Raw genomic sequence first — 52858 nt, 5'->3', positions numbered from 1 at the left:
AGCACACCGGGCGCATCCTGGTCGGCCGCCGGTACAACGAGGGCATCCACCAGGCCATCGAGGCCAAAGAGGCCGTACCCGTCAAGGCAGAGAATCAGACCTTGGCCACCGTCACCCTGCAGAACTACTTCCGTCTGTACGACAAGCTCTCGGGCATGACCGGCACCGCCGAGACCGAGGCCGCCGAGTTCATGTCCACGTACCGGCTCGGCGTGGTCCCGATCCCGACGAACAAGCCGATGATCCGCACGGACCAGTCCGACCTCGTGTACAAGAACGAGCAGGCGAAGTTCGACCAGGTCGTCGAAGACATCGCGAAACGCCACGCGAGCGGTCAGCCGGTGCTGGTCGGCACGGTGAGCGTCGAGAAGAGCGAGTACCTGTCGCGGCTGCTGGCGAAGAAGGGCATCAAGCACGAGGTCCTGAACGCGAAGAACCATGCTCGCGAGGCCGAGATCGTCGCCCGGGCAGGGCGCCTCGGCGCGGTCACCGTCGCGACGAACATGGCCGGACGCGGCACCGACATCATGCTCGGCGGAAACGCCGAGTTCCTCGCGGTGCAGGAGATGAAGGCCAAGGGACTGGACGCTGTCGAGAATCCGGACGAATACGAAGCCGAGTGGGATGCCGTCTACCAAGGCACCCGCGACGCGGTCGCCGTGGAGGCCGCCAAGGTCGTCGAAGCCGGCGGGCTCTACGTGCTGGGAACAGAGCGCCACGAGTCCCGTCGCATCGACAACCAGCTTCGCGGACGCTCCGGTCGTCAGGGCGACCCCGGCGAGAGCCGCTTCTACCTGTCGCTGACCGACGACCTCATGCGGCTGTTCCAGTCAGGCGCGGCCGAAGCGATCCTGGCGCGCACGAATTTCCCCGACGACGTCGCGATCGAATCGACCATGGTGAGCCGCGCGATCAAGAGCGCGCAGTCGCAGGTCGAGGGGCGCAACGCCGAGATCCGCAAGAACGTCCTGAAGTACGACGACGTCCTCAACCGGCAGCGCGAGGCGATCTACTCCGACCGTCGCTATATCCTGCAGGGCGATGACATCGCCGATCGCGTGCAGCATTTCATCGAGGACGCGATCAACGCCGTCATCGACGACCACACCGGCAGCGGCCACACCGAGAGCTGGGACTTCGACGCCCTGTGGACCGAACTGAAGACCCTGTACCCTGTCGGCGTCACGATCGACGAGGTGGTGGCCGATGCCGGCACGAAGGGCCGCATCACGCCCGAAGGGCTCAAGCGAGAGATCCTCTCGGACGCGGTGATCGCCTACCGAAAGCGCGAGGAGTCGCTGGGCGCCGCCGCGGCGCGCGAGCTCGAGCGCCGGGTCGTCCTGCAGGTGCTCGACCGCCGCTGGCGCGACCACCTCTACGAGATGGACTACCTCAAGGACGGCATCGGCCTGCGCGCGATGGCCCAGCGCGACCCGCTGATCGAGTACCAGCGCGAGGGCTACCAGATGTTCCAGGCGATGATGGGGCAGATCAAGGAGGAGTCGGTCGGCTACCTCTACAACCTCGAGGTGCAGGTCCGCCGTCCCGGCGAGGGGGATGTGACCGCCGAGGTCGAGGCCAAGGGTCTGGGCGCCACCCCCGTCGAAGGTCAGCGGCTCCAGTACTCGGCGGCCAACGACGCGGGCGAGGTCGAGGTGCGCAACGATCGCGGTCAGGTGCAGCAGGCGGCCAAGAGTCGTGTTCGCCAGGCCGCGACGGCGGCTGCCTCTGCGCCCGCCCCGGTGGCCGAGGCTCCGCGGGGTGCCTTCGGCCAGAAGACCGATGTCGCCGCGTCGGCGGCTGCACCGCAGAACCGAGCGCAGCGCCGGGCCGCCGACAAGAAGAAGTAGCCCGATGGGCGGGGGCCCGCGTGTGAAGGTTTTGTTTCGGTGTGCGGATTCCGTGGTCAATCCCGCAGTCGATCTGGCAGGATCGGGTCACCCGTTGTCGCGTGAGCGATGTTTCCGTCTCTCCTGAGGAGTGCTCCATGCCCCGTGGACCCCTGCCCGAAGACCCCGCCGTCCGTGCTCTCATCACGCAGGCACGTGCCGCCCAGATCAGTCGCCGTGGCCTGATCGGCGGTGCCGGCGCGCTGTCGCTGGCCGCCTTCCTGGCTGCGTGCTCGGGTCGTGTCGGCGGCTCCGGCCCCGCCGCCTCCGCGAGCGCCGGCGAGGATCTCTCGGCGTCGCAGAAGACGCTCACCTGGGCGAACTGGTCTTTCTACCTCGACGAGGACGACGACGGCAACCACCCGACACTCGAGGCGTTCATGGAGCAGACCGGTCTGACCGTCAACTACGACGTCGCGATCGACGACAACAACACGTACTTCGCCAAGGTGCGCGATCAGCTCGCACTCGGGCAGGACATCGGCGCCGACACCGTGTGCCTCACCGACTGGATGGCCTCGATCTGGATCGCGTCCGGCTATACGCAGGCCTTCGACAAGGCGAACATGTCCAATGCCGTCGCGAATCTCAACCCGAGCCTGCAGAACCCGGACTTCGACCCGGGCCGCGCGAACTCGCTGCCCTGGCAGTCGGGCTTCGCAGGCATCGCGTGGAACAAGGACAAGCTCCCGAACGGCCTGCAGAGCATCGAGGACCTCTGGGCACCCGAACTCAACGGTCGTGTCGGCGTGCTCAGTGAGATGCGCGACACGATGGGCTTGATCATGCTCAGCCAGGGCGTCGACATCTCGGGCTCGAGCTGGGGCGACACCGAGTTCCAGAACGCACTCGACGTGTTCGCGGAGCAGGTCTCGAGCGGCCAGATCCGCAACATCAAGGGCAACTCCTACGCCGACGATCTGAAGAACGAAGACACCCTGGCGGCGATCGTCTGGTCGGGTGATATCACGGCGATCAACGCCGAGGTCGGCGACAAGTTCGGATTCGCGCTGCCCGACTCGGGCGGAACGCTGTGGAGCGACAACTTCATGATCCCGATCGGCTCGCAGCAGAAGAGCAATGTCGAGAAGCTCATCGACTACTACTACGACCCCGCGGTCGCGGCCGAGGTCGCGGCGTGGGTCAACTACATCACGCCCGTCGCGGGCGCCCAGGAGGCGATGGCCGAGCTCGATCCCAGCCTCGTCGAGAACCAGCTGATCTTCCCGAATGAGGAGACACTGGCGCAGGCGCACATCTTCCGCACCCTCACGAACGAGGAACAGCTGAAGTACAACTCCCAGTTCGAGGCCGTCGGCCTCGGCGCCTGAGTATGACAGCGGGAGCATTCGCCGAATCCGGCGCTGATCTGCAGCTCGAGGGCATCCGCAAGACCTTCCCCGGGTTCACCGCGATCGAGGAGCTGGACCTGCTCATCCCGGCAGGGTCGTTCTTCGCGCTGCTCGGGCCCTCGGGCTGCGGCAAGACGACCACGCTGCGCCTGGTCGCCGGGCTGGAAGACCCGACCGCCGGCCGCATCCTCATCGGCGGCCAGGACGTGACCGCGGTGAAGCCGCACAAGCGACCGGTCAACACGGTGTTCCAGAGCTACGCGCTGTTCCCGCACATGACGGTGATCCAGAATGTGGAGTTCGGCCTCAAGCAGCGCAGAGTGCCGGATGCCGCAGCCAAGGCGCACGAGGCGCTCCGCCTCGTCGAACTCGACCACGTCGCAAGCCGCCGCCCCAGTCAGCTCTCGGGCGGCCAGCAGCAGCGCGTCGCGCTGGCTCGCGCGATCGTGAACCGGCCCGCTCTGCTGCTGCTGGACGAGCCGCTCGGCGCGCTCGATCTGAAACTGCGCCGCCAGATGCAGCTCGAGCTCAAGTCCATCCAGGCCGAGGTCGGGCTGACCTTCCTGCATGTCACGCACGACCAGGAGGAGGCCATGACGATGGCCGACACGGTGGCGGTGATGAACCACGGGCGCATCGAGCAGCTCGGCTCGCCCCAGGAGCTGTACGAGCTGCCGCGGACGGGGTTCGTGGCCAGCTTCCTCGGCCAGTCCAATCTCTTTCCGGCCGAGGTCGAGTCGACGTCGGGGGGCCTCATCACCGCGCGGACGGCCGGCGGCGTCGTCGCGATGCCGCAGGAGCGCGCGGTAGTCGCTTCCGGCGCGATCACGGCCGGTGTTCGGCCGGAGAAGCTTCGGCTGCTGAGCGAAGAGCCCGCCCGCGATGGGCTGGAGAACGTCCTCGGTCCGGGGCGCATCGTGGACGTATCGTTCGCGGGCGCCAGCACGCAGTACATCCTCGAGATCCCGGGCTTGGGCGAAGTGACGGTGTTCGAGCAGAACATGGTGTTCGGCTCGGTGTTCACGACGGGCTCCGAGGTGTGGGTGGCGTGGCGGCGGGAGCACACGTTCGGACTGGACGCCGCGGCTCGGGTAGAGGCCGCAGAGGCGTCGCGCGGCGAGGAGCCCGACGAGGTGCTCGGGGACAGCCTGCCGATTTCAGGCGGAGCCGCCTGAGATGGCGATCTCGGCGCTCGTTCCGGCGGGCACCCAGGCTCCGCGCGAACCCGAGCAGCGGCGCGGCGGCCTGATCGCGCTCGCACTGCTGGTGCCGGGGCTGGCGTACCTCGCGCTGTTCTTCCTGGTGCCGTTCGTGTCGCTGCTGATCACGTCGTTCGGCGTCAACGACACGACGACATACGGCGGCTACTACTACGCGTTCTACTGGCAGAACTACGTCGACGTGATCGCGGCGTACTGGCCGCAGTTCCTCCGCTCGTTCTGGTATGCCCTGCTCGCGACGGTGTTCGCGCTGCTGATCAGCTACCCGATCGCGTACTTCATCGGCGTGACGATCCGCGAGCGCAAGCTCCTGCGCAATCTTCTGCTCGTGCTGGTGATCGCCCCGTTCTTCATCTCCTTCCTGCTGCGGACACTGGCGTGGAAGCAGATCCTCTCCGACGAGGGCCCCGTCGTGGGCATGCTGCAGTTCGTCGGTCTGATGGGACCGCAGGACCACATCACCGGCACGCCGTTCGCGGTCGTGTTCGGACTGACCTACAACTTCATCCCGTTCATGACGCTGCCGCTGTTCGCCTCGCTCGACCGTCTCGACAAGCGCCTGATCGAGGCGGGCAACGATCTGTACGCCAGCAACGCGAGCACGTTCTGGAAGGTCACCTTCCCCCTGTCGCTGCCCGGGGTGATCTCCGGCACGCTGCTGACCTTCATCCCGGCGGCCGGCGACTACGTCAACGCCAGCCAGTCGTTTCTCGGCGGGCCGGGGACCGCCATGATCGGAAACGTCATCCAGTCGAAGTTCCTCATCACGGTGAACTATCCGCAGGCGGCCGCCCTGTCGATCCTGCTGATGGCGGTGATCGTCGTGATCGTCGGTTTCTACGTGCGGCGCACGGGAACGGACGACCTGCTGTGACCGCCGCGCAGACCCCCGGCGCGACCCGGACCGCGGTCGCATCCCGCCGCCGCACTCCGCTGGGCACCTGGCTGCTGCCGACCTACGTGACGGTCGCGTTCCTGATCCTGCTGATCCCGATCGTGTACACGTTCGCCTTCTCGTTCAACGACGCCAACCGCTCGAACATCTCCTGGAACGGGTTCACGCTGGAGAACTGGCTGACGGTCTGCTCGCAGCCCGACGTGTGCGTGGCATTCGGCAACAGCCTGCTGGTGGGCGCGATCGCCACGCTCATCGCCACGACGCTGGGCACGATGATCGCACTCGCCCTGGTGCGCTACCGGTTCCGCGCGCGCAGCTCGATCAGCCTGCTGCTGTTCCTCCCGATGGCCACCCCCGAGGTCGTGATCGGCGCGGGACTCGCATCGCAGTTCCTCACGATCGGCGTAGCGAAGGGCCTGGGGACGATCATCATCGCCCACACGATGTTCTGCCTGAGCTTCGTCGTGGTGACCGTGCGCGCGCGGGTGCTCTCGCTGGATCCGGCATTGGAGGAGGCGGGACGCGACCTTTACGGGTCGCCGCGCGCCGTGTTCTGGCGCATCACGTTCCCGCTGCTGCTGCCGGGGATCGTCGCCGCGGCGCTGCTGTCGTTCAGCCTCAGCTTCGACGACTTCATCATCACCTACTTCACCTCCGGCACGGTGCAGACCTTCCCGGTATACATCTACGTGGCCGCGCAGCGCGGCATCCCGCCGCAGGCGAACGTGATCGCCTCCGCGGTGTTCCTCATCGCGATCGCGGCGACCCTGGTCTTCCAGATCGTCTCGGCCCGGCGCGCCGGCCGTCTGCGCCGCTGACCCGGGTCGGTCATCGGCGTGCAGTCCAGCGCCTGGCGATTGGCCGCATCGGGTGCGGACTATCCTGAACCGATGAGCCACCTCCGCATCCTCGATCAGTCGAGCAAGCTCAAGGACGTCCTCTACGAGATCCGCGGCCAGGCGCTCGTCGAGGCCGATCGGCTCGAGAACGAGGGCCACACGATCCTCAAGCTCAACACCGGCAACCCGGCGGCGTTCGGCTTCGAGGCCCCGTTCCAGATCGTGCGCGACATGATCGAGGCCGTTCCGCACGCGCACGGCTACAGCGACAGCCGCGGCATCATCTCCGCACGGCGGGCGGTCGTGTACCGCTACGAGCAGGACCCGACCTTCCCGCTGTTCGGGCCCGACGACGTCTATCTCGGCAACGGCGTGTCCGAACTCATCACGATGGTGATGCAGGCACTGCTCGACGAGGGCGACGAGGTGCTCATCCCGGCGCCGGACTACCCGCTGTGGACGGCCATGACGAGCCTGGGCGGCGGCACTCCGGTGCACTACCTCGCCGATGAGGCGAACGGATGGCAGCCCGACCTCGAAGACATCCGGTCGAAGGTGACGCCGCGCACCAAGGCGATCGTGGTGATCAACCCGAACAACCCGACGGGCGCGGTGTACTCGCGCGAGATCCTGCAGGGCATCGCCGACATCGCCCGGGAGAACTCGCTGCTCGTGCTCTCGGACGAGATCTACGACCGCATCCTGTTCGACGGTGCCGAGCACATTCCGATGGCCGCGGTCGCGCCCGATCTGCTCGTGCTGACCTTCAACGGGCTGTCGAAGACCTACCGCGTGGCGGGCTACCGGTCGGGCTGGCTGGTCATCACCGGACCGAAGGGGCACGCACGTGGCTTCCTCGAGGGAATCACCCTTCTGGCCTCGACGCGGCTCTGCCCGAACGTGCCGGCGCAGCACGCGGTGCAGGCCGCGCTGTCGGGCGTGCAGTCGATCGACGCGCTGATCGGGCCGTCGGGGCGGTTGCACGAGCAGCGGGATGCCGCGTGGGAGAGCCTCGAGGCCATCCCGGGCGTCAGCTGCGTCAAGCCCGAGGGCGCTCTCTACGCGTTCCCGCGGTTCGACCCGGAGGTACACGAGATCCGCGACGACGCCAAGTTCGTCTACGACTTCCTCGTCGCCGAGCACGTCCTGCTCGTGCAGGGCACCGGCTTCAACTGGCCGACCCCCGACCACGTGCGCATCGTCACGCTGCCCGAGGCGCGCGTGCTCTCCGAAGCGATCGAACGGCTCGGGAACTTCCTCTCGTCGTATCGCCAATAGCCTCGCCGTCACGCCCTTCTCGGCGGCTCGCGAGAGCTTCTGTCGTGGCGCCGCTGCTATCGGGCTGAACCGACCGGCCCTCCGCCACGATGCTGGGGCGGCCTGCCGCGGGTCACAGGATCGCGAGCGAAGTCGCCCGCCAGCGCCCGTCCAAGCCCTCCAGCCGTAGGGCGACCGAGCGCGTCCGCGCGGCGCCCTGCACCACTACGACGGCTTCGACCACGCTGTCGGCGGGGGAGGAGTGGTGCACCGAGCGCAGGGCGTAGACCGGCCGGATCGCGGGTACGCCGCGTGCGCTGCGGGCGCGGGCTGCGAGGTTGGCGCGCGTCAGCAGCTTGCGATAGGCGTCCTCGGTCAGCCAGCGCGCGAGCTGGTCCACCTCGCGCACTCCTGCGAAGACCTCGAGCACTCCGAGCGTGATGTTGCGCAGGAACGGCTCGGGGTCGGGCAGATCCGCTGATGGGGTGCGCTGCGGTGCGAAGAACTCCGAGAGTTCGAACGCGCCGACGGGCGGGGCGTATGCGCGGGGGATGCGCGAAGGCGTCGTTGCCATGAAAGCCAATCTCGACGAGGATGTCCTGCGGAAGATTAGAGCACACGGCAAGTTCACAGGAACAGCCTGAACGGGCACCTGTGGAGAACTTCTCATCGAGTCGTGATGATCTGCCCTACTCTCGCTGAGTGCGCTGGGAGAACTTCTTCGACGACCTCGAAGGTCAGCTCGCCTCGGAGTGGGAGGCAGAGCGTGCCGCGCTCGACACCGAAGCCGAGCGGCTGCGGCTGTCCCGCGTCGCCCTCCGCGAGCGGCTGAGCATGCTCGTCGATCGCGAGCGCGACGCAGTGCCACCGTCGTTCGACCTGGCCGACGGCACCGTTCTGGCGGCAGAGGTGACCGGAGTCGGCGCCGACTGGGTCGCTCTGGACGGCGGTCGTTCGGGCGCGCTGGTGGTTCCGTTCGCCTCGATCGCCTCGATCGGGATGCCGCACGCCGATGTGCTGCGCAGTGCGCGCCCCGCGCCCGCGCGTTCTGCGCTCGCCGACCGGCTGAGCCTGGGCTTCCTCGCTCGCGACCTGGTGCGCCGCCGCATCGGCGTGACCGTGCATCTGACCCACGGACGCATCCTGGCGGGCACGATCGACCGTGCCGGGGCCGATCACCTCGACATCGCCCTGCACGAGCCGGGAACCCCGAGACGCGCGAGCGAGGTCACCGGCCATCGCATCGTGCCTTTCGCGGCGGTCGCCTGGATCCGCCTCGATGCCGGGGCCACGCTGGCCTGAGCCCCCGGAGCCGGCGTCAGTCCGCGTTGCGGACGACTCCTGTGCCCCACAGTTCGGGGAAGCTCGCCTCGTTCGACTGCCGCCACAGCGCCATGCGCCGGGCTTCCTCGGCCTGCTCGTCGAGGTACTCCGACACGCTCGCCGCCTCGACCCGCCAGCGCGCGGGCGACCCGACGCGCATCCCGCGCAGGCGCGCCTGCTCGACGAGGGCCATCACCTCGTCGATCGACACGCCGAGCACCTCGGCCACTTGGGCCGGAGCCAGCAGGCGCATGTCGGATATCGGGATATCGGGCATGCCCCCATTATGACGCTCGCGGATCGGGGAGTCCGGGCATCGCATGCGCTGTGGATAACCGCGGCGCCCGTTTCGCGGTCTGCGTCACGATGGACCCATGACCTCACTCGACACCGCCCGCCCTCGGACTCGCGCGTTCTGGGGGGATGCCCGGTTCTTCCTCGGCATCCTGCTCGTGGCCGCCTCGGTGGCCGGCGTCTGGCTCGTCGTCTCGGCGTCGCGGCAGACCGCGCCGGCGTTCGCCGCGAACCGCACGATCGTTCCCGGCGAGGCGATCTCGAGCGACGACGTGCGCCTGGTCGACGTGTCGCTGGGGCAGGTGGGCGCAGCCTACCTGCAGCCTGATGGGCTCGCCGACGGCCTGGTCGCCACCCGCACGATCGAATCCGGCGAACTGGTGCCGCAGAGCGCGGTGGGCGATGCGGACGCGGTGCGCACCACCAGCGTCGTGCTGCGCAGTGCCGTGGATGTTCCCGGCTCGGTGCGCGCCGGGTCGGTCGTCGAAGTCTGGGCCGCCCCGCTCATCGAACGCGGCAGCTACGACGTGCCGCGCATCCTGGTGGCCGACGCGACGGTCGTGTCGGTGACCCGCGACGATTCGATGATCGGCGGCGGCTCGGCCGCTCTCGAGATCGTCATCCCGCGCGCAGACGTCGCCGCGACGCTCGCCGCGATGGCCGACGAATCCGCCCTCTCGGTGGTGCCGCGCACCGGAGCGGCCCAGTGAGGGTCATCGTGGCGGTCGACGAGCCGTACGGCAGCGACCTCGCCGAAGGGCTCGAGGCTGAAGGGATCGCCGTCGTCGCCGTGGTCGCGGCATCCGCCCCCGCTTCTGCGATCGACGACGGCGGAATCGACGCCGACCCGCTCGAGCGGGACCGCGAGCGGGGGGTGCGCGGATCCGCTGCAATCGCCGAGGCGCTCGCCGAAGCCGATGCTCTGGTGCTGGAGACGACGCGCGCAACCGTGAACGCCGTCGTTGTGGCTGCGTGCGATCGGCGAGCGGTGCGCATCGTCCCGCTCGCCGCTGCTGCCGCCGAGGAACAGATCGCCGCGACGTTCGGCCTCGAGCCGCCCATGCCGCTCGGGGTGGAGGCGTGGCAGCTCGCGGAGCGGCTCGCAGCACCGCCGATGCTTTCCGCTCGTGAGCTCGAAGACGCCGCTTCGGCCGCGTCACGCGGGCCGCGCGTGATCGCGGTGTGGGGGCCGGCCGGCTCGCCGGGCCGCTCGACCGTCGCGATCGAGCTCGCCGTCGAGCTCGCCCGCGGGGGACGACACGTCGGCCTCGTGGATGCCGACTCCCATGCTCCGTCGATCGCGCTGGCGCTCGGCCTCGCCGACGAGGCGCCGGGTTTCGCCGCCGCCTGCCGTCAGGGCGAGCTGGGTGGACTGGACGCGCGCGAGCTGACCCGCATCAGCGCCCCGATCGGCAGCAGCGGCGTCGACGTGCTCACCGGACTGAATCGTCCGTCGCGCTGGCCCGAGCTCAGCCAGTCCCGCGTCGCAGCGGCGCTGGGCGCGTGTCGCGAGTGGGCCGACTACACGGTCGTGGACGTGGCTGCGCCGCTGGAACGGGACGAAGAGATCGTGAGCGACCTGGATGGTCCGCGGCGAAACGCCGCCACCATAGCGGCACTGCGCGCCGCAGATCTGGTCGTGGCGGTCGCCGCGGCCGACCCGCTGGGCATCTCCCGGTTCCTGCGCGCATACCCGGAGCTGCGGGCGACGATCGGCGCCACGCCGGTCGCGGTCCTCGCGAACCGCTTGCGCCCCGGAGCCCTCGGCGTCGATGCTCGCGGGCAGGTGCGCCGAACCCTGGACCGCTTCGGGGGGATCACCGACGTCTGGTTCGTTCCGACCGATCCTCGGGCGGCGGATGCCGCGCTCCTGGCGGCCCGCCCGATCGCCGATGTCGCGCCGCGGTCGCCCATCCCGCTCGCGCTGCGCAGGTTCGTCGGCGAAGCTGTCGCACCTGTCGCGGACGCGGGTCGCGGCATCCGGCGCTCCGGGCGCCGCCGCGAGAGGCGGGCCGTGCTCTCCTAGCGGGCGGGCCTTTCGGCGGTAGCCTTGAGGAGTGTCGACGCTCAGCGATCTCGTCTACGCTCAGGGCCGGTCCAGCGAAGCCGACGTCGAGTGGCTGCACCGCCTGGCCGGCGATGGCCAGCTTCTGGCAGACCTCGCGTTCGCCGACATCGTCATCTGGGTGCCCACCGACGAGGACTCGTTCGTCGCGGTCGCGCACACCCGCCCCGGCGGGGCGGCGACGCTGTTCTACCGCGACATCGTCGGGGGCCACGTGCGCCCGCAGTGGCGAACCCAGGTCCACGGGGCATTCCAGAGTGCGCGGATCGTCGATTCCGCCTCGCCCGACTGGTTCGAGGAGACACCGACGCGCGTGCGCGCGGTCCCTATCGTGCGGACGCACAACGGCGCTCCGGCGGCCACGATCGGGGTGCTGACGCGCCACACGAACCTCGGCGAGACCCGCACGCCGTCGCGGCAGCAGATCACGTTCAACGACTGCGCCGACGACCTGTTCGGCATGATCTCATCGGGGGAGTTCCCCGACCTCTCGGCTCCGACCGCCCCGCGTCGCGGCGCACCGCGCGCCTCGGACGGTCTCGTGCGACTCGACGTCGACGGGATCACGACTTTCGCCAGCCCGAATGCGCTGTCGGCGTTCAACCGCATGGGTTTCGATGACGAGCTGGAAGGCGAGTCGCTCATCGAGGTGACCACCCGCATCCTCCCCGCCAAGCGCCAGTTCGACGAGTCGCTGCCTCTCGTGGTGACCGGGCGTGCGCCCTGGCGCATCGACATCGAGGCCCGCGGCGTCACCGTGTCGCTGCGGACGATTCCGCTGCGCGACCACGGCGACCGCATCGGCGCGATCGTGTTGTGCCGCGATGTGACCGAGCTGCGTCACCAGGAGCAGGAGCTCATCACGAAGGACGCGACGATCCGCGAGATCCATCACCGCGTCAAGAACAACCTGCAGACCGTCGCGTCGCTCCTGCGCATCCAGGCGCGCCGCTCGCATTCGGAAGAGGCGCGCGAGGCCCTCACGCAGGCCATGCGCCGGGTTGCCGCGATCGCCGTCGTGCACGACACCCTCTCTGAGGGGCTGTCGCAGACCGTGGACTTCGACAACGTCTTCGACCGCGTCCTGAAGCTCGTGGCCGAGGTCGCCGCGGCGCCGAACACCCGCGCGCGGACGCGGTCGACCGGCAAGTTCGGCACCCTGCCGAGCGAGTACGCGACGCCGCTCGCGCTCGCCCTCACCGAACTCGTCACGAACGCCGTCGAGCACGGGCTCGCCGGGCGGGAGGGCGACGTCGAGATCATCGCCGAGCGCGGCGAGGACAACCTCGCCGTCCGCGTGCGCGACAGCGGCTCGGGTCTGCCGGAAGGCCACGTCGGCAGGGGCCTCGGCACCCAGATCGTGCGCACCCTGATCCAGGGTGAGCTGGGGGGCACGATCGATTGGCACACGGTGATGGGCAGCGGCACCGAGGTCACGATCGACATCCCGATGCGCTACATCGAGCGCGAGCTGATCTAGGAACGGCGCCGTCAGGAAGCCCGGCGCGCGCGCGCAGCGCGGCGCTTCAGCGCCCGCCGCTCGTCTTCGGACAGCCCACCCCATACGCCGGAGTCCTGCGCCGTCTCGAGGGCGTACTGCAGACAGATCTCCGTCACGGTGCAACGTGCGCAGACCGACTTGGCCTTCTCGATCTGATCGACGGCCGGGCCGGTGTTCCCCACGGGGAAGAACAGCTCGGGGTCGACGGTCAGGCAGGCGGCCTTATCGCGCCAGTCCATGGTGGTGCTCCTTGATGATGATGGGTGTTCAGAGCCCGGATTCGGGTCCGATACCCTGTGGGAGATGCGAGTTCGCTCGCCCCACCTCGCTGTGGGAGCACACGGCTTTGTTAATCGTCCCACAAGGGGTGGGTGCGAATCAAGGGTTCGGGCGGGTATGGGTGCAGTTGCTGAGCATTCGCTCAGCGGAGGAGCCGGTTCTACCGCTCCTCCACCAATGAAACGGAGATCTGGCGGATGCCCACACACGCGGCTGGCCGAATCGCTGCGGTCCTTCTGGCGCTCGAAGGCATGGCGATCGTCGCTCTGGTGATCTGGCAGGTCTGGGCGCTCAGCGCGGGCGACACCGACTCCGTCGAGAGTGCGATCGCCCTGATCGTGCTCACCGCCGTCGGCGCGGTCGCCGTCATCGCGTTCGCGCTGGCCACCTGGCGTGGCCAGTCGTGGGGGCGCTCGGGCGGCATCGTCACCCAGCTGCTGATTCTGGCGGTCGCGCTCGGTGCGGTCACCGGTGCCTATGCGGACCTGGTGACGGGCTTGGCTCTCGCGCTGCCGGCGGTCGTGACGCTCGTGCTGCTCCTGCTCGCGGTGCGCGCAGCCGGCCGTGAGGCACGCGGCACGGCATCCGAGTAGTTCTACTGCTCGAGGCCGATGAGCTTGCGCACCCGGGCGACGTGGCCGGTGGCCTTTACGTTGTAAAGCGCGTGCTGCACGGTGCCGTCGACGTCGATCACGAACGTCGAGCGGATGACGCCCTGATAGGTCCTGCCGTAATTGCTCTTCTCGCCCCAGGTGCCGTACGCATCGAGGGCGACATGCCCGGGGTCGCTCAGCAGGCCGTAGGTGAGTGCGTCGCGCTCGCGGAACCGGCGGAGTTTGTCGGGCTGGTCGGGCGAGATGCCGAGCACCGTGTAGCCGGCGGCCTGCAGCGCAGCGAGACTGTCGCGGAAGTCGCAGGCCTCGGTCGTGCAGCCCGGGGTCATCGCCTCGGGGTAGAAGAACAGCACGACGCCCTGACCGCGCAGGTCGCTGAGGGTGACCGGCTTCTCATCGTGGTCGGGCAGAGTGAAGTCGGGGGCGGCGGTTCCTGGTTCGAGGACGACTGAGCTCATCGTTCCAGGATACGGACCCCGGATGCTGATCAGTGCGAGCCGGCGAACGTCAGCAGCAGCCGCTGCAGGGAGTCGAGGCGCGCCGCCCCGTTAGGTCCGAGCCGGCCTTCTGCCGCGGCTTCGACGATCGCGCAGTCGGGGGCGTCGGGGAGGTGCGTGCAGCCGCGCGGACAGTCCTTCGCGATCTCGGCGAGCTCCGTGAAGGCGCCGAGGATGTTGGCCGGATCGACGTGACCGAGCCCGAACGAGCGCACCCCAGGGGTGTCGATGACCCACCCATTGCCGCCGTCGCCGCGGTAGCGCAGCGAGACGGTGGAAGAGGAGGTGTGCCGGCCGCGGCCGGTGACCTCGTTGACGTGTCCGGTGGCGCGCATCGCGCTCGGGACGAGGGCGTTCACGAGCGTCGACTTGCCCACGCCGGAGTGACCGACGAAGACGGTGGAGTGGCCGATCAGCTGAGCTCCGATGCGCTCGAGGGGCATGTCCTCCTGAGCGCTCGTGAACACTTCGAGATCCAGGCCCTCGAAGTGCGCGAGGAACTCCGACGGATCGGCCAGGTCGGTCTTGGTCACCACGAGGAGCGGGCGCACCCCGGCATCCAGCGCCGCGACCAGGTAGCGGTCGACGAGTCGCTCGCGCGGCTCGGGGTCGGCCGCGGCGACGACGACGAGCATCTGGTCGGCGTTGGCGACGATGACACGCTCCACCTGGTCGGTGTCATCGGCCGAGCGACGCAGCAGCGACGTGCGATCCTCGATGCCGATGATCCGGGCGAGCGTCCCCTCCGAGCCGGACTGGTCGCCGACGATGCGCGCGCGATCGCCGGTGACGATCTGCATCCGGCGCAGTTCGCGCGCCCGCGTGGCGAGCACACGGCGCTCGTCGGGTCCGTCTTCGTCGGCGAGCACCGTGTAACGGCCGCGGTCCACCCCCAGCACCCGGGCGATGACAGCGTCGGCGTGCGCCGGGCGGCGCTTCGTGCGCGGGCGATTCGCCTTCGGGTTGGGCCGTGCTCTCAGCGTCGTCTCGTCGAACTCGTTCTCGTCGTCGTCGTCGTCCTCGAGCCAGCTCACGGTGTGAGGACCACCCTAGGATGCCAGATCGTGCAGCGGCTCCGCGTGGGCGTCGTCGGGTGAGCCGGCGAGCATGTCCTGCCAGAGCTGAGGGAACTCGGGCATCGTCTTGGCGGTCGTGCCGATGTCGTCGATCTCGACGCCCTCGACTGCGAGCCCGATCAGCGCCCCGGTCGTGGCGAGCCGGTGGTCGTGGTGCGCCCGCCAGGTGCCGCCGTGCAGTGGCCGCGGCACGATCCGGATGCCGTCCGCCAGTTCGTGCGCCTCTCCGCCGAGCGCGCGCAGCTCGCCGACCAGGGCTGCGATGCGGTCGGTCTCATGGCCGCGGATGTGGCCGATCCCGTAGAAGGTGCTCTCCGAGTCGGCGAAGGCCGCGAGGGCGACGAGCGTCGGGGTGAGCTCGCCGACGGCCGACAGGTCGAGGTCGACCCCGGCGATGCGGGTGCCTCCCGTGACGGTGAGCGAGCCGCCGCGCCGCACAGCGCGGGCCCCCATGAGCGTCAGGATCTCGGTGAGCATGGCGCCGGGCTGTGACGAGTGGGCCGGCCATCCGGTCACCGCCACGCTACCGCCGGCGATCATCGCCGCTGCCAGGAACGGTGCGGCATTGGACAAGTCGGGCTCGATGGCGATGTCCTTCGCGCGGACCGACCCGGCGGGGACGACCCACTCGCCGGGGGCGGGGCGCTCGACGTGCACGCCGCGGTGGGCGAGCGATTCGATCGTCATGTCGATGTGCGGCATGCTCGGCAGGCGCTCGCCGCGGTGGATCAGGTGCAGGCCCACGTCGAAGCGGGGGGCTGCCAGCAGCAGACCCGAGACGAACTGGCTGGAGGCGCTCGCGTCGACGACGACCTCGCCGCCGCGCACGTGTCCGTGACCGCGCACGATGAAGGGGAGCGACCAGTGCCCGCCGTCGTCGATGTCGACACCGACGTCGCGCAGAGCCTTGATCATCGTGCCCATGGGCCGGTGCAGGGCGCTCTCGTGGGCGGTCAGTGTGACGTCGCCGCGGGCGAAGCCCGCGAGACCGGCGACGAATCGCATCACGGTGCCGGCCTGGCCGCAGTCGACCACGGTCGAGCCCTGCAGCGGCCAGACGGGTGTCACGATGAGGTCGTCGCCGTACCGGGCGGTGCCCGGGGTCGCTTCGACGTCGACTCCGAGGGTGCGCAGCGCATCGATCATGCGCGCAGAGTCGTCGGAGTGCAGGGGCGCCGCCAGGCGGCTCGGTCCGTCGGCCAGAGCGGCGAGGATCAGCTCGCGATTCGTGAGCGATTTCGATCCGGGAACGGTGACCGTCGCGCGCAGCGGACCGCCCGCGGTGGGCGCGTGCCAGCGCCCGCGCGCAGCCGGTGCGGATATCTGGGAATACCGGTCACCTGTCATCGGGTTCTACCCTACTGAACCGCTGCAGACGATCGTCCGCGGGCACCCGGCAGAACAGGAGCACGATGATCACCACGCTCGATCGCTCCGAGCTGGACGACCTCGATCAGGTAGACGTGGGCTGGGATCCCGCCGCCGTAGACTTGCGGGTGATGAATGACGAGCCAGAAGCTGTCACCGACGCCCGCACGCAGTTCGAGGTTCAGGCGTTGCCCTTCATGGACCAGCTCTACGCGGCGGCGATGCGCATGACGCGCAATCCCTCGGATGCCGCTGACCTGGTGCAGGAGACCTTCGTCAAGGCGTTCGCGTCGTGGGCCACCTTCACACAGGGGACCAACCTCAAAGCGTGGCTGTACCGCATCCTCACCAACACCTATATCAACATCTATCGCAAGAAGCAGCGCGAGCCCTATCAGGGCACGATCGATGAACTCGAGGACTGGCAGCTGGGCGGCGCGGAGTCGACCACGGCGACCAGCAGCAGGTCGGCGGAAGCCGAGGCGATCGATCGGATGCCGGCATCCGTCGTCAAGGACGCGCTGCAGGCGATCCCCGAGGACTTCCGGCTGGCGGTGTACCTCGCAGACGTCGAGGGCTTCGCCTATCAGGAGATCGCCGACATCATGAAGACACCCATCGGCACGGTCATGAGCCGCCTGCATCGTGGCAGGCGAATGCTTCGTGAGCTGCTGGCGGACTATGCGGCCGAGCGGGGAATCAGCGCGGCTGCCACAGGGGGCAAGAAATGACCGACTGCGGTTGTGAGAAGGCGCGACGCGACCTCGAGGAGTACCTTCGGCACGAGGTGTGCAAGACCTCGCAGACCGACATCGCCGAGCATCTCGAGAATTGCGCGAGCTGCCAGGACGAGGCGCTGGTCGCCCGCACGCTGACCGACGTGGTCGCGCGGGCATGCAAGGAGACGGCGCCCGAAGAGCTGCGTGATCAGGTGCTCGAGCGCCTGCGCGCGGTGCCGGTCGCCAACTGACCGATCCACGCTAGAGCGTGACCGCCTGCTTGAGGATCGCCGCCTGCTCGAGCGCGTGCACCTTCGGTGAGCCGGTCGCCGTCGAGGCTGCGGCAGCGCGCGAGATTCGACGGATCGTTCGGCCATGCAGATGCTTGACGACCTCGAGCGCGATGAAGGGCCACGCGCCCTGGTTCTCGGGCTCGTCCTGCACCCAGAACAGCTCCGCGTTCGGGTAGCTGTCCAGCGCGGCGTTCAGCTCGTCGGTCGGGGCCGGGAAGTACTGCTCGAGCCGCACGAGGGCGATCTCGGGGTTGGGGTTCTTCTCCAGTTCGGCCCTCAGATCCCAGTGGATCTTGCCGGCGTGCAGCAGCACTCGCTTGACGGAGGCGCGGTCCAGGCTCCGGTCATCGTCCAGCACCGGCTCGAACCTGCCCGTCAGGAACGCGTCGACCGGGCTGGTCGCGCCGCGCAGGCGCAGCATGGCCTTCGGCGTGAACACGATCAGCGGGCGGCGCGGGCGGGCGTACGCCTGCCGGCGCAGCAGGTGGAAGTACGACGCCGGAGTCGACGGGCGCGCGACGGTCATGTTGTCCTGCGCACACATCTGCAGATATCTCTCGATGCGCGCCGAGGAATGGTCGGGACCCTGGCCTTCGTAGCCGTGGGGGAGCAGCAGCACGACGCTGGAGAGCTGGCCCCACTTCTGCTCTGCTGAGGAGATGAACTCGTCGAGCACGGACTGGGCTGCGTTGGTGAAGTCACCGAACTGCGCCTCCCAGAGCACGAGCGCGTCCGCGCGCTCGACCGAGTAGCCGTACTCGAACCCGAGCGCCGCGTACTCGCTGAGCAGCGAGTCGTACACCCAGAACTTGCCCTGCGTGTCGCTGAGGTTGGTGAGCGGGATCCACTCCTGGCCGTTCGCGCGGTCGTGCAGCACGGAATGGCGCTGAACGAACGTGCCACGTCGCGAGTCCTGGCCGGCGAGACGGACCGCCGTGCCTTCGACCAGCAGCGAACCGAAGGCCAGCAGCTCCGAGAAGGCCCAGTCGATCCCTCCGTTGCGGCTCATGTCGAGGCGCCTCTCCAGCAGCTGCTGCAGCTTGGTGTGCACCGTGAAGCCATCGGGCTTGTTCAAGAACGCGTCGCCGATCATGTGCACGATCTCGCGAGAGACGCCGGTCGTCTCGGGCGAACCGACGGCCGGTTCGACCTGGACGTCCGCCACGACGGGCAAGGTGCCGGTCTCGGCGGCGTGCGTTTCGGCGAAGGCGATCTCGAGGCCGTTCTGGAAGTCGCGCTTGGCCTGCTCGTACTCCTCCTCGGTGATGTCACCGCGACCGACGAGCGCCTCGACATACAGGCGGCGCACCGAGCGCTTCGCCTCGATCAGGTTCGTCATGAGCGGCTGGGTCATCGAGGGGTCGTCGCCCTCGTTGTGCCCGCGTCGGCGGTAGCACACGAGGTCGATCACGACGTCGCGGTGCCAGCGCTGCCGGTACGCGAACGCGAGCTGCGAGACGCGCACGACCGCCTCGGGGTCGTCGCCGTTCACGTGGAAGATGGGAGCCTGGATCGTCTTGGCCACATCCGTCGCGTAGACCGAGGTGCGCGCGTCCTGCGGGACGGTCGTGAAGCCGACCTGGTTGTTGACGACCACGTGGATCGTGCCGCCGGTGCGGTAGCCGCGCAGCTGCGACATCTGCAGGGTCTCGACCACCACGCCCTGACCTGCGAAGGCGGCGTCGCCGTGCACCAGGATCGGCAGCCACGAGAACGTCCCGATGGGCTTGCGGTCCTGCTTGGCCCGGACGATGCCCTCGAGCACGCCGTCGACGGTCTCGAGGTGCGAGGGGTTGGCCGCGATGTAGACCGGCAGCTCCTCGCCCCGGTCGTCGACGAACGTGCCCTCGGTGCCCAGGTGGTACTTCACATCGCCCGAACCGCTCTTGCTTCCGACGGCCACGGAGCCCTCGAACTCGCGGAAGACCTGACCGTAGGTCTTGCCGGCGATGTTGGTGAGCACGTTCAGGCGGCCGCGGTGGGCCATGCCGATGGCCGTGCCGTCGAGCCCCGCCTCGGCCGCGCCCTGGAGGATCTCATCCAGGAGCGGGATCAGCGACTCGCCGCCTTCGAGGCTGAAGCGCTTCTGACCGACGTACTTGGTCTGCAGGAACGTCTCGAACGCCTCTGCCTGGTTGAGCTTGCTCAGGATGCGGAGCTGCTCGTCGTGGCCTGGCTTCTGGTACTTGAGCTCGACGCGCTCCTGGAACCACCTGCGCTGCTCGGGGTCCTGGATGTGCATGTACTCGATGCCGATCGTGCGGCAGTACGAGTCGCGCAGGACTCCGAGGATGTCGCGGAGCTTCATCTGGCGCTTGCCGCCGAAGCCTCCCGTGACGAACTCGCGGTCCAGGTCCCAGAAGGTCAGGCCGTGCTGTTCGATCGTCAGGTCGGGGTGCGTGCGCTGCACGTACTCCAGGGGATCGATGTCTGCCATCAGATGCCCGCGCACGCGGAATGCGTTGATGAGCTCCTGCACGCGGGAGGTCTTGTCGACGCGCTCGGCCGTGTCGACGTTGATGTCGGCGGCCCAGAGGATCGGCGCGTAGGGGATGCGCAGCGCCGCGAAGATGTCGTCATAGAAGTTGCGCTGGCCGATCAGCAGCTCGTGCACCTTCTTCAGGAACTCGCCCGAGCCCGCACCCTGAATGACCCGGTGGTCGTATGTGCTGGTGAGGGTGATCGTCTTGCCGATCGCGAGCTCGTGGAGCGTCTTCTCGCTCGCACCCTGGAACTCGGCGGGATATTCGAGCGCACCGGCGCCGACGATGCAGCCCTGGCCCTTCATGAGGCGCGGCACCGAGTGGACGGTGCCGATGCCGCCCGGGTTGGTGAGCGAGATCGTCGTGCCCTGGAAGTCGGCGGCCGTCAGCTTGTTGCCGCGCGCTCGTGAGATGAGGTCTTCGTACGAGACCAGGTACTCGCTGAAGGTGAGCGTGTCAGCGCGCTTGATGCTCGGCACCAGAAGGGCGCGTGTGCCGTCGGGCTTGGGAAGGTCGATGGCGATGCCGAGGTTGATGTGCGCGGGAGCCACGACCGACGGCTTGCCGTCGATCTCGGCATAGAAGACGTTCTGGCTCGGGAACTCCTTGAGCGTGCGGATCAGCGCCCAGCCGATCAGGTGCGTGAAGCTGATCTTGCCGCCGCGCGTGCGCGACATGTGGTTGTTGATGACGATGCGGTTGTCGATCATGAGCTTCGCCGGAATCGTGCGCACGCTCGTCGCGGTCGGAACCGTCAGCGACTCGTCCATGTTCACCGCGAGCGTCTTGGTCATGCCCTTGAGGACGGTGACCTTGTCGTCTTCGGGGTTCTCGGCTCCGGCCGAGGGCGCGACGGCAGGGGCCTGCGCGGGAATCGGCTGCTGGGCCGCGGGCCGCGCCGTCGTGCGGGCGATCGGCGTCGCGCCGATGACGGCGATCGGCGCGGTCACCGGGTGCGCGTCGGACGACTGTGCCGGGGGCCTCGCGCCCTCCGACCTCGGTTCGCTCGGTGCCGCGGGTGCGGCGGCGGTGGGTGCCGGGGCGGCGGGTGCCGGGACCGGGGTGGGCGGCGCCTCAGCCGGCGGCGTGGCCGTCGTGTCCACTGGCTGATACGCCTCGAGGATCGGCCACCACGCCTTGTCTACTGAGTTCTTGTCGACCTTGTACTGCTCGTAGAGTTCGTCGACGAGCCATTCGTTGGCTCCGAACTCTCCTTCGCTCGACACCCCGACGCCCGTGACCTGGCTCGACACGCTCGATCGCCCGCTTTCATGAAGACTGATTGGAGCGTGCAGAGCCTCTAAATGGCCCTCACGCACGGCTGTTAAGCCTAACCCAGTCTGGCGTCCGTTTCCCCGGCGCCGAAGGGCGGAACGCAATTGCGCATCGTCATCCGTACCGAAAGAGTCAGTAATCTTTCGGGTATGGAGTTCTACGGTGAGCAGCCCGAGGTCGACCTGACGTACTCCGATGTCTTCCTCGTCCCGCGGCGCTCTTCGGTGACGAGCCGGCTGGATGTCGACCTGGCGCCCGGCGACGGCACGAACACGACCATTCCGCTGGTCTCGGCGAACATGAACTCGGTCACCGGGGCCCGCCTGGCCGCGACTCTCGCGCGTCGTGGCGGACTCGGCGTGCTGCCGCAGGACATGCCGCTGCAGGAGCTGGATGCCGCGATCCGCTGGGTCAAGGACCAGCCGGTCCGCTGGGACACACCCCTCGTGCTCCCGCCCGAGGCGACCGTGGCGGATGCCGCGCGGCTGCTGCCGGCGACCGAGGGCCACGGCATCGTCGTGGCCCATGCGGCGGCTGGGCCCCTCAACATCGATGGCGTCCTCGGTGTCGTGCCCGCCACGAGGCTCGGCACCGCCCTGCCCGACGCGCGCCTGGGCGACCTGGCACGCGGGCGCACGGCATCGATCGATGCGGACGACGTCGAGAGCGCGCGTCACGCCTTCGACCTGATCGTCGGCGCCGGCGCCGAGACGGTGTGCGTGCTGCACCACGGCTTCGTCGTCGGCACGCTCTCTCGGCGAAGTGCTCTTCGCTCTACGCTGTACCGGCCGGCGGTCGACGCATCGGGGCGACTCAGCGTGGCCGCCGCAGTCGGCATCAACGGAGACGTCGCCTCGAAGGCGCGTGCGCTGGCTGCCGCCGGCGTGGACGTGCTCGTGCTGGACACTGCTCATGGGCACCAGGACGGGATGCTGGCGGCACTGCGCACCGTCTCGGGCCTGGGTCTCGGCATCCCGATCGCGGCGGGCAACATCGTCACCGCCGAGGGCGTGAGCGACCTGGTGCGCTCCGGAGCGGACATCCTGAAGGTCGGCGTCGGTCCCGGCGCGATGTGCACGACCCGCATGATGACGGCGGTCGGCCGCCCGCAGTTCTCCGCCGTGCTCGAGACGGCCGAGGCGGCACGGATGCTGGGCGCCCACGTCTGGGCCGACGGGGGAGTGCGCCACCCCCGAGACGTCGCACTCGCGCTCGCCGCGGGTGCGGCATCCGTCATGATCGGCTCGTGGTTCGCGGGGACGATCGAAGCCCCCGGCGAACTGCAGGTCGACGGAGCCGGCCTGTCGTACAAGGAGTCGTGGGGCATGGCCTCGACCAAAGCCGTGCATGACCGGTTCGGACGCCTGGACCCGTACGAGCTGGCGCGCAAGGAGCTGTTCGCGGAGGGGATCTCGTCCTCGAGGATCTACCTCGACCCGCTGCGCCCGGGCCTGGAGGACCTGATCGACATGATCACCTCGGGCGTGCGGTCCTCGTTCACGTACGCCGGCGCCTCCTCGGTCGCCGAGTTCCACGACCGAGCCCGAGTGGGCCTGCAGTCCGCGGCCGGGTACGAAGAGGGTAAGGCGCTCCCTGTCAGCTGGTAGTCCCGGTCGTTCGCCGAGTGCTGCAGATCCCTGCGACCGCTGCGGATCGCGACGGCGCGCTCGCAGGAAGACGGCGCGCTCGCAGGAAACTGCCGCGTCGAGGTCCGGTCCGGCGGCGCCGGGATCACGAAGGCTTCGGGCGCCGAGGCCCGTAGACTTGTCGGCACAATGGACGACCCCCCCAGTTGCAGACCCTCGCCCCATCGACCCGCACCCGCCATGGCGGGGGGTGATGCGTGATGGAGTTCATCATGCTGGGCGTGGGGCTTGTGCTCACGGTCGGAACCGGCCTGTTCGTGGCGAGCGAGTTCGCGCTCGTCAACCTGGATCGCGCGGATCTCGAAGCGCGTCGCGACGCCGGTGAATCCCGGCTTTCGCTGACCATCAACGCGCTGCGGATCACCTCGACGCACCTCTCGAGCGCGCAGCTCGGTATCACGCTGACGACACTGCTCACCGGTTACGCGATGGAGCCGGCGATCTCCGACCTCCTTCGCCCCGTCTTCACGGCGTGGGGGTGGCCCGACAGCGTCGCCTCGCCGGTGGCGGTCATCGTCGCGGTGACGTTCGCCACGATCCTGTCGATGATCCTCGGCGAGCTGATCCCGAAGAACTTCGCGCTGGCCGTTCCGCGGCAGACCGCGAAGCTCGTCATGCCGTTCCAGGTCGGCTTCACCATGGTCTTCCGCCCGGCGGTCTCCGTGCTCAACGGCAGCGCGAACGGCGTGCTTCGGCTGATCGGCATCGAGCCGAAGGAAGAGCTCTCCGGCGCGCGCACCGCCGAGGAGCTCTCCAGCCTGGTCCGCCGCTCGGCGCTGGCCGGGGTGCTCGAGGAGGGCACCGCATCGCTGCTGGACCGCAGCCTGACCTTCGCGCGGCTCAGCGCGGCCGATGTCATGACGCCTCGGCCCAGCCTCCATGCGCTCGCCGTCGGCGACTCGGCCGACGACGTGATCCAGCTCGCGCGGCGCACCGGCCACAGTCGCTTCCCCGTCTACGAGGACTCGATGGACGACATCGTCGGCATCGTCCACCTCAAGGCGGCCGTCGGCGTCCCGCGCGAACGCCGGTCCGACGTGCCCGCCGCCGCGCTGGCGACCGAGCCGCTGCGCGTGCCCGAGGCCGTGCACCTCGACACGCTCGTCTCCGAGCTGCGCGCACGGGGCTACCAGATGGCCATCGTCGTCGACGAGTACGGTGGCACCGCCGGCGTCGTCACACTCGAGGATCTCGTGGAGGAGATCGTGGGCGAGGTGCTCGACGAGCACGACCGCCGCAGTGCGGGCATCGTCCGCACCGAAGGCTCGCTCACGTTCCCGGGCGACCTCCGACCCGATGAGGTGCTCGATCGCACCGGCATCCGCATCCCCGAGGGCGACGTGTACGACACGGTCGGCGGCTACATCATGAGCGTGCTGGAACGCATCCCGGCGGTCGGCGACGCGCTCCACATCGAAGACGGCACGCTCGATGTGCAGCGCATGGACGGGCGCCGGGTGGACCGCGTGCGGTTCACGCCTACGCCGATGCCGGAAGGCGCACAGACCGACGGGGGTGACCGGTCGTGAGCGATTGGGCCGGAATCGCCTGGCTGGTCGTGCTGCTGGCCTTCAACGCCTTCTTCGTCGGCGCCGAGTTCGCCGTCATCTCCGCGCGCCGGTCGCAGATCGAGCCGCTCGCCGAGAAGGGGTCGCGCGCGGCCAAGACCGCGCTGTACGCCATGGAGCATGCGACCCTCATGCTGGCAACGAGCCAGCTGGGCATCACGATCTGCTCGCTGCTGATCCTGAACGTCTCCGAGCCGGCGATCCATCACCTGCTCGCAGGGCCCCTCGGTCTGACCGATCTCACCGAGGGCGCGGTCGATGTGATCGCGTTCCTCGTGGCGCTGCTGCTGGTCTCGTACCTGCACGTCGTGTTCGGCGAGATGGTGCCGAAGAACCTCGCGTTCTCGGTGCCCGACCGCGCGGTGCTCATGCTCGCGACGCCGCTGGTCTGGGTATCGCGCCTGTTCCACCCGGTGATCGTGACCTTGAACTGGATCGCCAACCACGCGGTGCGCCTGTCCGGCGTCGAGCCGAAGGACGAGGCCGCTTCGACGTTCACGCTCGAAGAGGTCACGACGATCGTCAACCAGTCGCGCATCGAGGGCATCCTCGACGACGCCGCCGGAACGGTCTCGGCCGCGCTCGAGTTCACCGACAAGAAGGCGAGCGACATCGCGGTGCCGCTGACGCAGCTCGTCACCCTTCCCGAGTCGGTCACGCCGGCCGAGATCGAACGCGCGGTCGCCCGATACGGCTTCTCGCGGTATGTGATCGTGGATGCCGAGGGCACGCCGCTCGGCTACGTCCATCTCAAGGACATCCTGCGCGCGGCCGAGGGTCCGGATGCCGCAACCGATGTCGTGCGGCCGATCCCGGGTAAGCGGATCCATCAGATGGTGCCGGTTCTGGAGAGCACCGACCTCGAGGAAGCGCTCGCGCTCATGCGCCGCGCCGGCCGTCACCTCGCGCGGGTGCGCGACGAGAACGGCGAGACGACCGGGGTGCTCTTCCTCGAGGACATCATCGAGGAGCTCATCGGCGAGGTGCAGGACGCTACCCGCCGCCTCGCCTGAGTCGCCGCCTCGCCTGAGTCGCCGCCTCGCCTGAGCCGCCGGCTCAGGCGAGGCGGGCGCGCAGGTACTGCTTCGGCCAGTAATCGATGTCCGCGCCGAGCTCCGACGCGGCGCGAAGCGCGAAGTGCGGGTCGCGCAGCCACTCCCGGGCGGCCATCACCGCGTCCGCGTCGCCGGCGGCGAGCAGCTGCTCGGCCTGTGACGCCTCGGTGATCTGGCCGACGGCGCTCACCAGCACGTCGGCGCGCCGGCGCACCTCGGCGGCGAAGCCGACCTGATAGCCGGGACCGGTGACGATGCGCTGGTGGGCGACGAGCCCGCCGCTGGAGATGTCGAAGAAGTCAGCTCCGCGCTCGGCCGCCCACCGCGCGACCGTTGCGGTCTCTTCGACGTCCCAGCCGCCGTCAGCCCAGTCGGATGCCGAGAACCGGACGAACAGCGCCGCGTCGGGTGCAGCATCCCGAACGGCGTCCACGATGCGCAGCAGCAAACGCGCGCGGTTCTCGAGCGAGCCGCCGTAGTCGTCGCTGCGGAGGTTCGACAGCGGCGAGAGGAACTGGTGCAGCAGATAGCCGTGGGCGGCGTGGATTTCGATCACCTGGAACCCGGCCTGGACCGCCCGCACTGCTGCCGCGGCGAAGTCGCGCACGATCGCGTCGATCGCCGCGGCACCCAGTTCGACCGGCTCGGCGAAGCCGTCGTAGGCGACCGCTGACGGGGCGACCGTGCCCCAGCCGCCTTGATCCGGCGGAACCGACCCGCGGTGTCCGGAGAACGGAGACCACGTCGAGGCCTTGCGTCCCGCGTGGGCCAGCTGCACCCCGGCGAGCGCACCGCGCTCCCGGATCGCCGCGACGATCGGCGCCCATGCGTCGCGCTGCGCGTCGTTCCACAGTCCGGTGTCTTCGGGCGAGATCCGTGCCTCCGCCGAGACCGCGGTCGCCTCCGCCATCACGATGCCGGCGCCGCCCGAGGCGAACTGCGCGAGATGCATGTGGTGCCACTCCTGCGGGATCCCGTCCGCCGCGCTGTACTGGCACATCGGCGCCACCCAGAGGCGGTTGCGGGCGGTCAGCCCGCGCAGGGTCAGGGGGGAGAACAGAATGCTCATCGATCGGCTCCAGCGCGGGTAGTGTGACGCCATGATCGGCTCATGGACGGGGCAGGACGCCGCGCGCGTCCTCCGGGGGCCAACCGCCGCAGACGACAAGTATTCCCGCGGAGTGCTGGGCGTGCGCACCGGGTCGGACCAGTACCCGGGCGCGGCGGTGCTCGGCGTCGAGGCCGCGTGGCGCACCGGGCTCGGCATGGTGCGCTACCTCGGACCCTCGCTGCCCACCTCTCTCGTGCTGCAGCGGCGGCCCGAGACCGTCACCGTAGACGGGCGCGTGCAGGGGTGGCTGATCGGGTCGGGAACGGACGCGGCAGACCGATCGGATGCCGACACCGAGGTGCTGCGCCGCATCCTCACGGGTGAGCTGCCGGTCGTGGTCGATGCCGGAGCGCTCGATCTCGCCCTGCGCGCCGCCGCCCCACGGATCGTGACTCCGCACCGACGCGAGCACGCTCGACTGCGTGCGCTGCTCGGGCTCGCAGCGAGCTCGCCGATGACGGATGCCGAGCGCGCGGCATCCGCTCTCGAGACGGCCGCAGCGCTGGGCGCGACCGTGGTGCTCAAGGGGTCGGTCACCATCGTCGCGTCGCCGACCGGGTGGGTGACTTCGGTGTCGGCAGGAACGCCGTGGCTGGCCACGGCCGGAACCGGTGATGTGCTGGCCGGGGCCATCGGGGCCGTCGTTGTGGGGGGTGCATCCGCCGACGATCTCGGGCCGCTCGCAGCGACAGGAGTATGGCTGCACGGCCGCGCGGCGAGCCTGGCGGCCGGCGATCTGGGTGCGGGCGGCGGCCCGATCACCGCGCTGGATGTGGCCGCGGCGCTTCCGCGTGCGGTCGCTGAGGCGGTCTGGACCCACTGAGCTCCCGAAGACGCGAGACCGGTCTCGAAGCCGCAGGCCCCCTCCGCCCCGGGCGCGCTGCGCGCGGCCCCTAGACTCGACGGGTGTCGAGACGGGGAGTGCTGTGGATCGCGTTCGCGATCGTGCACGTCCTGGTCGCGGTGCTCGGGTTCGTGCTGCCCAACCAGCCGATGGGCGACGTCTACAACGTTTACGACCCGTGGTCGTCATGGGCGCTCGAAGGCCGCACCGTCGTCGGGATCACCGAGACGTGGGTCTATCCTCAGCTGGCGCTCGTGCCGATGATCCTGGCCCGGGTCCTCGCCTGGATCGCCGGCTACGAGGTCTCCTGGGCGATCCTGATCGCGCTGTGCGATGCCCTCGCCTTCGCGATGCTGGTGGGGCGCGGGCGATCGAACGGCCGAACCGCGGCGGCGTGGTTCTGGCTCGCGTTCATGCTGCTCCTGGGGCCGGTCGGGATGTACCGGCTCGATGGGATCACCGTCCCGCTCGCGGTCGCCGGATGCCTGTGGCTGGTGGGCCGACCGTGGCTGGGCTCGATCCTGCTCGCCGCCGCCACCTGGATGAAAGTGTGGCCGGCGGCGCTGCTCGGCGCCGCCGTGATCGCGGTCAAACGGCGCTTCACGGTGCTGGCCGGCGCTGCACTGGTCTCGGGGCTGACGCTCGCGGCGATCTTCGCCGCCGGCGGCATCTCCCACGCGTTCGGCTTCATCGGCGACCAGACCGACCGCGGACTCCAGCTCGAGGCTCCGATCAGCGCGTGGTATCTCTGGCGCGCGGTGCTCGGCATCCCCGGGTCGTACATCTACTACGACCGCGACATCCTCACTTTCGAGGTGATGGGGCCCGGCAAGGAGGTCGTCGCCGCGGTGATGACGCCTCTGCTCATCCTGGCTGTCGGCGCCGTCGCGAGTGTCGGGGCGTGGAAGGCGTGGCGCGGTGCGAGCTTCGTCCGGCTGTTCCCGGCGCTCGCTCTGGCCCTGGTCGCGGCCCTGATCCTGTTCAACAAGGTCGGCTCGCCGCAGTACGTCACCTGGATCATCGCCCCTCTGGTGGTCGGACTGGTCATCGACCGGCATCGCTGGTGGCGGCCGGCCGCACTGGGTCTGGCGATCGCGGTGATCACCCAGGTGATCTACCCCCTCACGTACGGGGACCTGCTCGATGCGAGAGCCCTCCCGGCCGCCCTGCTGACGCTGCGCAACGCGCTGGTGGCCGTCCTGCTCGTGTGGGCGCTGGTGCGGGTCGCGCAGGTCCCTGGCCGCACCATCGCCGGGCGCGGTACCATCGCCGGGCGCCGCACCGCGGTGTTCGGCCGCTCGGCCGGCACGATCGGCTCCTGACCCGGAGGTCACCATGCTCATCGCCTTCTCCGTAGCCCCGAGCGGTACGCCCCGCGACGCGGGGTCCGGCGCCGCAGACGCTTCCGTGCACGACGCGGTCGCCGCGGCGGTGCGCGTCGTCCGCGAATCCGGGCTGCCGCACCGCACCACCTCGATGTTCACGGAGCTCGAGGGGGAATGGGACGAGGTCTTCGACGTCGTCAAGCGCGCAACCGAGGCGGTGCTGCCGTTCGGATCCCGCGTCTCACTCGTGCTGAAGGCCGACATCCGGCCCGGGTGGACCGGCGAGCTCGACGGCAAGGTCGAACGGCTCGAGCGAGCGCTCGACTCGTCGCAGCGCGACGGCCCGAGCGTCATGTGACCCGCGCGCCGTGACCGCCTCGAGTCGTGGTCGAGTCGGGCCCATAGCTTCGAGTCGGGCCTATAGTGGTGGCGTGTCAGACTCGTCCCCCTCCGATCGCGCGCTGCGCGCCCTTGCGGACTCGATCGGCCAGGCGCTTCCGCGTCAGTCCGCCGACGGCGCCGATGACGACGTCCCGGTCGCGGCCACCGTCGTGATCGTCCGCGACGGCGCGGGCGGCCCCGAGGTGCTCATGATCGAGCGTCCTGACCGCGGCTCGTTCGCCGGGGCGTGGGTCTTCCCCGGCGGAAAGCTCGATCCCGCCGACGGCGACGCAGCCGATGAGACCGCCGCCGCGCGTCGCGCAGGCGCACGCGAGACCCGGGAGGAGACCGGACTGCACCTGGATGCCGACGCACTCGTGCTGCTCTCGCGCTGGAATCCGCCTCCGGGCATTGAGCGCCGCATCCGCACGTGGTTCTTCGTTGCGGGAGACCCAGGTGGCGAACAGGCACTCGCGCCCGATGAAGTCATCACCGCCGAGTGGGTGCGACCGGCCGCGATGCTCACTCGCCACGCCCGGGCCGAGGTAACGCTCTATCCGCCGACGTGGGTGACCCTGCACCATCTTGCCGACCATCCGGATGCCGAGGCGATGATCGCGGCAGCTCGGATGGGCGGCATCCCTCGCTTCGAAACCGTCGCCCGCCGCGGTGCTGACGGCCCGATGCTGCTCTGGCACGGCGATGCGGAGTATGACGGCGACGCCGCGGCCGAGGATGCGGCATCCCGCCACCGGCTCGAGATTGCGAGCCTGCCCTGGATCTACACCCGAACCGGCTGAACGTTCAGCCTGCGGGGGAGTCGAGCAGGCGGCGCAGATGCGCGCCGACCGCGTTGATCTCGATCAGGAAGCCGTCGTGGCCGAAGTCGCTCGAGAGCACCACGGCGCCGTCGTCGAGTGTCGTGGGGATGCTGCGTGCGATCCGGTGCTGCCCCTCGACCGGGAACAGGCGGTCGGTGTCGATGCCGAGCACCAGTGTCGTCGCAGTGACGCGAGCGAGCGCGTCTTCGACGCCGCCTCGGTCGCGGCCGACGTCATGGGAGTTCATCGCCTCGACGAGCGTGATGTAGGTGTTGGCGTCGAACCGCCGGGTGAAGCGGTTGCCATGGAAGTCGAGATAGGAAGCGACCGCGAACCGGCCACCGTGGCCGAGGGGGCTCACACCGGACTGCCAGGACCGCTGGAAGCGCTGGTTGAGCTCGGTCGGCGAGCGATAGTTCAGCAGGGCCATCCGACGTGCGAGGGCGAGTCCGCGGTGCGGGCCGTCGCCGTCGCCGGAGTCGTAGTACTCGCCGCCCTGAAAGCGCGGGTCGATCTGGATCGCCTCCAGCTGCACGGAGTTCAGGGCGATCTGATCGGCCGTGTTGACCGGCGGGGAGGAGAGGATGCCGACGCGCTGCACCCGCTCGGGAAAGCCGACGGCCCATTCCAGCGCGTGCATGCCGCCCATTGAGCCGCCGACGACTGCGGCCCACACGTCGATCCCGAGCGCATCCGCGAGGTGCACCTGCGCGGCGACCTGGTCGCGGATCGTCAGATACGGGAAGCGCGAGGCCCACTCGTAGCCGTCCGGCGCAATGCTCGAGGGCCCGGTCGACCCCTGGCAGCCGCCGAGCATGTTGGGCGCGATCACGAACCAGCGGTCGGTGTCGATCGCCGCTCCCGGTCCGACGATCTGCTCCCACCATCCCTCGGTCGGATGCCCCGGTCCGGCGGGCCCGCGCACGTGGCTGTCGCCGGTGAGGGCGTGCAGCACCAGCACTGCGTTGTCGCGGGTGGGGGAGAGCTCGCCCCAGGTCTCATAGGCGATGCGGTAGGCCGGCAGCTCGCGCCCGCCCTCGGTGCGGAACGCCCCGAAGCCTGCGAAGTGCCGATCCCCGAGCGGATCGCCGTCGCGCCAGGCGCCGGTCGCCGGCGGGCGACCCAGCAGCAGGCGCGCGTCGGCCTCCGTGATCGGCGCGCTGGGCACCGTGTCTTCGGAGGTCTGCCAGTCCATGGGTCTCATTCTCGCGGTCGCTGCGGCCGCAGGTCGCCGTGTTACGGCTGTCCGGCCCCAGCGAGTGCGGTGCACGCATCGACCTCGGCGCAGACGGAAGACGCCCCGGCCGGGACTGCCGAAAGCAGCCGCGCCGGGGCATCCCCGATGAAGCCGATCCTCAGGCGCGCGCGGCCTCTGAGACCCGGCGAGCGGCGGCCAGCGCCTGCTCGAGGTCGGCCCTGAGGTCCTCGATGTTCTCGAGTCCGACCGAGAGGCGCACCAGGCCCGGCGTCACGCCGGTGGTGAGCTGCTGCTCGGGCGTGAGCTGCGAGTGGGTCGTCGAGGCGGGGTGGATGACCAGCGAGCGCACGTCGCCGATGTTGGCGAGGTGGCTGAACAGGGTGAGGCTGTTGACGAACTCTCGCCCGGCCTCGACTCCGCCCTTGAGCTCGAACGACAGCACCGCGCCGACGCCCTTGGGCGCGTACTCGTTCGCCTTGGCATACCAGGGCGACGAAGGCAGACCCGAGTAGTTGACCGATGCGACGTCGCTCTGCTCCTCGAGCCACTCCGCGATCTCCTGCGCGTTCTGCACGTGGCGCTCGATGCGCAGCGACAGGGTCTCGATGCCCTGGATGAGCAGCCACGCGCTCTGCGGCGAGATGGCGGCGCCCAGGTCGCGCAGCAGCTGCACGCGGGCCTTGATGATGTATGCCAGGCCGTCGCCGACCGCGGCCGTGTACGAGGCGCCGTGGTAGCTCGGGTCGGGAACGGTCAGGCCCGGGAACTTGTCGACGTTCTTGGACCACTCGAACCTGCCGCCGTCGACGATCACACCGCCGATCACGGTGCCGTGGCCGCCGAGGAACTTCGTGGCCGAGTGCACGACGATGTCGGCGCCGAACTCGAAGGGCTTGATGAGGTAGGGCGTCGCGATCGTGTTGTCGACGATGAGCGGGATGCCGTTCTCGTGCGCGATGTCGGCGACGAGGCGGATGTCGAGGATGTTGATCTTCGGGTTTCCGATCGTCTCGGCGAAGAACAGCTTCGTGTTGGGACGCACCGCTGCGGCCCACTCCTGGGCGTCGTCCTGGTTCTCGACGAACGTGACGTCGATGCCGAGCTTCTTGAGCGTGTACTTGAAGAGGTTGTACGTGCCGCCGTAGATCGAGCTCGACGAGACGATGTGATCGCCCGCTTCGGCGATGTTGAGGACCGCGAACGTCTCGGCGGCCTGGCCGCTCGCCACGAGCAGGGCGCCGGTGCCGCCCTCGAGCGCTGCGACGCGCTGCTCGACGACATCCTGGGTCGGGTTCTGGATGCGGGTGTAGATGTTGCCGAACTCCGCCAGCGCGAAAAGGTTCGCGGCGTGGGTCGTGTCGTCGAAGACGTACGAAGTCGTCTGGTAGATCGGCGTGGCGCGAGCCTTCGTGACCGGGTCCGGCTGGGCGCCGGAGTGGATCTGCTTGGTCTCGAAGCGCCAGTTCTCGGGTGCGGACATGTGCGTGCTCCATTGCTTGAGTCGATACGGGTATGTCGATCGGCGGCGGCGGACGCTGCGGCCTTCATCGAGAGTAGGGATGCCGCGTCCTGTCAACAACGGAAGGGAAATGTTACGTAACACCGATGGGTTCGCGCGCGCGCGAACCTGGGTAGCGTTGACGCATGGCAACGCGACGTGCAGTGGTGACAGGAGCGAGTTCGGGCATCGGCGAGGCCGTGGTGCGGGCGCTGCGCTCGACCGGCTGGGACGTCGTCGGGGTCGCCCGGCGCGCTGACCGCCTGCGGGCACTCGAGCGCGAGACCGGCGCGGTCGCGTTCGCCGCCGACCTGACCCGTCAGGAGGACGTCGATGCGCTCGCCGCCTGGATCGCCGAGACCGGACCCGTTCATGCGCTCGTCAACGTCGCGGGCGGGGCGCGCGGCACGGACCGCGTCGAGGACGCGAAGCCTGCGGACTGGCAGTGGATGTTCGAGGTCAACGTCTTGTCGGCGCAGCGGCTCGTCGCCGCCCTGCTCCCGCAGCTGCGCGAGGCGGCGGCATCCGCCGGCCACGCGGACACGCTCTTCGTCACCTCCACCGCCGCAGTGACCGCCTACCCCGGCGGGTCGGGTTACAACGCAGCCAAGGCGGCCGAGGCCATGATCGCCCATGTGCTCCGGCTGGAGCTGAACGGCGAGCCGATCCGGGTCACCGAGGTCGCTCCCGGAATGGTCTTCACCGAGGAGTTCACGCTCAACCGTCTCGGAGGCGATCGGGATGCCGCCAAGCGCGTCTACGAGGGCGTCGAGAAGCCGCTGAGGGCGACCGATGTCGCGGATGTCATCGCCTATGCGCTCAACGCTCCGGGCCACGTGAACCTCGACCTGATCACGATGCGCCCCGTCGCGCAGTCCGCCCAGCACCTGCTGGCCCGCGGACCGCTGCGGGTGCGCGGCGGCTCCGACTGACGCCGGCACCCACCCGCACACCGATCACGACGCAGGAGGCAGCCCGAATGACGGACAGGGAACCGTCACCCTCGACCGCTCGGCCGGCGCCGAGGGAGCCTGACCCCGTGGCCCCGACGCTGGCCGAACTCGCCGATGCGGGGCTGATGGATGCGGGCTGGGCCGCCGCGCTCGAACCGGTCGCCCCCGACATCGCCGCGCTCGGCGAACGACTGCGCGCCGAGGTCGCCGCCGGACGCCGGTACCTTCCCGCCGGGGAGCACGTGCTGCGCGCCTTCCAGCGACCGCTCGCCGACGTCAAGGTGCTCATCGTCGGGCAGGACCCCTACCCGACGCCCGGTCATCCGATCGGATTGGCCTTCGCCGCCGAGAAGCACGTGCGCCCGCTGCCGCGAAGCCTCTCGAACGTCTATCAGGAGCTGAACGCGGATCTCGGCATCCCGCGGCCATCGCATGGCGATTTGTCGGCGTGGAGCGACCAGGGCGTCATGCTGCTGAACAGAGTGCTGACCGTCGCACCCGGAGCGCCGGCATCTCACCGCGGGTGGGGGTGGGAGAAGGTCACCGAGCACGCCATCCGCGAGCTGACCGCCCGCGGTGGATCGCTCGTCGCGATCCTGTGGGGGAGGGATGCCGCGAACCTGCGACCCCTGCTCGGATCCACTCCGATAGTGGAGTCGCCGCATCCGTCGCCGCTGTCCGCCGGTCGCGGGTTCTTCGGGTCGCGACCGTTCTCGCGCGCGAACGATCTCCTCGTGAAGCAAGGCGCCGCGCCGGTCGACTGGTCCATCCCGGCCTGAGCGTATGCTGTCGGAATGCTCGAGGAGGAATACGACCGGGATCGTCGCCGGCTGCCGTGGCACCTCCGCAAACCGGCCCCACCCGAGCCGGATTTCTCATACGAGATCCGGCCGGTCGAAGATCGCGACATCCCGGACATCCGCGAGATCTACAACTACTACGTGACCAACTCGGTCGTCACCTTCGACGAGAAGAAGTGGACCCTCGCGCAGTGGCGCGGCAAGGCCGCGCACCTCGCGAAGCTCGGGCTGCCGTTCCTGGTCGCGCAGTCGCCGTCCGGCCAGATCCTCGGGTACGCCCTGGTGCAGCCGATGTCGAGCAAGTCGGCCTACCGGTTCTCGGTCGAGAACTCGATCTACCTCGGGCACGCCGCGGCCGGCAAGGGCCTGGGCCGTGCGTTGCTGGAGGCGCTGATCGAGGCGTGCGAGCAGGCCGGTATCCGCGAGATCGTCGCGGTGATCAGCGACAAGGGCGCCGAGGCATCCGTCGCTCTCCACGAGAAGCTCGGATTCGTCGAGGTCGGCCGGATGGGCCGGGTCGGCTTCAAATTCGGGCGCTGGCTGGGCACGATCCACCTGCAGAAGCACCTCAATCCGGTCAAGAGGAAGGGCCTGTTCCGACGCTGATCAGGCGGCGCCAGGGTCGATCGCCGGGATCGAGGCCAGCAGGCGCCGGGTATAGGCGACCTGAGGCTGCATCAGCACCTTCTCGGTCGGACCGTCCTCGACGATGCGGCCGTCCTTCATGACGACCACCTCGTCGCACAGGTTCTGCACCACCCCGATGTCGTGGGAGACGAGCACGAGGGTGAGACCGTCGCGCACGCGCAGCTCACTCAGCAGCTCGAGGATCTGCGCGCGGACGGTGACATCGAGCGCCGACAGCGGCTCGTCTCCGACGAGCAGACGCGGGCGGTGCACGACCGCCCGGGCGATCGCGATCCGCTGTCGCTGGCCCCCCGAGAACTCGTGCGGGAACCGGTCGGCCATCCCCGCCTCGAGTCCGACCTCTTCCAGGACCTCGCGCACGCGTGCGCGCTGGTCTCCCTCGATGCCGAGCGCCCACAGCGGCTCGCCGACGATGCGCCCGATGCTCATCCGGGGGTCGAGCGAGGCATACGGGTCCTGGAAGACGATGCCGGTGTCGCGGCGAAGCCAATGCAGGGCGCGCGCCTTGGCCGCGGCATCCACCGGTCTTCCGTCGAATTCGACGGTGCCCGACGTGGGGGTGTCCAGTCCGAGCAGCAGACGCACCAGCGTCGACTTGCCCGAGCCGGACTCGCCGATGATCCCGACCGCCGATCCGGCCCGCACGTCGAGGTCGGCGTCATCGAGAGCGGTCATATACGTCGTGCGCTCGAACAGGCCCGACTTGGGCACCGGATGCCGGCGGGTGAGCCCCCGCGCCCGGATCAATGCCTGGCTCATGCGGCGCCGCCGTTCTGCGCAGGGTCTTTCTGGGGCTCCGCCCCAGACCCCCGGCTCGCTGCCGCAGGGTCTTTCTGGGGCTCCGCCCCAGACCCCCGGCTCGCTGCCGCAGGGTCTTTCTGGGGCTCCGCCCCAGACCCCCGGCTCGCTGCCGCGCCGCCAGGCCGCCAGAGCGTCGCCGTCGCGTCGCGGAGAAGCCCCTGCGTGACGAGCGACGCGGGCGCGCTCAGGAGCGTCGAGACAGGAGCGGTCTCGACCACACGTCCGGCCTCGAGCACCACGCCGTGAGTGGCGATCTGTGAGAGCACGGCGAGGTCGTGCGTGATGAACACGAGCGACATGCCATCGTCCTCGACGAGCGAAAGGAGCAACTCGAGGATCTCGGCCTGGATCGTGACATCGAGCGCGGTCGTCGGCTCGTCCGCGATCAGCAGGCGCGGCCGGCACGCGAGCGCCATCGCGATCGCCGCGCGCTGCCGCTGGCCCCCGGAGAGCTGATGGGGGTAGCGCGCCACGATGCGCTCGGGGTCGGGCAGGGCGACGCGGGATGCCTCGGCCACTGCACGTGCGCGGGCCTGGGTGCGCGAGAGCCCCTCGTGGATGCGCACCGACTCGCCGATCTGCCGCCCGATCGTGCGGATCGGGTTGAGCGCGGTGCGCGGCTCCTGGAACACGATGCCGATCTCGGCTCCGCGAATCGTCGCCAGCTCGCGGTCGGGCATGCCGATCAGCTCACGTCCGTTCCAGCGCACGCTGCCCCCGGCGACGGCGTCGTCGGGGAGCAGCCCGAGGACAGCGAGGGCCGTCAGGGATTTTCCCGAGCCCGACTCGCCGATCAGCCCGACGCGGGCGCCGTCGGGGACGTCGAACGAGACCCCGTCCACCACGCGGCGCTCGCCGATGTCTACGGTCAGGCCGGTGACCTCGAGCGTCATGCGACCACCTCCGGGACGTGCCGGATCGCTCCGCGGGGTGGATGCAGGGGGTCACGGCCGTGCGAGAGCGTGGGGTCCGTCGCCTCGCGCAGGGCATCGCCGAGCAGGTTCAGCCCGAGCACGGTGAAGGTGATCGCCAGGCCCGGCCAGAGCACCGACAGCGGGTAGACGGTGATGTACTGCTGGAGTTCGGCCAGGAGCAGGCCCCACGAGGGCTCGGTCACGGGTGCGCCGAAGCCGAGGTATGACAGGCCGGCCTCGGCGAGCACCGCGACGGCCATGCCCCACGACAGCTGCACGATGAACACCGGTGCGACGTTCGGCATGAGGTGGCGCCAGAGATTCTGCAGCGGGGAGAGCCCGCAGGCCCGGCCGGCGAGCACGAAGTCGCTGTGCAGCACCCGGCGCAGCTCGGGTCTGGTGACGCGCGCGATGTTGACGCCGAAGCCGATGCCGACCGACCAGATCACCACGGCCAGCGAGCCGCCCCACACCGCGCTGATCATCATCGCGATGATGAGCACGGGGAAGGCGATCAGGATGTCCACGATCACAGCCACCGATTCGCGCAGCACGCGCGCGGTGAGTGCACCGAGCGCGGCCAGAGCCACCCCGATCACCGTGGCGATCGCGCCGGCACCCACCGCGACCACGACCGTGGTTCGTGAACCCGCGATCAGGAGGCTCAGGATGTCGCGCCCGGTGCCGTCCGTGCCGAGCAGGTTCGGCCACCCAGGCAGTGCCCAGCGGTTGGCGATCTCGACCTGACGCGGGTCGAACGGGGTCCACCAGCGCGCGATCAGCGCCGTGATCGCGACGACCGCGACGACGATGAGCCCGAATCGGCCCGTGGACAGGTTCCACAGCCGGCGCAGCCACGCCCAGCGCCGGCGGCGGGCCGTGCGGCGCGAGTCGATGCGAGCGGCATCCGTCCCGGGGTCGGTCACGTCGCCTCCCGCTGCCGGGGGTCGATCACGCGGTGGACGATGTCGACCACGAAGCCGATCACCAGCACGAAGCCGGTGAGCACCAGCAGCTCGCCCTGCACCTTGGGCAGATCGCGCGCGCTCACGTCGGCCACCAGCATCCGTCCGATGCCGGGGAGCGAGAACAGCTGCTCAATCACGACGGCGCCGACGATGATCCCGGCCACCTGCAGCCCCAGCACCGTGATGACCGACAGGCCGACGTTCGGCAGGCCGTGGCGGATCAGCGCCGCATTGCGGGTGAGCCCCTTGGCCGCGGCGGTGCGCACGTAGTCCTGACCGACCGCCTGCATCGTGGCGCTGCGCACGAAGCGCATGAGCATCGCGCCCTCGACGATGCCGATCGTCAGGGCGGGAAGCAGCAGCGAACGCAACGCTGCGGCCGGATCGTTCCAGCCGACCCGCGGGAACCCTTGCGCGGGCAGCCAGCCCAACCACACCGAGAAGACGACGACGAACATCATGCCCGCCCAGACCACCGGCACGGCCGCCAGTGCCTGAGCGCCCACGCTGAGTGCCGTGCCGCTGCCGCGACCGCGGCCCATGGCCGAGATCACGCCGAGCGGAAGGCTGAACAGCAGCGCGATCGTGAGCGACATGATCCCGAGCGGCACGGTGACCTGTGCCTTCTCGGCGAGTTCGGAACTCACACTCGAACCGGTCAGCAGCGAGGTGCCCAGGTCGCCCCGGAAGACGCCGCCCATCCACTCCAGATACTGGACCGGCAGCGGCTGGTTCAATCCCAGTCGCTCCCGGATCGCCTCGATCTGCTGCGGCGTGCTGTTGGTGCCGGCGATCAGCTGCGCGATATCACCGGGAAGCACTCGCAGAGTGAGGAAGATCAGCACGCTGGCGACGAGAAGCCCGAGCAGAAGAAGGGCCGTTCGTGTCAGCGTGTACCGGATCACCCGTTGCTCTTGGCGAGCTCTGCGAGGTTGAGGCGCTCGTTCACGTTGATCGAGGGCATACCCGTGATGTCCGTGCCGACCGCCACGACGGAGGCCCCGTTGAAGAGCCAGTCGCCGGCGGCGTCTTCGGACACGATGAGCGCGGCCTGCGCGAGCAGGTCTGCGGCCTCGGCCTCGTCGGTCGCGGCGAGCGACTGTGCGTACAGGTCCTGCACCTGGGCGTTGTCGTACGTGAAGTAGTAGTCCGGGTTGGCCCAGTTCTCGAAGTCGCGCGCCTCGGTGTGCAGCACGAAGCTGAGGTCATAGTCCTTGTTGATGTAGACGTCGTTCAGCCACGTCGGGAAGTCGACCGAGTTGACCTGCAGCGTGATGCCGACCTCGTTCAGATCCGACACGAGGATCTGCGGGATCGCCGTGGAGTAGAAGCTCGGGATCGTCAGCTCGAGGGTGAGGTCCTCCGCGCCGGCTTCCGCCAGCAGCGCTTTGGCCGCCTCGGGGTCGTAGGGGGCGACATCCGACAGGTCTTCATAGCCGGGGTCCAGAGACGGGATCGGACCGTACAGCGTTTCGCCCGAGGCCAGCGCCTCCACGAACGCGTCGTGGTCGATGGCCTGGCGGATCGCCTGGCGCACGCGCTCGTCGGCGAGCGGGCTGCCCGGGGCCTGGTTGAACGCGAGAGTGCCCTTGTCTGTGGACGCGCCGAGGACCAGGGCGAAGTCGCCGGTCGCCTCGATCTGCTCCTTCAGGTTCGCGTCGAACCCGGTGACCGCATCCACCTCTCCGGCAAGTGCCGCGTTGAGGGCCGCCTGGTTGTCGGGGATGTAGTCGAAGACGATCTCGGCGACCTTCGCCGGTTCACCCCAATAGTCGGCGTAGCGCTCGAACGTGATGCTGTCGCCCTGCTTCCAGCTGGTCAGCTGAAAGGGACCGGTGCCGTTCGCCGCGGTCTTGTAGTCGACCGTGTCGTCCTCCTTGAAGATCAGGCCGGCGCGGCCGGTCATGTTCCACAGCAGGCTCGAGTCAGGTTCGGTCAGGGTGAGGATGACCTCCTGCCCATTCGCGGTGATCGAGGCGACATCGGCGAGCCGAGCGGAGTCGAGCCACTCCGGGGTGTCCTTGCGGGTCTGCAGCGACCACACGACATCCTGCGGGGTGAGTTCCTGGCCGTCGTGGAAGGTGACGCCCTCACGCAGCGTGAACGTGTATGTCAGGCCGTCGTCCGAGACGGTCCAGTCCTCGGCCAGCGCCGGGACGATGTCCTGCTCGGGGGTGCGGGAGACCAGGCCCTGATAGACGTTGTCGACCAGGATCTGGTCCAATGCCGCCCCCGCCGTCTCGCGGATGTCGAGGTTGCCCGGCTCGAGCACGAGACGGATGACCGCCGACGCGTCGGGGTCGGTTTCGGCTGTGACCGTGGGGCTGGGCGTCGAACCGCCGGTGCAGGCGGTGAGCAGCAGCGCTCCGGCGGCGAGCAGGGCGGTGGCGGCAAGGGTGGTACGGCGGAGCATAGGGGTCCTTTCGGAAGATCATCCGTAGCTGTTCGGATGCATCGGGAGGGCGACTCCGATGATCTCAAGTCGCTCCGATAGTCCAGCCTAGAGAACCCGCGGACCTCGCGAGGTGCGTTCTACCCGGAATGCAACACAAGCGTTAGCCCTTCCCCGCGGCAGTCCGCAGGCGCGCACCGAGGTCGGCTGGGATCTCCTCCTGCACATTGTGGCCAGAGGGCACGACCTCGACGGATGCAGCGGGCACCAGTACCTGGAACTCGGCGGCGTTCGCGTCTGTGACGTAGCCGTGGTCTCCGCGGATGAGCAGGGTGGGCGCCGTGACGGCGGCGAGGTCGTCCCAGCCCGTCACCGAGAGCACGCCCGCCGCGGCGTCCTGCTGGGCGGCCGCCGCGGCGGCGAGTTCGGGGGAGGCCGCCATCGCGGCGGCCAGGTGCGCGAAGTGATGCTTCCATTCGAACCGGCCGTCGGGCCGCATCCGCGAGTTGAGGTAGACGCCGCGCTCGGCCGCCGTGCGCGCTCCCCCGAGACCGAAGGCAAGCGCGCGATCGACCATCTCGTCCCGGGTGGCCCAGTCGGTCGGGCCCGCGAAGAATCCGCTGATCTGGGTGGGTCCGGCGTTCGGATCGACGCCCGGGGTGATGTCGATGATGACGAGTTCACGGACCAGCTCGGGGTGGGATGCCGCGACCGCCGCCGCCGTGAGACCGCCCAGCGACTGCCCGACCAGCAGCTGCGGCCCGGCGGTCCACGTCTCGATTCCCGTGGCGACGTCCGGCGCCAGGGCCCGACCGGTGTAGGCGAGGTCGGCACGCCAGGATGAGTCGCCGTGGCCGGGCAGGTCGATCGCAAGGGCCGGCAGGCCGAGCGCGAGAATCGTCGTGTCCCAGGTGTGGGCGTTCAGTCCGGCCCCGTGCAGGAACGTCACCACGGGCGGGCCGTCGCCGTATCGCAGTGCGCTGAGGGTGCGCCCGTCGGCGAGTTTCAGCCGCACGCGTTCGCCGTGAGGAAGCGGCGCGTCGATGCCGAGGTCCGCAGCCTGCTCGGGGAGGAAGGAGAACTCGTCGATGGGTTCGATCACCGTCCCATTCTGCCTCGTCCGGCCAGTGCCGCGGCCCGCTCGGTAGGATGACGTCATGAGCGAACCGGCCCGCGTGCGCCCGCCGAGGTCCGCACAGCAGGTCTCCCCGACGATCCACATGTCCGGGGGCTTCGCCGGCCGGGACGCCGCTTCGGGCGCGGCCCGGTGAGCGCCGCCGATCCGGTCGTTCCCGGTGCCGTCAACTTCCGCGACGTCGGGGGGCTGCCCGCAGGGTCGGCGCGCACCAGATCGGGCATGCTCTTCCGTTCGGGCAATCTCGCCCAGCTCGATGGCGCGGGTGTCGCCGCGATCGGCCGTCTCGGCATCCGCCGCATCATCGACCTGCGCGCCGACGACGAGGTCGACCACGCGCCCAGCAGGGTGCAGGGTCTGCCCGTGCACACGCAGCGCGTGCCCCTGTTCCTCGGTTCGGTGGCTTCCTTCTTCGCCGATGACATTTCGCTCGAGGAGATGTACCGCCGCCTGGTCGAGGACTCCGCCGAGAACGTCGTGGCCGTCGTGCGGGGGATCGTCGCCGATCAGCCGGTGCTCGTGCACTGCACGGTGGGCAAGGACCGTACCGGGGTGACCGTGGCGCTCGCGCTCGCCGCGGCGGGGGTGGAGCGCGAGGCGGTGGTCGCCGACTACGCCCGCACCGAGGGGCTGCTGCCCCGGTGGCGCAACACCCGTGTCGTGGACAAGCTCCGATCGATGCACCCCGAAGCCGTGCACCTCGAAGACCTTGCGACGCGCTCGCCGGCGCCGGTCATGCGCGAGATGCTCGCGAACATCACCGCGCGGTACGGATCTGCCGCCGACTATCTGCGCGCGCACGGAATGGACGATGACGAAGTGGTCGAGCTGCGCCGGGTCCTGCTCGAACCCGTCTGAGGGTCACCGCGAGCCGGCACCGCCGACATCGTCGATCAGCCACGTCAGCGCGAAGAGCGTGTACGCGGCACGTAGTTGCCGTTCTCGAGCCCGGCTTCGATCTCGAACCGGTTGCGCAGCGGATCGCGCCCCGCGATCAGATAGAGCAGCGGCATCAGGAGGCCGTAGCGGCGCCATTGCTGGGCATGGACGGCTTCGTGGGCCAGCACGCGCTCGGTCACCGCGTCGTCGCCGGTGAGGTAGCAGCCTCCGACGCACACGCCCCCGCGGCGGAAGGCCCAGCGCGGCATCCCGCGGAAGACCCACAGCCCGGCGCGCCTGTGGACGCGCCCGGTGCTCCAGATCGAGCCCCAGATCCAGCCGACCGCTGTGCCGTAGACGTAGCCGGCGTGGCTCAGCGGCGAGTCCAGGAACGGCAGGAACCGGTCGATCCGGTGGCCGCGCGCGACCGCACGATCGGCGGCCTCGCGCCATCCGGCGGGCGGAGCCGGGATCGGACTCATGCGAGCGCCCCGACGATCCTCAGGATCGTGCCGAGGTCGTCGACGGCGGCCTCGGGCGATGCGGGCGCGAAGCCCGTGATGCTCGATCCGACCAGTGGCGCCACCCTCCGCACTCCCGAGATCGCGGCGAGCAGATCGGGCAGAGACACGCCGAAGGGGACGGATGCCGTCACCCCGCTCATCGCGCCGGGATCCAGCACGTCGAGGTCGACGTGGATGTAGACGGCCGTCGCGCCGGTCGCCGCGACCGCGGCGGCGAGCGCGCCGGGATCGCTGAGCTCGCTCGCCTCGAGCGTGGTCAGGGCGAGTGCGATCGCCGCGTCCTCTTCGGCGGGCTCGTATTCGCGTGCACCGGCCAGCACGAGGCGGTCGGTGGTCACGCCTCCCGGTGCGAGCACCAATCCTTCTGCACCCTCCCCGAGGATCGCGCGCAGCGCCATACCGCTGAACGCGCCGGAGGTGGAGGAGTCGGGTGTGTGCAGATCGGGGTGCGCGTCCAGCCACACCACGGCGAGATCCGGATGCCGCCGCACGGCGTGCCCGACCGCTCCGACCGCGACGCCGCAGTCCCCGCCGATCAGCATGACCGGTTCGGTGATCGGCGCGAGCTCCAGGTCGACGAGCTCGCGAGTGCGGCGCAGCGTGCTGAAGCGGTGCACTCCGGTCTCGACGGCTTCGCCCGCCTCGAGCGGAATGTCGACGGTCGTGCACGACGCGCGCGGCAGGTCGCCTGCGATCGCCTGCGCCCCGTCGATGAGCTGCATCGCGCGCGACGAGGGCGACCCCTGCCACTGCGGAACGATCACGAATCGGGCCATGTCTCATCCTCTCGCACCTGTCTCCAAGAGAACGGGCGGGGACTCGAGGAGTCCCCGCCCGTTCTCGCATCCGGTTACGGCGTGTACGGCGCCGTCGGCGCGTCGATCGCCTGCTGCGCGGGTGCGCCGCCGGCCTTGAGCTCAGCGAGCCGGGCTTCGACCTCGGTCAGCTCGCCCAAATCCTCCAGGCTGTTGAACTGTGCGTCGAGGCTCGATGCGGCCAGCTCCTCCTTGCCGGCGGCCAGAGCCTCCTGCCGGCGGACCTTGTCTTCGAACCGGCCCAGCTCGCTGGTCGGGTCCATGACGTCGATCGATTTGACCGCGTCGTGCACCTTGTTCTGCGCCTCGGCGGTCTTCGCCCGCGCGAGCAGCTCGCTGCGCTTGCTCTTGAGCTGCTCCAGCTTCTGCTTCATGCCGTTGAGGCCGTCCTTGAGCTTGGCGACGACCTCGGTCTGCGACTGGATCGTGGGCTCGACGGCCTTCGCCTCGCGCTCGGAGCTGATCTGGCGCTGCAGGGCGATCTTGGCGAGATTGTCGAACTTGTCGGCATCCGCAGTGCTGCCCGCCGCGCGCAGCTGGTCGGCCTTCTTGCTGGCCGCGAGAGCCTTGTTGCCCCATTCGGTGGCTTCCTGGAGGTCTTCCTCGTGGTCACGCTCCAGCAGCCGCAGGTTGCCGATGGTCTCGGCGATCGCCGATTCGGCGTCGGCGATGCTGTTGGTGAAGTCGCGGACGAGCTGGTCGAGCATCTTCTGAGGATCCTCGGCGGAGTCGAGCATCGAGTTGATGTTCGCCTTCAAGAGGGTCGAGATGCGACCGAAGATGGACTGCTTGGCCATCCTGGTTTCCTTCCTGTCGATGTTTCGGAACGTGTGGATCGTGAGTGGCGGGATGCGGGCGGTCGGGCCGTGATCAGAATCGACCACCTCCTCGGCGACCGCGTGTGCCGCCTCCGCCGAAGCTGCCGGGGCTGATGCGGCCTCTGCCGCGTCCGCCGCCGCCGCCGAGCATGCCGCCGAGTCCTCCCGAGGAGCTGCCGCGACTTGAGCTGCCGCCTCCGCCCAGGAGCGAGTTGATCACGATGCCGCCGAGCACGGCGCCCAGCATCCCGCCACCGCCGGAGCCGCCCCCGCCCCCGCTGCCGCCGAGCATGCCGCTCGAGCCCGGACCTTGGAACGCACTGACGTCGTTCTGGGCGTAATGGATGGCCTGGCCGGCGAGCTGGTTCGCGCGCTGGGCGTATTGCAGGGCCTGCTCAGGGCTCGCCGACTGCAGCTGCCGGGCCTGCACCAGGGCGGCTCCGGCCTCGGCCAGGCGGGTGCGCGCTTCGGCGCCGATCGCCCCGCGGCGCGCGACGATGTAGTCCTCCGCCGCCGAGACCTGGGCTTGTGCCTGCAGCACCTGCTGGCCGAGTATCTGCTGCGCCCGCTGCGCCGCGGCTTCGGCGTCCCGCACGCCGGCCACGACGCCGTCGATCTGCGCGTTCGCCGCTTCGAGTTCTTGCAGCGTCTGCAGCGGGCGCCGGGCGGCACCGGCGAGGCCGGCCTTCGCGGCATCCACCTGCTGCCTCGTGGCGGCGATCGCGGCGGCCACACGGCCGTCCGCATCGGGAAGGGCGGATGCCGCGGCGATGTCGCCCTCGAGCTCGGTGATCAGGGCCGCCGCGCTGCGCTCGCCGGCGGCGAAGTCACTGCCGAGCTTGTCGATCGCCTCCTCGAGCAGCAGGGCCTGGCCGACGGCCTCTTCGGCCGCCTTGATGCTGACAGCGGCTTCGCCGCCCTTGCCGGCGCCGATCGCGGCTTCGGCTGCGGCGAGCTGCTCGTCGGCGAACTGGATGCGCTGGCGCGCCTGGTCGGGGTTGTCGGCGACGGTGGCCAGGGCCTCGGGTGCGTAACCGGCGGCGAGGGTGCGCAGGTGATCGTCGGCGGCGTCGATGGATGCCGCGGCCTTCGCCCGCTGATCCTGCACGCGCGCGAGCGACTCGGGCGCATTCTGCTCGAGCCTGCGCAGCTCGTCGAACGCGGCCGCCTTCTCGTCCAGGCCCGCATTGGCTTCGTCGCACAGCCGGATGATGTCGGCGTTCCACGCGCGCGTCTGCTCTTCAGTGTCGGCGGTCGCGTCATCCAGCTGCTGCTTGAGCGTGAAGGCCCGGTTCAGATTCTCGCGGGCCGACTGCAGGGCCTGCTCGAACTCGACGGTCGCGGCGTCGCCGAACTGGGCTTTGGCGAATCCGAGCTCCTGGTCGCTCGTCTTGAGCGCGTCATCGGTCTCGACGAGCGCGGACGACGCGCGGCGGGCGAGCTCCTCGGTGCTGATCTGCTCGACCGCCCGAGCGCTGGCGGGGGTGCCGCCGGCCGTCTTGCGGCGGCGGCGGACGATCAGCACGACGACCAGGATCGCCACGGCCGCGATCACCAGGAAGATCACGAGTCCGGTGGGAAACCCGCTTCCGGACGAGGTCGCGGCCGTGCCCGACCCGCCGTCTGCGGCATCCTGCAGGCCGTCGGCGGCGGCATCCACCGCTCCGAGCCAGTCATCGGCGGCCAGCTGCGGCTGGATCAGCTGCTGCTCGATCGTTGCGAGCTGCTCCTGGCTCACAGGCCCTGCCGAATCGCCGGAGAGGTAGAACTGGCGGGAGTCGGTGGCGACGGCCAGAAGGTACTGGGTGGGACCGAGCCCGTTGGTCTCGGCCGTCGTGTTCGCCCAGTCCTCGGAGTCGGCAGGACCGGTGAACTCATCGACGAAGACGACCCACAGGTCGAGCCCGCTGTCGGTCTTCAGCTGTTCGAGCCGGTTCTGCGCCTGCGCCTGCCGGCTCGCCGAGAGCGCACCGACATCGTCGAGCACGTAGCCGGAGCCGAGCGTCACGGGTGGCGTCGCCGACACCGCACCCGCAGGTCCGAGGACCAGGCCCGCCGCGAAGATCGCACTCAGAGCAGTGGTGAGCGCCGGTGCCCATCGCGCACGCATCGTTCCCCTCCTGCTGGTAAAAGGCACGGGGACGCGCAGTGCTGGCCCCGAAGATCGAGTCTATGCAAGCGCGGCGTGGGCGCGGTAGGTGTTTCGACCGACGGCCGTGGGCGGGTCGCGGCGTCCTCGAGGCCGCTCCCGGGTAGCGTGTCGATCTCGGAGGTTCCATGGACGACCGCTACTCGACAGACGTGCTCGCCGACGGCTGGCGCACCCACGGGCACCGCCCGGTGGCCCGCATCGAGGCATCGCCAGATCTGGTGGTGGAGGTCGCGGCCGACGGATTCTGCGGGGCGGTCCTCGGCGTCTCGTCGGGTCTCGTCGAACTCGAGGACCGCGGTGGCCGTCGCCGCCTGTTCCCGCTCGGACCCGGCTTTCTGGTGGACGGCGCCGACGTCGTGCTCGTACAGCCGGCGGCTGTGGCGTCGCGGGCGCCGCAGCGCACCGCATCCGGTTCCTTCGCCGCCCCCTCCTCCCGCGCCCGGGTCGCGCGGGCCAGCCGCATCTTCGTGGAGGGCAAGCACGACGCCGAGCTGGTGGAGAAGGTGTGGGGCGACGATCTGCGGGCGGAAGGCGTGGTCGTCGAGTATCTGCAGGGAATCGATCTGCTCGAGGCAGCGCTTGACGCGGAGCCTCCGACTGCGCAACGCCGGTACGGCGTGCTCGTCGACCATCTCGTGCAGGGCTCCAAGGAGTCGCGCATCGCCGACGCGATCGGGCGCGGGCCGCATGGGCGTCATGTCCGGATCGTCGGGCACCCGTTCGTGGACGTGTGGCAGTGTGTCACGCCGCGCGCCATGGGCATCGCGAACTGGCCCGATGTGCCGCGCGGGATCGACATCAAGGTCGGCACGTGCCGCGCGCTCGGCTGGGCGTGGGAGACCCCGGCAGATCTGGCCAGGGCCTGGCAGCGCATCCTCGGCCGCGTACGGACCTACCGCGACCTCGAGCCGGCCCTGCTCGGCCGCGTCGAGGAGCTCATCGACTTCGTCACGGACTGAGTCCGCGTGGCGGGCGGCCAGCTGCCGTCCGGAGCCGTCGTGGTTAGCCTGGAAAGGTGTCCGAGCCCGCCGCGTTCCGCGATCGTCCCGTCTCGTTCGTGCGCCGCAACGGACGGATGACCGACGGGCAGGAGCGCGCCTGGACGGACCTCGCCCCCCGCTACGTCCTCCACGCGCCGCGCGACGAGGCCGCCACGAGCGTGCGACCCGGCGCGGCGATCGACCCGCGCGAGGTGTGGGGGCGGGATGCCGCGCTCATCGTCGAGGTCGGCTCAGGGCAGGGGCACGCGATCATCCACGCGGCATCTTCGCGACCCGACGACGACTTCCTCGCAGTCGAGGTGTTCACCGCCGGCCTCGCGCGCACGATGCTCGACGCCGAGAAGGCGGCTGTCCGCAACCTCCGGCTCGTCGAGGCCAATGCGCCCGAAGTCCTCGAGCACCTGCTGCCCCCGGGGTCGGTGGACGAGCTGTGGATCTTCTTCCCCGATCCGTGGCATAAGAACAAGCACAACAAGCGGCGGCTCGTCACGCCCGAATTCGCGGCGATCGCGGCTCGGGCGGTGACCGACGGCGGAGTGCTGCGGCTCGCCACCGACTGGGAGCAGTACGCGCGCCAGATGCGCGAGGTGCTCGATGCCGCACCCGAGTTCGCCCGTGCGTTCGAGGGCGAGTGGTCCGAGCGCTTCGAGGGCCGCGTGCTCACCGCGTTCGAGCGCAAGGGGACGCGCGCGGGGCGGGAGATCCGCGATCTGGCATACATCCGCCGCGTTCGGGAATGACCGCGCCGAGGGAAGGTTGGCGAATCCGCTGACAGACTGAAGGGGTGCCCGCCCATCCCGCCGTCGTGCTCGGCATCCGTCCGACGCTCTCCGTCGGGCTGATCCCGGCCCTGTTCGTATGCCTCGCGGCGCCGGCGTTCTTCGTCGTCCGCCTGCCATGGCTCGGGTGGGCACTGCTGGCGGCCGGGATGCTGGTCGCCTGGCTCGTCCGCGCAAAGACGGATGCCGAGGCCGAAACTGCGAGAGCCAGTGTGCTCACCGCATCCGACGCGGCGCCCACCCGCACGCCGAGCCTGCCGCGCGACCTCTCCCTGATCGCCCTCGGGCTGCTGATCGTCAGCGTCATCGACCTGAAGGCCGAGCTGGACAACCTCGCGTTCCTGCGCTTCGGCCTCGCGCTCGGCGGTGCCGTTGCGGTGCCATACATCCTCTCGCGCTTCGTGTACCGCGACTATGCGATCCGCTTCCCGTGGCGCGGTGGCGGACGCTGGACGAGGTTCCAGTGGAGCTGGCTGGTCGGAGTGCTCGTGCTGGGGTGGGTGCTCCTGCCGTTCTACTTCATCACCTCGGGCGTGTACATGAACTGGCCGGTGGTGAACACCCCCGAGCTGATCGCGCGGCTGTTCGTGGGCGTCGGGGCGGTCGGAATCTGGGACGAATTGTTCTTCATCTGCACCGTCTTCACGCTTCTGCGTCGGCACTTCCCGGACTGGCAGGCGAACCTGCTGCAGGCGATCGTGTTCGTGTCGTTCCTGTGGGAACTCGGCTATCAGGCGTGGGGGCCTGTGCTGACGATCCCGTTCGCGCTCGTGCAGGCGTACATCTTCAAGCGAACGCGCTCCCTGACCTACGTGGTCACCGTGCACCTGCTCTTCGACGCGGTGGTGTTCCTGGTGCTGGTGCATGCGCACAATCCGGGGCTGCTCGACGGACTGTTCCTCGTCTGACCCGGCCGCCACTCTCATCCACGCAATTGCGCGGTTACGTTGCCCACGTACTGATAGACCGAAGCAAGCGCCCATCGACGGCAAGCCTGTCACGCGCTAGACACCGGGGTCAGGGATGCCCCCGCTGAGAGGCTGACCCAGCCTCGCCCCGTTCGCAGCTGAGCAGCCGCGACTCGCTGACTTCAGCCGCGGCCGAGCTCCCTTGCGCGTGTCTGACGTGCGACGACTGCCGCGAGTCGGTCGAGGGCCTCGGCGCCGTCTGGAACGTACGCCCATGTCGCGGGCTTCAGGCGCGCATTCCCGACCGCATTTGCAACGCGTGAGAGTTCGAGGTTGTCCATCGGGTCGCTCCGCACATCTCTTGGCAGCAGCATGCTGGCAAGGACCACGAGGTCGCCGAGGTGCCGATCACGGTTGTTGTCGAGGGTCACCGTGTGCGCCGAGGACTTGGCGATGATGGCGCCGAGTAGCGTCGGCCGCGGGATGCTGCCCACGCGATCGCCGACTTTCACCTCGACGATCTCCGTGCGGTTCAGCACCTTCTGGGCGCCTGGCGTTGCGATTGTCCTGCCGCCGCCTGCACCGGGCTTTTTCGCCGCGTACTCGCCGAGGTGGCGTGGGATAAGCAGGTCGACGACGGCCTTTGCTTTGGCCCATCGGTGCTGAACACCGTCGCTGTTCGTCTTGGGGGTGAAGCCCATCTGCTGCAGCGCCGCAGTGACCTCGAGGTGGATGTCCGGGTGCTCGCGAACATCGAGCACAGCATCCGCGTCGTCGGTGGGTCGGGCCATGGACCTGCCGCGCTCCGCGCACCACAGGTGCACAAGCTGCCCACCCACGAGCGCCCAGCCGTCGGGGATGACCTCGTACAGGTCCATCAGCGCGTGCCAGCCAGCTTCTTGCGCCTCCGTCATAACAGGCATGACGATCGGCTGATCAGGCACGCGGGCCGTTCTGAGCAAGCAGCAACGCCGCCTGCTGCTCCTCGCGAGCATCGCCGTCTGAGAGGTCGGCGGCCACGGCTAGCCACGGCAGTGGAACGGGTACCGGCCGGTGCACCTTACGTAGCACGACGTTCTCCGGCCCGCGGGCAGGCACGAGTAGGTGATCACCGACGAAGTCGTCGAAGTCGACGTCCTGGACGTAACCTTCGGCGTAGTCGCCGACGGAGATGCCCGAACGCGGATCGCTCTTTCCAGAGGGAACGAACCGGTCGTCCTCGAGCAGCCCACCAGGATCCGGCGCCGACCATCGCGAGAGCTCCGCGCGGCGGGCCAGCGCGGCGTTCAGAGCGCGTACGGAGTCCTCGGACGCCAGCAGCGCGCTCCACCGGCTCTTGAGCCTGGATCGTTCGGACTGGGAGAGCTCAATGGGGACCTTGCCCTGCACCAGATCTATGAGGCCCCATGCGACGCGTTCGCTGAATGGGCGCCCGGCGGGCTTGCCGGCGGCGTTAAGGCTTGCTGCATCGACTAGCCACCGACCGCCGATCATGTCGCCTCGCAAGATGCCGCTCTGCAGCATTGCGCGCACGCGCTGCTGCGACAACGAGAGCTGCTCGGCCGCATCACTGACACTCAATTGCACCATGACTAAATTATTGCGGTTTCGCAATAGTTCAGTCAAGTCGGTCACGCGTGTCAACCTCGGTCACAGGTTCAGCGTCGACGTCGCGCCGATAGCGAAGGTGCCTCTCCACGACCTGCACACCGTCGTCGTCGTCGACGACGTCGCGCTCATTCTCCTGGTGCTCCCGCTGATCGTCCCCGCTACGCCTGCGCTCTGCTGACGATTGCTCCGCCTCGCGGCCCGAGATTCTTTTCCGACCCCTTGGGCGTGCTGGCTGGCGCACTTACGCAGGGTTGGGGCGGGCACGATAAGTGCACACCGCGCAGGTGCCGTCGACAACGAGCTTGTGGCCGTCGATGGCGCAGTTCCACCCCAATCCCGCGATCGTGTTCTGGCGGGCTTCGTGTGCTGTTCTGGCGCGCGCACAGGCGCCGCAGGGGTCCGAGGTGCCCACAGGATGCTTCGCGCATAAGGCATAAGGGGGAGTCCGCGTGACGCGTGACGGAACGCGCGGTCGCTGAGCTTGCCGATCCGGAGGCTGCCCAGCCATTCGGCGGGCAGTCGCGCTTCGACCATGACCGTCCGTTGGTCCGGATCAGGGCTCGACGCCCACTCGCGCAGCTCGCTGTGGGAAAGGCCCGCGATCAACTGCTGTTCGGCAATGGGTCAGAACACGTCAAGCTGCCGGCGTCGCGCAACGGTTGGTTCACGGTCGCCGTCCGCGCGGCGCAGGAAGACGATCCGACATTCCCGAGGGTCACACCCCATGACCTGCGACACACGGCCGCAAGCCTCGCCGTGCAGGCCGGCGCGCATGTCAAGGCTGTGCAGCGAATGCTCGGGCACGCGTCTGCCGCGATGACTCTCGATGTGTACGCGGATCTGTTCGATGACGATCTCGACGCGGTCGCGGCAGCTCTCGATCAGGCGAAGCGCTCCGCAAATGTTGTCACGGTGTTGTCACGAGAAAGGGACCGCAAGGCCTGAATGGCCCGCGATCCCTTGTCCCGACTGGTGCCCCCGACTGGAATCGAACCAGCGACCTTTGGTACCGGAAACCAACGCTCTATCCCCTGAGCTACGGAGGCGTACCGATCGAGGTTATCACCAGGGCCGTGAGGGCGCCGTCAGGGGCCGGTCATCACCGGGTCACCAGGTGCGTCGGTGGCGCGTGGAATCCGAGTTTCGTCCGGCGTCCGGAGCAATCGATCCGGCGTGCGAGGATACTTCGGTGCAACGCGTCGTGACCGCCGGAATGGATCTTGAACTGGGGTCGTCCGTCGACCTCATCTTCCAGGTCGCGGCGGCCCAGGATGTGCCCATCGTGAGCGAGGAACTGACCTTCACGCAGGGCGAACGCGTCTACACCCCGACCGAGATCGTCGACCAGTCCGGAAGCCGTCTGCACCGCTTCACCGGCGAGGCCGGACAACTCGAGGTGCGCTACGAGGCGAAGGTCGACGGGCAGACCACGAGCGGCCGCACGAGCGACCTCGAGGCGATCACCTACCTGCGTCCGAGCCGCTATTGCCAGTCCGACGAGGTCTTCGGTCAGGCGCGGCGGCAGTTCAAGGGCCTGCAGGGCCATGACCTCATCGCGGCGGTGTCGGAGTTCGTCTTCACGAGCACGACTTATACGCCGGGCCTGAGCCAGGGCACTGACAGCGCCGTCACGACGCTGATGACCGGCCGGGGCGTCTGCCGCGACTACGCGCACGTCGTCATCTCGCTGTTGCGGGCGATGGACATCCCCGCTCGCTACGCCGCGTGCTACGCCCCCGGCCTGCAGCCGATGGATTTCCACGCGGTCGCCGAGGCGTACCACGACGGCGCGTGGTACGTCATCGACGCGACTCGCCTCGCGAACCGCCGTTCGCTCGTGCGCATCGCGACGGGCCGGGATGCCGCAGACTGCGCCTTCCTCAGCTATCACGGCGGCCACGTCGGTCTCGCGCACATGCGCGTGGACGCGTGGGTCATGCCCGATGCGGCCCCGGCGGAAAAGGTCGAGGCTGACGGCCCGTCTGATGCGACGAAGCATGTGCTCGACGACGGGGATGCGGCCTACCATCCCTCGCCCGACGACTTCACGACGCTGATCCAGCTCGCCTGA

At 69.4% G+C, this 52858-nt stretch carries 48 protein-coding genes, 1 tRNA gene and 3 pseudogenes; 29 read left to right on the top strand and 23 right to left on the bottom strand.

Annotated features, from left to right (window positions below; all coding sequences use genetic code 11):
* The 6 genes and pseudogenes from QZV84_RS09285 to QZV84_RS09260 all read left to right on the top strand — a co-directional run.
* Window positions 1-1850 (top strand): annotated as a pseudogene (locus QZV84_RS09285) (preprotein translocase subunit SecA); the annotation flags it as partial.
* Between the two features lie 137 nt (window positions 1851-1987).
* Window positions 1988-3220, top strand: coding sequence for a spermidine/putrescine ABC transporter substrate-binding protein (locus tag QZV84_RS09280; protein WP_292828688.1), 1233 nt, complete (start codon window positions 1988-1990; stop codon window positions 3218-3220).
* 2 nt (window positions 3221-3222) lie between these two features.
* Window positions 3223-4416 (top strand): ABC transporter ATP-binding protein, encoded by a 1194-nt coding sequence (locus tag QZV84_RS09275; protein ID WP_292828685.1) that lies wholly within the window; start codon window positions 3223-3225, stop codon window positions 4414-4416.
* Between the two features lies 1 nt (window position 4417).
* A complete protein-coding gene (locus QZV84_RS09270; RefSeq protein WP_292828682.1) occupies window positions 4418-5335 on the top strand; it encodes an ABC transporter permease in 918 nt (305 codons plus the stop codon).
* 59 nt (window positions 5336-5394) lie between these two features.
* Window positions 5395-6177, top strand: coding sequence for an ABC transporter permease (locus QZV84_RS09265; RefSeq protein WP_292828696.1), 783 nt, complete (start codon window positions 5395-5397; stop codon window positions 6175-6177).
* 72 nt (window positions 6178-6249) lie between these two features.
* Entirely contained in the window at window positions 6250-7476 is a 1227-nt protein-coding gene (locus tag QZV84_RS09260) for a pyridoxal phosphate-dependent aminotransferase (protein WP_292828679.1), read from the top strand.
* A 112-nt stretch (window positions 7477-7588) separates the two neighbouring features.
* On the opposite strand, the gene QZV84_RS09255 is transcribed toward QZV84_RS09260, so the two are convergent.
* On the bottom strand, window positions 7589-8029 hold the full coding sequence (locus QZV84_RS09255; protein ID WP_292828676.1) for an Rv3235 family protein: 441 nt from the start codon (window positions 8027-8029) through the stop codon (window positions 7589-7591).
* A 128-nt stretch (window positions 8030-8157) separates the two neighbouring features.
* Between QZV84_RS09255 and QZV84_RS09250 the strand changes: the two genes are divergently transcribed.
* Window positions 8158-8757, top strand: coding sequence for a hypothetical protein (locus tag QZV84_RS09250; protein ID WP_292828673.1), 600 nt, complete (start codon window positions 8158-8160; stop codon window positions 8755-8757).
* A 16-nt stretch (window positions 8758-8773) separates the two neighbouring features.
* Here QZV84_RS09250 and QZV84_RS09245 read toward each other — a convergent pair whose 3' ends face one another.
* A complete protein-coding gene (locus QZV84_RS09245; RefSeq protein WP_292828670.1) occupies window positions 8774-9055 on the bottom strand; it encodes a helix-turn-helix domain-containing protein in 282 nt (93 codons plus the stop codon).
* Between the two features lie 97 nt (window positions 9056-9152).
* On the opposite strand from QZV84_RS09245, the gene QZV84_RS09240 reads away from it, so the two are divergent.
* Genes QZV84_RS09240 through QZV84_RS09230 form a run of 3 tightly spaced genes read left to right on the top strand, consistent with a single transcriptional unit; the run spans window position 9153 to window position 12617 of the window.
* Window positions 9153-9782, top strand: a complete 630-nt coding sequence (locus QZV84_RS09240; protein ID WP_292828667.1) for an SAF domain-containing protein — start codon at window positions 9153-9155, stop codon at window positions 9780-9782.
* Between the two features lie 8 nt (window positions 9783-9790).
* Entirely contained in the window at window positions 9791-11098 is a 1308-nt protein-coding gene (locus QZV84_RS09235) for a P-loop NTPase (RefSeq protein WP_292828664.1), read from the top strand.
* Between the two features lie 31 nt (window positions 11099-11129).
* The gene (locus QZV84_RS09230) at window positions 11130-12617 is read left to right on the top strand and encodes a PAS domain-containing sensor histidine kinase (protein WP_292828661.1); all 1488 of its coding nucleotides are present in this window, start codon (window positions 11130-11132) and stop codon (window positions 12615-12617) included.
* An 11-nt stretch (window positions 12618-12628) separates the two neighbouring features.
* On the opposite strand, the gene QZV84_RS09225 is transcribed toward QZV84_RS09230, so the two are convergent.
* Window positions 12629-12877, bottom strand: a complete 249-nt coding sequence (locus QZV84_RS09225) for a WhiB family transcriptional regulator (RefSeq protein WP_292828658.1) — start codon at window positions 12875-12877, stop codon at window positions 12629-12631.
* A 237-nt stretch (window positions 12878-13114) separates the two neighbouring features.
* Here QZV84_RS09225 and QZV84_RS09220 point away from each other — a divergent pair, with 237 nt between their 5' ends.
* Window positions 13115-13510 carry a histidine kinase gene (locus tag QZV84_RS09220; RefSeq protein WP_292828655.1) on the top strand — a complete coding sequence of 132 codons (396 nt, stop codon included), beginning with the start codon at window positions 13115-13117 and terminating at the stop codon, window positions 13508-13510.
* Between the two features lie 2 nt (window positions 13511-13512).
* Here QZV84_RS09220 and bcp read toward each other — a convergent pair whose 3' ends face one another.
* Genes bcp through aroA form a run of 3 tightly spaced genes read right to left on the bottom strand, consistent with a single transcriptional unit; the run spans window position 13513 to window position 16451 of the window.
* Window positions 13513-13989: a thioredoxin-dependent thiol peroxidase gene (gene bcp / locus QZV84_RS09215; protein ID WP_292828652.1), complete on the bottom strand. Its 477-nt coding sequence runs from the start codon at window positions 13987-13989 to the stop codon at window positions 13513-13515.
* A 29-nt stretch (window positions 13990-14018) separates the two neighbouring features.
* Window positions 14019-15062 (bottom strand): ribosome small subunit-dependent GTPase A, encoded by a 1044-nt coding sequence (gene rsgA, locus QZV84_RS09210; RefSeq protein ID WP_292828649.1) that lies wholly within the window; start codon window positions 15060-15062, stop codon window positions 14019-14021.
* 15 nt (window positions 15063-15077) lie between these two features.
* Window positions 15078-16451: a 3-phosphoshikimate 1-carboxyvinyltransferase gene (gene aroA, locus QZV84_RS09205; RefSeq protein WP_292828646.1), complete on the bottom strand. Its 1374-nt coding sequence runs from the start codon at window positions 16449-16451 to the stop codon at window positions 15078-15080.
* Window positions 16452-16516: 65 nt separating this feature from the next.
* On the opposite strand from aroA, the gene QZV84_RS09200 reads away from it, so the two are divergent.
* Both QZV84_RS09200 and QZV84_RS09195 read left to right on the top strand, forming a co-directional pair.
* A complete protein-coding gene (locus QZV84_RS09200; RefSeq protein ID WP_292828643.1) occupies window positions 16517-17203 on the top strand; it encodes a sigma-70 family RNA polymerase sigma factor in 687 nt (228 codons plus the stop codon).
* Entirely contained in the window at window positions 17200-17442 is a 243-nt protein-coding gene (locus QZV84_RS09195; RefSeq protein ID WP_292828640.1) for a zf-HC2 domain-containing protein, read from the top strand. The genes QZV84_RS09200 and QZV84_RS09195 overlap by 4 nt, the downstream gene beginning before the upstream one ends.
* Before the next feature lie 10 nt (window positions 17443-17452).
* Here QZV84_RS09195 and QZV84_RS09190 read toward each other — a convergent pair whose 3' ends face one another.
* Window positions 17453-21220, bottom strand: a complete 3768-nt coding sequence (locus tag QZV84_RS09190) for a multifunctional oxoglutarate decarboxylase/oxoglutarate dehydrogenase thiamine pyrophosphate-binding subunit/dihydrolipoyllysine-residue succinyltransferase subunit (RefSeq protein WP_292828637.1) — start codon at window positions 21218-21220, stop codon at window positions 17453-17455.
* A gap of 171 nt (window positions 21221-21391) precedes the next feature.
* On the opposite strand from QZV84_RS09190, the gene QZV84_RS09185 reads away from it, so the two are divergent.
* From QZV84_RS09185 to QZV84_RS09175, 3 genes are all read left to right on the top strand, one after another.
* A complete protein-coding gene (locus tag QZV84_RS09185; protein ID WP_292828634.1) occupies window positions 21392-22849 on the top strand; it encodes a GuaB1 family IMP dehydrogenase-related protein in 1458 nt (485 codons plus the stop codon).
* Window positions 22850-23088: 239 nt separating this feature from the next.
* Complete coding sequence (locus QZV84_RS09180) at window positions 23089-24417, top strand: hemolysin family protein (protein WP_292828631.1); 1329 nt, start codon at window positions 23089-23091, stop codon at window positions 24415-24417.
* The gene (locus tag QZV84_RS09175) at window positions 24414-25469 is read left to right on the top strand and encodes a hemolysin family protein (protein WP_292828628.1); all 1056 of its coding nucleotides are present in this window, start codon (window positions 24414-24416) and stop codon (window positions 25467-25469) included. Before QZV84_RS09180 ends, QZV84_RS09175 begins: the two co-directional genes overlap by 4 nt.
* Before the next feature lie 43 nt (window positions 25470-25512).
* Here QZV84_RS09175 and QZV84_RS09170 read toward each other — a convergent pair whose 3' ends face one another.
* A complete protein-coding gene (locus tag QZV84_RS09170) occupies window positions 25513-26580 on the bottom strand; it encodes an NADH:flavin oxidoreductase/NADH oxidase (RefSeq protein ID WP_292828625.1) in 1068 nt (355 codons plus the stop codon).
* A gap of 31 nt (window positions 26581-26611) precedes the next feature.
* Between QZV84_RS09170 and QZV84_RS09165 the strand changes: the two genes are divergently transcribed.
* The 4 genes from QZV84_RS09165 to QZV84_RS09150 all read left to right on the top strand — a co-directional run bounded on the left by QZV84_RS09165 (window position 26612) and on the right by QZV84_RS09150 (window position 29972).
* Window positions 26612-27445, top strand: a complete 834-nt coding sequence (locus QZV84_RS09165; protein ID WP_292828622.1) for an ADP/ATP-dependent (S)-NAD(P)H-hydrate dehydratase — start codon at window positions 26612-26614, stop codon at window positions 27443-27445.
* A gap of 83 nt (window positions 27446-27528) precedes the next feature.
* Complete coding sequence (locus QZV84_RS09160; RefSeq protein ID WP_292828619.1) at window positions 27529-28788, top strand: hypothetical protein; 1260 nt, start codon at window positions 27529-27531, stop codon at window positions 28786-28788.
* Window positions 28789-28801: 13 nt separating this feature from the next.
* A complete protein-coding gene (locus QZV84_RS09155; RefSeq protein WP_292828616.1) occupies window positions 28802-29149 on the top strand; it encodes a thiamine-binding protein in 348 nt (115 codons plus the stop codon).
* A 73-nt stretch (window positions 29150-29222) separates the two neighbouring features.
* A complete protein-coding gene (locus QZV84_RS09150) occupies window positions 29223-29972 on the top strand; it encodes an NUDIX hydrolase (protein ID WP_292828613.1) in 750 nt (249 codons plus the stop codon).
* A gap of 4 nt (window positions 29973-29976) precedes the next feature.
* Here the strand turns inward: QZV84_RS09150 and QZV84_RS09145 are convergent, their stop codons facing one another.
* Window positions 29977-31188, bottom strand: a complete 1212-nt coding sequence (locus QZV84_RS09145; RefSeq protein WP_292828610.1) for a homoserine O-acetyltransferase — start codon at window positions 31186-31188, stop codon at window positions 29977-29979.
* Between the two features lie 160 nt (window positions 31189-31348).
* Complete coding sequence (locus QZV84_RS09140; RefSeq protein WP_292828607.1) at window positions 31349-32671, bottom strand: bifunctional o-acetylhomoserine/o-acetylserine sulfhydrylase; 1323 nt, start codon at window positions 32669-32671, stop codon at window positions 31349-31351.
* Between the two features lie 164 nt (window positions 32672-32835).
* Between QZV84_RS09140 and QZV84_RS09135 the strand changes: the two genes are divergently transcribed.
* The 3 genes from QZV84_RS09135 to QZV84_RS09125 all read left to right on the top strand — a co-directional run bounded on the left by QZV84_RS09135 (window position 32836) and on the right by QZV84_RS09125 (window position 35048).
* A complete protein-coding gene (locus QZV84_RS09135) occupies window positions 32836-33621 on the top strand; it encodes an SDR family oxidoreductase (protein ID WP_292828604.1) in 786 nt (261 codons plus the stop codon).
* Between the two features lie 107 nt (window positions 33622-33728).
* Window positions 33729-34421, top strand: a complete 693-nt coding sequence (locus tag QZV84_RS09130) for a uracil-DNA glycosylase (protein ID WP_292828601.1) — start codon at window positions 33729-33731, stop codon at window positions 34419-34421.
* A gap of 15 nt (window positions 34422-34436) precedes the next feature.
* Entirely contained in the window at window positions 34437-35048 is a 612-nt protein-coding gene (locus QZV84_RS09125) for a GNAT family N-acetyltransferase (RefSeq protein ID WP_292828598.1), read from the top strand.
* Here QZV84_RS09125 and QZV84_RS09120 read toward each other — a convergent pair whose 3' ends face one another.
* From QZV84_RS09120 to QZV84_RS09095, 6 genes and pseudogenes are all read right to left on the bottom strand, one after another.
* On the bottom strand, window positions 35049-35849 hold the full coding sequence (locus QZV84_RS09120; RefSeq protein WP_292828595.1) for an ATP-binding cassette domain-containing protein: 801 nt from the start codon (window positions 35847-35849) through the stop codon (window positions 35049-35051). It lies immediately after the preceding gene.
* 149 nt (window positions 35850-35998) lie between these two features.
* Window positions 35999-36784 (bottom strand): annotated as a pseudogene (locus tag QZV84_RS09115) (ABC transporter ATP-binding protein); the annotation flags it as partial.
* Window positions 36781-37701, bottom strand: a complete 921-nt coding sequence (locus QZV84_RS09110) for an ABC transporter permease (protein WP_292828694.1) — start codon at window positions 37699-37701, stop codon at window positions 36781-36783. The pseudogene QZV84_RS09115 and the gene QZV84_RS09110, both read right to left, overlap by 4 nt.
* 26 nt (window positions 37702-37727) lie before the next feature.
* Window positions 37728-38678 carry an ABC transporter permease gene (locus tag QZV84_RS09105; RefSeq protein ID WP_292828591.1) on the bottom strand — a complete coding sequence of 317 codons (951 nt, stop codon included), beginning with the start codon at window positions 38676-38678 and terminating at the stop codon, window positions 37728-37730.
* On the bottom strand, window positions 38675-40186 hold the full coding sequence (locus tag QZV84_RS09100) for an ABC transporter substrate-binding protein (RefSeq protein WP_292828589.1): 1512 nt from the start codon (window positions 40184-40186) through the stop codon (window positions 38675-38677). Before QZV84_RS09100 ends, QZV84_RS09105 begins: the two co-directional genes overlap by 4 nt.
* Window positions 40187-40328: 142 nt before the next feature.
* Window positions 40329-41267, bottom strand: a complete 939-nt coding sequence (locus QZV84_RS09095; RefSeq protein ID WP_292828586.1) for an alpha/beta hydrolase — start codon at window positions 41265-41267, stop codon at window positions 40329-40331.
* Between the two features lie 165 nt (window positions 41268-41432).
* On the opposite strand from QZV84_RS09095, the gene QZV84_RS09090 reads away from it, so the two are divergent.
* Entirely contained in the window at window positions 41433-42158 is a 726-nt protein-coding gene (locus tag QZV84_RS09090; RefSeq protein ID WP_292828583.1) for a tyrosine-protein phosphatase, read from the top strand.
* Between the two features lie 44 nt (window positions 42159-42202).
* On the opposite strand, the gene QZV84_RS09085 is transcribed toward QZV84_RS09090, so the two are convergent.
* The 4 genes from QZV84_RS09085 to QZV84_RS09070 all read right to left on the bottom strand — a co-directional run bounded on the left by QZV84_RS09085 (window position 42203) and on the right by QZV84_RS09070 (window position 46446).
* Window positions 42203-42661 carry a Fe-S oxidoreductase gene (locus QZV84_RS09085; protein WP_292828580.1) on the bottom strand — a complete coding sequence of 153 codons (459 nt, stop codon included), beginning with the start codon at window positions 42659-42661 and terminating at the stop codon, window positions 42203-42205.
* Window positions 42658-43479: an arginase family protein gene (locus QZV84_RS09080; RefSeq protein ID WP_292828577.1), complete on the bottom strand. Its 822-nt coding sequence runs from the start codon at window positions 43477-43479 to the stop codon at window positions 42658-42660. The genes QZV84_RS09085 and QZV84_RS09080 overlap by 4 nt, the downstream gene beginning before the upstream one ends.
* A 74-nt stretch (window positions 43480-43553) precedes the next feature.
* Window positions 43554-44315, bottom strand: coding sequence for a PspA/IM30 family protein (locus QZV84_RS09075; RefSeq protein WP_292828574.1), 762 nt, complete (start codon window positions 44313-44315; stop codon window positions 43554-43556).
* Window positions 44316-44388: 73 nt separating this feature from the next.
* Window positions 44389-46446: a TPM domain-containing protein gene (locus tag QZV84_RS09070; protein ID WP_292828571.1), complete on the bottom strand. Its 2058-nt coding sequence runs from the start codon at window positions 46444-46446 to the stop codon at window positions 44389-44391.
* Window positions 46447-46613: 167 nt separating this feature from the next.
* Here QZV84_RS09070 and QZV84_RS09065 point away from each other — a divergent pair, with 167 nt between their 5' ends.
* From QZV84_RS09065 to QZV84_RS09055, 3 genes are all read left to right on the top strand, one after another.
* A complete protein-coding gene (locus tag QZV84_RS09065) occupies window positions 46614-47447 on the top strand; it encodes a DUF3097 domain-containing protein (protein WP_292828568.1) in 834 nt (277 codons plus the stop codon).
* A 116-nt stretch (window positions 47448-47563) separates the two neighbouring features.
* Complete coding sequence (gene trmB, locus QZV84_RS09060; protein WP_292828691.1) at window positions 47564-48229, top strand: tRNA (guanosine(46)-N7)-methyltransferase TrmB; 666 nt, start codon at window positions 47564-47566, stop codon at window positions 48227-48229.
* Between the two features lie 44 nt (window positions 48230-48273).
* Window positions 48274-49176 (top strand): CPBP family intramembrane glutamic endopeptidase, encoded by a 903-nt coding sequence (locus tag QZV84_RS09055; RefSeq protein ID WP_292828565.1) that lies wholly within the window; start codon window positions 48274-48276, stop codon window positions 49174-49176.
* Between the two features lie 182 nt (window positions 49177-49358).
* On the opposite strand, the gene QZV84_RS09050 is transcribed toward QZV84_RS09055, so the two are convergent.
* Both QZV84_RS09050 and QZV84_RS09045 read right to left on the bottom strand, forming a co-directional pair.
* The gene (locus tag QZV84_RS09050; protein WP_292828562.1) at window positions 49359-50120 is read right to left on the bottom strand and encodes a hypothetical protein; all 762 of its coding nucleotides are present in this window, start codon (window positions 50118-50120) and stop codon (window positions 49359-49361) included.
* Window positions 50113-50811 carry a helix-turn-helix domain-containing protein gene (locus tag QZV84_RS09045; RefSeq protein ID WP_292828559.1) on the bottom strand — a complete coding sequence of 233 codons (699 nt, stop codon included), beginning with the start codon at window positions 50809-50811 and terminating at the stop codon, window positions 50113-50115. The genes QZV84_RS09050 and QZV84_RS09045 overlap by 8 nt, the downstream gene beginning before the upstream one ends.
* Before the next feature lie 549 nt (window positions 50812-51360).
* On the opposite strand from QZV84_RS09045, the pseudogene QZV84_RS09040 reads away from it, so the two are divergent.
* Window positions 51361-51732, top strand: a pseudogene (locus tag QZV84_RS09040) (tyrosine-type recombinase/integrase); the annotation flags it as partial.
* A 25-nt stretch (window positions 51733-51757) separates the two neighbouring features.
* Here the strand turns inward: QZV84_RS09040 and QZV84_RS09035 are convergent.
* Window positions 51758-51833 (bottom strand) — tRNA-Arg (locus tag QZV84_RS09035).
* Between the two features lie 143 nt (window positions 51834-51976).
* Between QZV84_RS09035 and QZV84_RS09030 the strand changes: the two genes are divergently transcribed.
* Window positions 51977-52858 (top strand): transglutaminase family protein, encoded by an 882-nt coding sequence (locus tag QZV84_RS09030; protein ID WP_292828556.1) that lies wholly within the window; start codon window positions 51977-51979, stop codon window positions 52856-52858.

Source organism: Microbacterium sp., from assembly GCF_011620715.1.
Taxonomy (GTDB): Bacteria; Actinomycetota; Actinomycetes; order Actinomycetales; family Microbacteriaceae; genus Microbacterium.
Note: the sequence above shows the minus strand (reverse complement) of the source record. Positions and strands in the feature narration are given on the sequence as shown.

What these genes read in the sequence shown, in the direction of transcription:
- QZV84_RS09280 (WP_292828688.1), top strand. Translation starts at nt 1,988, where the DNA reads ATGCCCCGTGGACCCCTGCCCGAAGACCCCGCCGTCCGTGCTCTCATC.
- QZV84_RS09275 (WP_292828685.1), top strand. Translation starts at nt 3,223, where the DNA reads ATGACAGCGGGAGCATTCGCCGAATCCGGCGCTGATCTGCAGCTCGAG.
- QZV84_RS09270 (WP_292828682.1), top strand. Translation starts at nt 4,418, where the DNA reads ATGGCGATCTCGGCGCTCGTTCCGGCGGGCACCCAGGCTCCGCGCGAA.
- QZV84_RS09260 (WP_292828679.1), top strand. Translation starts at nt 6,250, where the DNA reads ATGAGCCACCTCCGCATCCTCGATCAGTCGAGCAAGCTCAAGGACGTC.
- QZV84_RS09255 (WP_292828676.1), bottom strand. Translation starts at nt 8,029, where the DNA reads ATGGCAACGACGCCTTCGCGCATCCCCCGCGCATACGCCCCGCCCGTC.
- QZV84_RS09245 (WP_292828670.1), bottom strand. Translation starts at nt 9,055, where the DNA reads ATGCCCGATATCCCGATATCCGACATGCGCCTGCTGGCTCCGGCCCAA.
- QZV84_RS09240 (WP_292828667.1), top strand. Translation starts at nt 9,153, where the DNA reads ATGACCTCACTCGACACCGCCCGCCCTCGGACTCGCGCGTTCTGGGGG.
- QZV84_RS09225 (WP_292828658.1), bottom strand. Translation starts at nt 12,877, where the DNA reads ATGGACTGGCGCGATAAGGCCGCCTGCCTGACCGTCGACCCCGAGCTG.
- QZV84_RS09220 (WP_292828655.1), top strand. Translation starts at nt 13,115, where the DNA reads ATGCCCACACACGCGGCTGGCCGAATCGCTGCGGTCCTTCTGGCGCTC.
- bcp (WP_292828652.1), bottom strand. Translation starts at nt 13,989, where the DNA reads ATGAGCTCAGTCGTCCTCGAACCAGGAACCGCCGCCCCCGACTTCACT.
- aroA (WP_292828646.1), bottom strand. Translation starts at nt 16,451, where the DNA reads ATGACAGGTGACCGGTATTCCCAGATATCCGCACCGGCTGCGCGCGGG.
- QZV84_RS09200 (WP_292828643.1), top strand. Translation starts at nt 16,517, where the DNA reads ATGATCACCACGCTCGATCGCTCCGAGCTGGACGACCTCGATCAGGTA.
- QZV84_RS09195 (WP_292828640.1), top strand. Translation starts at nt 17,200, where the DNA reads ATGACCGACTGCGGTTGTGAGAAGGCGCGACGCGACCTCGAGGAGTAC.
- QZV84_RS09185 (WP_292828634.1), top strand. Translation starts at nt 21,392, where the DNA reads ATGGAGTTCTACGGTGAGCAGCCCGAGGTCGACCTGACGTACTCCGAT.
- QZV84_RS09180 (WP_292828631.1), top strand. Translation starts at nt 23,089, where the DNA reads ATGGAGTTCATCATGCTGGGCGTGGGGCTTGTGCTCACGGTCGGAACC.
- QZV84_RS09170 (WP_292828625.1), bottom strand. Translation starts at nt 26,580, where the DNA reads ATGAGCATTCTGTTCTCCCCCCTGACCCTGCGCGGGCTGACCGCCCGC.
- QZV84_RS09165 (WP_292828622.1), top strand. Translation starts at nt 26,612, where the DNA reads ATGATCGGCTCATGGACGGGGCAGGACGCCGCGCGCGTCCTCCGGGGG.
- QZV84_RS09155 (WP_292828616.1), top strand. Translation starts at nt 28,802, where the DNA reads ATGCTCATCGCCTTCTCCGTAGCCCCGAGCGGTACGCCCCGCGACGCG.
- QZV84_RS09145 (WP_292828610.1), bottom strand. Translation starts at nt 31,188, where the DNA reads ATGGACTGGCAGACCTCCGAAGACACGGTGCCCAGCGCGCCGATCACG.
- QZV84_RS09140 (WP_292828607.1), bottom strand. Translation starts at nt 32,671, where the DNA reads ATGTCCGCACCCGAGAACTGGCGCTTCGAGACCAAGCAGATCCACTCC.
- QZV84_RS09135 (WP_292828604.1), top strand. Translation starts at nt 32,836, where the DNA reads ATGGCAACGCGACGTGCAGTGGTGACAGGAGCGAGTTCGGGCATCGGC.
- QZV84_RS09125 (WP_292828598.1), top strand. Translation starts at nt 34,437, where the DNA reads ATGCTCGAGGAGGAATACGACCGGGATCGTCGCCGGCTGCCGTGGCAC.
- QZV84_RS09120 (WP_292828595.1), bottom strand. Translation starts at nt 35,849, where the DNA reads ATGAGCCAGGCATTGATCCGGGCGCGGGGGCTCACCCGCCGGCATCCG.
- QZV84_RS09100 (WP_292828589.1), bottom strand. Translation starts at nt 40,186, where the DNA reads ATGCTCCGCCGTACCACCCTTGCCGCCACCGCCCTGCTCGCCGCCGGA.
- QZV84_RS09085 (WP_292828580.1), bottom strand. Translation starts at nt 42,661, where the DNA reads ATGAGTCCGATCCCGGCTCCGCCCGCCGGATGGCGCGAGGCCGCCGAT.
- QZV84_RS09080 (WP_292828577.1), bottom strand. Translation starts at nt 43,479, where the DNA reads ATGGCCCGATTCGTGATCGTTCCGCAGTGGCAGGGGTCGCCCTCGTCG.
- QZV84_RS09075 (WP_292828574.1), bottom strand. Translation starts at nt 44,315, where the DNA reads ATGGCCAAGCAGTCCATCTTCGGTCGCATCTCGACCCTCTTGAAGGCG.
- QZV84_RS09070 (WP_292828571.1), bottom strand. Translation starts at nt 46,446, where the DNA reads ATGCGTGCGCGATGGGCACCGGCGCTCACCACTGCTCTGAGTGCGATC.
- QZV84_RS09065 (WP_292828568.1), top strand. Translation starts at nt 46,614, where the DNA reads ATGGACGACCGCTACTCGACAGACGTGCTCGCCGACGGCTGGCGCACC.
- trmB (WP_292828691.1), top strand. Translation starts at nt 47,564, where the DNA reads ATGACCGACGGGCAGGAGCGCGCCTGGACGGACCTCGCCCCCCGCTAC.